The following is a 54658-nucleotide window of genomic DNA, read 5'->3' on the forward strand; positions in this document are numbered from 1 at the left end:
TTTCCACTGTGATAACTCTTTTCCATCAATAAAGACTTCACCAGAATCTCTTTTCAACAAACGACTCATCATTCCTAATACGGTACTTTTCCCAGCACCATTTGGTCCGATAAATGAGGTAATCTTTCCCCTCTTAATTTGAAAAGAGACATCATTTACGACAGCTTTTGAACCATATTTCTTTGAAATATTTTTCACCTCAATCATACGCGCTCCTCCTTTAACAGAACATAAATAAAGTAAATCCCACCGACAAAGTTAATAATAACCCCAATTGTTGTACTAAATTGGAACACTCTCTCAACTAAGAACTGACCTCCAATTAACGATACAATACTAATTAATATTGCACCTGGAATTAAAACACTATGACGATAATCTTTAAATAATTGATAAGAGAGATTGGTTACCAGTAATCCTAAAAACGTAATAGGTCCTACAAGTGCTGTTGAAACAGCAACTAAAATTGAAACAACAACCAATAATTTTCGAACAATCTTATCGTAATCAATACCTAAATTAATCGCATGTTCACGCCCTAAAGATAAAACATCTAATCGCTTCATATCTTTAAATGCCCATAAAAATGTAACAACTATTGTTAAAAATGAAATCATTAATAAAGATGATTTAACATTATTAAAACTTGCAAACATTTTATCTTGAACGATTAAAAATTCATTTGGATCCATCACCATTTGCATAAATGAAGATAAACTACTAAATAAGGTTCCAAAAATCATTCCGAGCATTAGTAAGAAGAATAAATTCTGATTTTCCTGCTTGAACATAATACGAAATAATACTAACGAAAACAGAACCATTAAAATTCCAGCTAAAATAAAGTTAACATTCGAACCAATTAAAGCAACATTTGCTGATCCAAAAATAAAGACAATGACAGTTTGTAACATTGTATATAAGGAATCCAACCCAAGAACACTGGGCGTTAAAATCCGATTATTAGTAACTGTTTGAAAGATAACTGAGGATACTGCAATTCCCCCACCTGTTAACATAATCGCAATTAACTTTGGAATTCGTCTTGACAAAGCATATTGATAAGAATTCGGATTTAATCCGTATGCTAAATATAATACGCTAAAGCCAATCGCTAAAATGAGTAGGATACTAAAAAACTTACGACGTTGCATTTGATTTCCTCCTCATAATTAAAAATAAGAAGATAATGCTTCCAATGACACCTACCGTTAATCCAATCGTAACTTCGTATGGATAAATAACTAATCTACCAATCAAATCACAGATTAGTAAGAACAATGCTCCTAAAATAGCAGTATGACCTAAACTATTTTTTAGATTATCGCCTAAGTATAATGACACAATGTTAGGAACAATGAGGCCGATAAATGGGATAGCTCCAATAGTAATGACGATAACTGATGTAATTAAAGCAACAATCGTTAATCCAATATTCACAATCCACTTATGATTAAGACCTAAATTTGTTGAAAAATCTTCTCCCATTCCTGCGATTGTAAATTTATTAGCATATAAAAATGCAACGATAATAAGTGGAATACTTAAATAAATAAGCTCGAAATTTCCTTTCATCACATTTGTAAAATTTCCTTGAGCCCAAGATGAAATATTTTGGACTAAATCAAACTGATAGGCAATAAACGTTGTAATGGAGTTAACAACATTCCCAAGCATCATCCCGATTAAAGGGATAAATAAACTATTTTGAAATTTAATTTGCTTTAATATTCCCATGAATAAGAATGTTCCTGCTAAAGAACAAATAAAAGAAAAAAACATTTTATGTAGCGGAGATGCTCCAGCAAAGAATAACATAGCGATAAGCATTCCTAATTTAGCAAAATCGATTGTGGCAGCAGTCGTTGGAGAAACAAATTTATTTCGTGTTAATTGCTGCATAATTAAACCACAAATACTCATTCCAACCCCCGCAACTAATATACTTAGCAATCTCGGAATACGACTCACAAATAAAATAAATAATTGATCAATGTCTCCATTGATAACTGAATCTAACGTAACATTACTTGCTCCAACAAATACTGAAACAATAGACAGTATTAACAATAGAATTAATAAATATCGCTTCTTCAAATTCATACCTCTTCCCCGTTGTCAACATATTTACTCTCAATAAATTCTATGTTATAATTAATCCAACTTAATTGATAATTATTATCATTTGTTTTTATTATAACAGTTAACCAAGTAACATTCTTAACTATGTTTAGATTTTTATAACTATATTTAGGTTTTAGCCTTTTTATTGATAATAATTATTATTATCTTTTTATTTTTTTATATGGAGGGAAAAAAATGAACGATACAAACAAAAATAAAGCTCCAAATTCCGGTCTTTATGGCCCACAAGTTTTAGCATATATCTCAAATAATTACGATCGAAACTTAGTTTTAGAAGACGTTGCTAGCTACTTTCATCTTAATAAATGCTATTTTTGTTCTGTTTTAAAAAAGGAATTGGGGAAAACTTTCTCACAAGTTGTTAATGAAATTAGAATTGAAAATAGTAAACCACTACTCGAGGAAGGAAGATTATCAACCCTTGAAGTTGCATTAACAGTTGGATTTAATAATCAAAACTATTTCAATATGACATTCAAAAAAATAACAGGGATGACACCCCTACAATATCGTCGAATTGCAAATCAAAAATAAAAAAGGTCAAAGCACAAGCTTTGACCTTTTTTATTAATCTACTAATAATTCACGAAGTACACGTCCATCTGCTTCAGGCATTTCAAATCCTAAAATAGCTGCACATGTTGGAGCAATATCCACAACTTTAGCAACTGAGATTTCTTTTCCTTCAAGTACCCCTGGACCACTTAAAATTAAACATGGTTGCTCCCCTTTACTTGGGATATGTCCATGTGTACCACGACTTACACGATAATCATCATTCATAATTGGATTTTGATAATCAGCTAATAGATTCCATCCAAATGCGGCTCCTTCTTTAGCTTCTAATACAAATGTAAACTCTCCATTTAAACGATACGTTTTATTAACTTCCTCACGCGTAAAAATATGCTCAATATGTAATAAATCACGATTTTCGTTTAATAACTGATAAACCTTTTGAACCATTTCTTCATCTTTAGGATTTTTTAAATAAACTTGAGCAGATACAGCACTAGATTGGATATAAGCTTCCCAATCTGTCATTTTTCCATTCTCATCTACTGTTAATAATCCATTTTCAATTAATAATTTATTCGCATTAATATTCATATCCACATCAACTTGTCCATGATCTGAACAGAAAACAAACGTTGTTTTTTCATATAAATCATTTGCTTTTAAAGCATTTACAACGATTGCTAACATATCATCTAAATATTTATACGCATCTACTAATTTTTCAGATAATACCCCGTGTGAATGACGATAATGATCTGGTAATGTCATATGCATTAACATTACATCTGGTTGATATTTATTAATAACATATTCTGTTGCTTTTGCAGAAAATTTATCTGTTGAATAATAATTTGGTAACGTCCATGCTTCCGCACAATAGTCCCACATTTCCTGTGTTAAAACATCATTTGAATTTTTACGAATTTCAGATTCTTGTTCTTCTTTAGGATAATGAATTCCAGCACGTTGAACAACATAATCAACATTTGCTCCTACTAATGTTGGCCAACTATTAATAAATGCTGAATAACCATTTTCTTGAGCTAGTTCAGGTAGAATTTGAGCTTTATTTTGTGAACGTAACTCATACCAAGGTGCATTATTAACTAATGGTGTAAATACCTCATTTGTGATAATTCCATGTTTATTAGGATAAGTTCCTGAAACAATCGATGCATGAGCTGTATAAGTCATTGATGGATATACTGTCTCAACTGATTTTACAATTGATGCTTTTTTTAAAATTGGTCCAAACGTTGGTAACTGTTTTAAAATTTCAATATCTTTACCAATCATCGCATCTAATGACATCAATAATAATTTCTTCATATCATCCACGCCCTTTCTTTGCTGTCCTCAGATATAAAATAACTTTATTAATATGATGACATAATTTTGTATAAATGTCCAATATTTCCGCTCACGCCTTCCTTAGTCCACACGTATAGTAATATTGAGCTCAATCTCGACAAAAGCGATAAGGAGTGACACTGATGAAAGTATTAAATACTATTCTTATCATTTGTGGTTTATTATTATTTTACATCGGACTTCAAGCAGATACCCAAGCTCCTTCAAACTCTTCTGATTTTTCAAGCCTAAGATATCAGCTTGAACAAGGTAATATTGATCTCCGCCCTAATATCATTAAAGTTATTGATGAATTCTATCCGATGTAATAAAAAAATCCATTATTTCAAAATGAAATAATGGATTTTAATTTTATCCAAAAATAATTTTATAAATAACGTAAAACCAACCAAGTAATCCATGAATAATCGCCCATAAAATAGAGTGATGTGCTGTGTAAGAGATAACAACTGCAAGCATCATTCCTAAATTATAGCTTTTTCCTAGAACCGACATCATTCCCTTTCTTAGTTCATGTCGATAATCGTTTCTTAATTCTTGGCGAAGCTCTTCTTTAAGTTCCTCACGCCAATAATCCTTTTGTGAAGATGTACTTCCATCACTAATAACTTCACCTTCAACTACTTCAATATTATCTTCATAGCGATTCATATTAATTCATCCTTTAATTACTTTACTCGTTCTTTTAAAGCTTCTAATTCTTCAGCAGTAAATTGATAACGTTCCATACAGAAATGACAAACTGCCTCCGCACCGTGATCTTCATCAATCATCGCTTGGATTTCATTTTCTCCTAAACTAATAATTCCATTTTCAAATTTATCTTTTGAACATTTACATTCAAAATGAACATCATGACGATCTAAAATACGAACATTTTCCGAACCAAAAATCGTTTCTAAAATTTGTTCAGGAGTAAGACCTCCATCAATCATTTGAGAAACAGGTTTAATATTAGATAAAGCAGTTTCTAACTTCACTAATGTTTCTTCTGTAGCTCCTGGCATTACTTGAATAATAAATCCTCCAGCTGCTTTAACTGAGTTATCTGGTTCAACTAAAACCCCTACGCCAACAGCAGATGGAACTTGTTCAGATACTGCAAAATAATACGTAAAGTCATCACCAATTTCACCTGATTGTAACGGAACTTGTCCTGTGAAATAATCTTTTAATCCTAAATCCTTTGTCACTGATAACTGCCCATCAGTTCCAACAGCCATCCCTACATTTAATTTTCCTGAATTATATTGGAAGTGTACTTCTGGATTCGTAACATATCCACGTACAATACCTTTTGAGTCTGCATCTACAATAATTGAACCGATTGGTCCATTTCCATTAATACGAATAGTAATTGTTTCTTCACCTTTTAACTGGCTTCCCATCATAGCAGCAACCGTTAAAGTTCTACCAAGAGCAGCCGAAGCAGTTGGCCAGCAACCGTGACGACGACGTCCTTCTTCAACTAAATTTGTTGAACTTACAGCAAATGCACGAATTTGATCATCAAATGCTAATGCTTTAACTAAATAATCTTTCATTTAATGTGCCTCCTTGTTGTCTCTTTTATTTCTTAGGAAATCATTTTTATGTTGTCTATGATAACAAAAATACACTTATTTTTCTACTCATTATTGTCAGTATTAATTTTATATTGAGCTAATAGGAAAAATTTATTTACATCATCTCATAAAAAAACCGTTTCTCTAATGAGAAACGATTTTTTTATTATAACTCTTCAATTGGAGGTAATTCATCCTTTGAATGAGTTAATGTTGATTTTAATTGATAATTATTATTTTCACGCACTAATTTGAAATTAGCTTGTTTTTTATCATCTTTATTAGAGCTACTAATTGTATAAGCTGTTGTTTCTAAGTGACCTTTTTCAACTAACTCATCAATTTGTTCTTTCGTTAATGTTTCATACTCTAACAATGTTTCAGCGATTAATTTTACTAAATCTTGATTTTGCTCAAGAACCTTGCGACAACGTTCATAACATTCACTAATAATCTCATGAATTGCCTCATCAATTTGACGTGCTAAATGATCAGAGAAGTTCTTATCTTTATTATAGTCACGTCCTAAGAATACATTTCCACTACGTTGTTCGTATTGGATAGGCCCTAATTTACTCATCCCGTATTCAGTAACCATCGCACGTGCAATAGCAGTTGCTTTTTGGAAGTCATTATGAGCTCCCGTTGTTACCTGGTGGAACGTTAACTCTTCTGAGACACGTCCAGCTAATAATCCAGTAATACGGTCTAATAAATCTTGTTTAGTTTGTAAATAAGTTTCCTCTTCAGGAAGCATTAAAGCATATCCTCCCGCTTCTCCACGAGGAATAATTGTAACTTTATGTACAATCTCTGCATTTTCAAGTTTTAATCCAACAACAGCATGTCCTGCTTCATGATAAGCAACAACACGTCGTTCTTTTGGTGAGAATACTTTTGATTTTTTAGCAGGTCCCATCATAACGCGATCCGTTGCTTCATCGACATCACGCATTTGAATTTCTTTACGATTTTCACGAGCTGCTAATAAAGCAGATTCATTTAATAAGTTTTCAAGATCCGCTCCACTAAATCCTGGTGTACGTCTTGCAATATCTTCTAAACGTACTTCAGGTGCTAAACGTTTATTACGTGCATGCACTTTTAAGATTGCTTCACGTCCTTTAACATCTGGACGACCAATTGTAATTTGACGGTCAAAACGTCCTGGTCGTAATAAAGCCGGATCTAAAACGTCTGGACGGTTAGTTGCAGCCATTACGATAATACCTGAATTTGGACCAAATCCGTCCATCTCAACAAGTAACTGATTTAATGTTTGTTCACGTTCATCGTGTCCTCCACCCATACCAGCTCCACGTTGACGCCCTACTGCATCAATCTCATCGATAAAGATAATACAAGGCGCTGTTTTCTTCGCAGTTTGGAACATATCGCGTACACGACTTGCCCCTACCCCTACGAACATTTCAACGAAATCAGAACCTGAAATTGAGTAGAAAGGTACTCCAGCTTCTCCTGCAACTGCACGAGCTAATAACGTTTTACCTGTACCTGGAGGCCCTACTAATAAAATACCTTTTGGAACACGTGCTCCCATTTCATTATACTTAGCTGGACTTTTTAAGAAATCGACAACCTCAACCAATTCTTCTTTCTCTTCATCATTTCCAGCAACATCTTCGAACGAGATTCCTTCTTGTTTAGATAATTTAGCACGGCTCTTACCAAAATCAAACGCCTTATTATTCCCTCGTTGTGCTGATTTAAACATAAACATGATGACACCTAGGAATAAAACAGTTATTAACGCGTAAGAAAGGAATGACCATATCTTACCTACACTTGAAGCTAATTTATTATTAATTTCAATGTTATTTGATAATGCTAAATCATAAATACGTGACAATTCCGAATTTGGAACATTTGCAGTATAGATAGTTTTCTTTCCATCTACCATCATTTCACCTTGAACAGACCACATATTTTGATTGTCTTCACCATCTACTGGTTGAACATATAATGAAACAATTTTTCCTGATTCTAAATCACTTAATAATTGTTCATAACGTGGCTCTTCAATTTTCTGTGTTTCCTGTGGAATAAATAAGAAACCATATAACCCTAAAACAATGATAAATAGAATAAAGTAGATTCCAATACTTTGTGGACCTTTTTTATTAAAACTACTTTTCTTTTTCATGCTTTTAATTTTATCTTTTGGATTAATTGGCGGCATCTTCGCACCTCTTTCTTAATTCATGTAGACTTCTTCTTTAAGAATTCCTACATATGGTAAATTTCTATAATACTCATCATAATCTAATCCATAACCAACAACAAAGGCTTTTGGAATTGTAAATCCAATGTATTTTGGTTCCATTACAACTACTCGACCTTCTGGTTTATCCAACATTGTTACTACTTCAACACTTGCAGCTCCGCGATGTTTTAAAAGTGCGATAACTTTATCTAAAGTAAATCCTGTATCTACAATGTCTTCAACAATAATGATATGACGTCCCTCTACTGAGATATCAATATCTTTTAAAATCTTAACTTGTCCAGTTGAAGCGGTTCCCCCATGATAACTAGAAACATCCATAAACTCAATTTGAACTGGAATATTCATGCACTTCATTAAATCTCCGATAAACGGAACAGATCCTTTTAATAACCCTAATAAAACCGGTTTTTTATCCGCATAGTCGATTTCTAATTGCTTCGCTAATTCTGCAGCTTTAGCTTCGATTTGTTCAGTTGTTAATAAAATTTCTTTAATATCGTTATGCATCTTCTTCATTCCCTCCGAGGTGACAATAATCAATTGTAATCGTTTTACCATTTAAATGTTGTTGACAATAAGATGATTTTTTTAAAAGTGGAATCCAGATAATTCGATCATTCGAATCTGTAATAATCGGCCATGTATCTCTTAAATGTTTGGGAACTCTACATTCAATCATAATTTCTTTAATTTTTTTCGTTCCATGTCCGTTCATTAGAGTGATACGATCACCTGGTTTGCGTGTTCTAACCTTTAAAGGTAATTCTATTTCATTATAACACAAATCAACTTTATTAATGCAAGATTTTTCCGTTTTTTCATCGACTTTGTTCTCCCTTATACACAAAGTAGAACCTTGAGGTAAGACAAGCGTAGAATCTACATCTAAAATCATCTCATATGGCTCTATTTCATCAAGCATTGTAGAGAATTGTACTATATCATAGGCTATAACACAACAAATTTGATTAGGTAACGTCACGCTCAAATTAGGTTTTGAACTCTGCATAACTGACAGTACTTCTTCAATATGTACAGTTTGAATATCCTTTATCATAAACTGCTGAAGAATTCGTTTAATCAATCGTCTTGATAAGCTTTTAGGAAGGCTATTTATAAAACTTCTTGAAACTTTAAATACTCCCTTAATTTCAGAAACTTCATTCATTAATTGATCAACCTGTAAATTAAAAAACGCTTCATCTTCACTTAACTGCTCACTAATGCTTCGAGAATGTTCATAAACAGAAAAAGTTTCTTCTGCTAAAGCTGGAATAATATATTTTCGAATTCGATTACGAGTATACACATCGCTTTGATTTGATTCATCCTCTCTGTACTCAATTCTAGACTCACTACAATACTTGTAAATATCATCTTTTGTTACCTCGATTAATGGTCTAATTATTTTCAATCCGCAATACTCCACTATCGGTTCTATTCCAATTAAACCACTAACTGTACTATGATATAAAAGTCTATAAATTTGTGTTTCTAAATGATCATCGGCATGATGCGCTGTCACAATACAATCTGCTTTATAATTAGCAGCAACTCTTTTAAAAAAGTTATATCTTTCTCTTCTCGCATATTCATGAAAATTTTCATTAGTTAAACACTTAGGTAAATAATAAACCTCATAATCTAATCCATTTTCTAATGCTATTTTGTTAACTAGAACCTCGTCTAAATCTGAGTTTTCACGCTTCTTGTGATTCACATGAGCTACAACTAAATGAAGGTTATACAGTTCTTTAATTTCGACTAGCAAATTTAGTAATGCCATTGAATCTGCCCCGCCTGAAACTGCGACAACAACTGATTTATTTTTCTCCAATAAATTGTATTTTTTTATCGTCCTTAATATAACCTTTTTCATTTAATTCTATTTCTCCTTGCCCTTTAAAAAACGCTTATTATCTATTATATCCATTTTGAGGTAAAAAAAAAGCATTCCCCTTACTTTCATACACTTTTTCTTAATATCCTCCAAACAACAAAAAATCAGATCCTAGATAGAATCTGATTTTTAAATTTATAATGAGCTCATTATTACAAATTAAACTTCAACAAATGACATGATTCGCGACTATCACATCATTCAAACCGGTCCCTTTACATATTCGGAACCTTCGAATACGCCCCTGTATCCGAAATAACGATTTACAAAATCGTGGATAATATTCAATTGTTTGTCCGAACACGTCCCTACTCTAGTAGGACACTTCCATCATAAAATGGTTTTAAAATTGGATGAACACATAAAACTTTTTAAAAAAATATAAATCTTACTTAAAAACAAATAATTTTCAATGAGATTTCTATTATAACTACTTATATGGTGCCAGCCATAAAATAGTCAACCAATCTCCAATTTATAATAAATAATCAATTACTTTATTAAGGCTAGTAACCTGACCCTTGAACCTAGTACCCTACTAAAATTAATTTGTCGTTGTATAAGTTAATAACTTAACTAATATAATTCAAATAAATATTTAAAATTTATATCACTATTTTAGGAAAGTGACCATCCTTACATATTTTTGATTACACACACTTGTTGTCATTGTTTTAGGCCCATGACCTGCCTCGCACACTTTAATCTACACACACAATTTTAACTTTCTGGATTTTACACACACTCGTTGTCACTGTTTAGGTCAGCAACTTACCTCGCACACTTTTTTTCTACACACACACTTTTAACTTTCTGGATTTTACACACACTCGTTGTCATTGTTTTAGGCCCATGACCTGCCTCGCACACTTTAATTTACACACACAATTTTAACTTACTGGATTTTACACACACTTGTTGTCATTGTTTTAGGCCCATGACCTGCCTCGCACACTTTAATCTACACACACAATTTTAACTTTCTGGATTTTACACACACTCGTTGTCACTGTTTAGGTCAGCAACTTACCTCGCACACTTTTTTTCTACACACACACTTTTAACTTTCTGGATTTTACATACACTCGTTGTCACTGTTTTAGGTCAGCAACACTTTAACTTTCTTTTTTTATACACACACTGTTTTTAACTTTCTGGATTTTAATCTACACACAATTTTAACTTACTGGATTTTTTATATACTCGTTATCACTGTTTAGGTCAGCAACTTACCTCGCACATTTTAATCTACACACACTTTTAACTTACTGGATTTTTTATATACTCGTTATCACTGTTTTTTCACTGCACATTTTACTTTTAACTTACTGGATTTTACACACACTTGTTGTCACTGTTTAGGCCAGCAACTTACCTCGCACACTTTGATCTACACACACAATTTTAACTTACTGGATTTTTTACACACTCGTTGTCATTGTTTTAGGCCCATGACCTGCCTCGCACACTTTAATTTACACACACAATTTTAACTTACTGGATTTTACACACACTCGTTGTCATTGTTTTAGGCCCATGACCTGCCTCGCACACTTTAATTTACACACACAATTTTAACTTACTGGATTTTACACACACTCGTTGTCATTGTTTTAGGCCCATGACCTGCCTCGCACACTTTAATTTACACACACAATTTTAACTTACTGGATTTTTTATACACTCGTTGTCACTGTTTAGGTCAGCAACTTACCTCGCACACTTTAATTTACACACACAATTTTAACTTACTGGATTTTTTATACACTCGTTGTCACTGTTTAGGTCAGCAACTTACCTCGCACACTTTAACTTTCTGATTTTACACACACTCGTTGTCACTGTTTTAACTTACTGGACTTTTTTTACTTTAACGTTGATTTTCACGTTGTCATTGTTTTAGGTCAATGACTTACCTTGCACACTTTGATCTACACACACAATTTTAACTTACTGGATTTTACACACACTTGTTGTCACTGTTTTAGGTCAGCAACTTACCTCGCACACTTTTTTCTACACACACACTTTTAACTTACTGGATTTTTTATACACTCGTTGTCATTGTTTTAGGCCCATGACCTGCCTCGCACACTTTAATTTACACACACACTTTAACTTACTGGATTTTGCACACACTCGTTGTCACTGTTTAGGTCAACAACTTACCTCGCACACTTTTTTCTACACACACACTTTAACTTTCTGGATTTTTTACACACTCGTTGTCATTGTTTTAGGTCAATGACTTACCTCACACACTTTGATCTACACACAATTTTAACTTACTGGATTTTACACACACTTGTTGTCACTGTTTAGGCCAGCAACTTGCCTCGCACACTTGAATCTACACACACACTTTTAACTTACTGGATTTTACACACACTCGTTGTCATTGTTTTAGGCCCATGACCTGCCTCGCACACTTTAATTTACACACACACTTTAACTTACTGGATTTTACACACACTCGTTGTCACTGTTTAGGTCAGCAACTTACCTCGCACACTTTTAACTTACTGGATTTTTTACACACTCGTTGTCACTGCTTTAGGCCAGCAACTTGCCTCGCACACTTTCATCTACACACACTTTTAATTTACTTGGTTTTACGCACACTCGTTGTCACTGTTTAGGTCAGCAACTTACCTCGCACACTTTGTTTACACACACACTTTTAACTTACTGGATTTTTTACACACTTGTTGTCACTATTTTAGGTCAGCAACTTACCTCGCACACTTTAATCTACACACAATTTTAACTTACTGGATTTTTTACACACTCGTTGTCACTGCTTTAGGCCAGCAACTTGCCTCGCACACTTTCATCTACACACACTTTTAATTTACTTGGTTTTACGCACACTCGTTGTCACTGTTTAGGTCAGCAACTTACCTCGCACACTTTGTTTACACACACACTTTTAACTTACTGGATTTTTTACACACTTGTTGTCACTATTTTAGGTCAGCAACTTACCTCGCACACTTTAATCTACACACAATTTTAATTTACTAGATTTTACACACACTCGTTGTCATTGTTTTAGGCCCATGACCTGCCTCGCACACTTTAATCTACACACAATTTTACTGGATTTTTTATACACTCATTGTCACTGTTTAGGTTAGCAACTTACCTCACACACTTTGTTTACACACACACTTTTAACTTACTGGATTTTTTACACACTCGTTGTCATTGTTTTAGGTCAATGACTTACCTCACACACTTTTTTTCTACACACGCACTTTAACTTACTGGATTTTACACACACTTATTGTCACTGCTTTAGGCCAGTAACCTGCCCCGCACACGTTGATCTACACACACACTTTTAACTTACTGGATTTTTTACACACTCGTTGTCATTGTTTTAGGTCAATGACTTGCCTCGCACACTTTAATCTACACACACACTTTTAACTTACTGGATTTTTTATACACTCGTTGTCACTGTTTAGGTCAGCAACTTACCTCGCACACTTTAATCTACACACACTTTTTTCTGGATTTTACACACACACTTGTTGTCACTGTTTAGGTCAGCAACTTACCTCACACACTTTGATCTACACACACACTTTTTTCTGGATTTTTCACACACTCGTTGTCACTGTTTTAGGCCCATGACCTGCCTCGCACACTTTGATTTACACACACACTTTTTTCTGGATTTTTTACACACTTATTGTCACTGCTTTAGGCCAGCAACTTACCTTGCACACTTTGTTTACACACACACACTTTTAACTTACTGGATTTTTTACACACTCGTTGTCACTGTTTAGGTCAGCAACTTACCTCGCACACTTTGATCTACACACACACTTTTAACTTACTGGATTTTTTACACACTCGTTGTCATTGTTTTAGGTCAATGACTTACCTCACACACTTTGTTTACACACACACTTTTTTCTGGATTTTACACACACTTATTGTCACTGCTTTAGGCCAGCAACTTGCCTCGCACACTTTGATTTACACACACACTTTTTTCTGGATTTTTTACACACCTATTGTCATTTTTTAAGGCTAATGACTTGCCTCACACAAATTTAAATACCTCATTGCCATTGGATACATGTATTAACACTCAACATTTCACTGAAAACAGATAAAATTAATTAGTTTAGATGATAGACGAGCTTCTTTTATGTTGCCAGCCATAAAGAAATCTCATCTATCTTCCTGTTATCTATCTTGCTAAAGTTTTATGATGCATATTGCGCTTGAACTATCGATTGTCTACGATATTGAACGACTAATACCATCATATCGTCTTTTATTTTTCCTTTATTTTTATTAACGGTTAGTTGTAACAAACTCTTAGCCAATACTTTTGGCGTTTTGTCAACTTGATATAAAATTGTCTGTTTTAATTGTTCGATATTTCCATACTGTTCAATGATTCCATCACTGCACATGATTAAAATATCATTATCTTCTAAATTTAACGTTACATGGTCGACTACTTGATCTACCATAACTCCAACGGGTAGTTGAGCTAAATTGATTAGTTCTATTTGATGATCACGCACTAAGAATGTTGGGGTTGCGCCGTTTTTATAAAACATGGCTCTTTGTCTTTCTCGGTCAATCATACAAATATCTAACGAAAAGAATCGTTCCTCTGTATTGGAATGTTGTCGTAATTGTTGTAAGGTTTGGATGGCTGTTTTAACAGGGATATTAAAACTTAACAAACATTTTAAAATTTTAAGAGCTTCTGAGCTCTCTTTATGGGCAGCTTCTCCATTTCCCATTCCATCACTTATTGCAATAAAGGTTTGACCATTACTGAAATTCTCATACATATAGCTATCACCTGAAATTTTATTTCCATCTTTTCCAACATAGGAGACAGCGTGATCAATTTTAAATAAGTTCGATGAATAAACTTTAATTTTTGTTTGTTTACCTTTTGTTTTCTCAACAATTAACCGAAGTGGCTCATTCATTATACTCTCTAGTATCGTTTGAATGGACAACAGCGTCAACTCTTTCGGGGGTGAATTAATAACTAAATCCATCTTGATGAGTCTAGGATATAAACTCTTAATCTTAATATCTGCACACCGCACATGAAGCTTATCAAGCTCCTCCTTAATACGATTAAGTTGAAGTTCAAAATCATGACGATCATACATGATTGATTGCATCATTTGATCAATCACCATACGGATACAATCCATGATGACATCAACTTTAATCAACTGACCATGACCAATGAATTCATACATCGATTTAATTAACTGTTGAAAGTTAACCAATTGATTGAATAGCTGGCTAATTGTATAAATATTCAACTTCTCTTTAGCCTCGCGTTTTGGTCTTGGCGAAAATGTCTTTTTCATTTTCGATACAAGTTCCATAACATCTCTCCTCCTACAGAATAACCAATTGTCCCCCCGGGCTCAATTCGTAAGCCTATATTACCACCCTGCAAGTTGATATTTTGTCACTTTGTTGGAGTGTTTTAGTCTTTTGAAAGACAGAATTAGCACCTCTTCGTCAGAGAGTTTAAAAATTATTCAGCCTTTTGACTTTGTTTTACAGCACTCGGCAGTAATTGATGTTAAAACCTTTGTAACGTTAAGTAGAAAGTAGAATAAAAAATCTCAAACTTGCATATAATAAATGCTCATTTTTAAATTTTGATATTAAATGTTAAATTTTGTCCAAATAAAAAGGTCCCTCTATCTACGATAAAGTGACCTTTCTAATATTAATAAATAACAGCTTTTCCTCGCCATCCACCACGTTTGAAACGAACTAGGAAAATAATTGCACGGACACATTCATCAAGAGCCATCGCTATCCAGATACCAGGAAGTCCCCATCCTAATACAATACCGAATACGTATGATAAAAGCGTCGCAATACCCCACATCGATAAAATCCCGACATAGACCGGATACTGCGTATCTCCCGCTGCTTGCATTGAACGAACCAAAACTAAATTCACAGCTCGTCCTAATTCTAAAAATATTTCGATGAACGTGATAGTCTTTAATAAACTTAAAATTTCTTGATTACTCGTAAAAATCCCAAAAATCACATCACTAAACATATAAACCGTAATTGATACCCCGAGTGTAACTGCCATTGCCGGCCATAATGTCTTAAGCCCACGTTGATATGCCGCGTCCTCTTCCTTTGCTCCGACTAAATGCCCGACAATAATCTGATTCGCTTGTGCAACAGCCGATGAATATAAAAATGAAAACCACGCAATCATATTTGCATAAACACGCGCCGTAATAACGATTGTTCCTAACATATTCACACACGTTAAAATAATCATTTGTGAAACATTATACGCCACACTTTCTCCACCAGCAGGCAACCCAATTCGAATTAACTGTTTAAACGTCTCACGGGGAAATGGCCTTAAATATTTAATATGTAAATCCCCCGAAACACTTTTAACAAATACACGATACACTAAAATAACTCCAATAAAGCGACTAAATACACTCGAAACTGCAATTCCGGCTATTCCCATTGAAGGAAGTAACAGAGCATTTCCAACAATATTTAATACATTCACAATAATTGAAACATACATTCCCTGCTTCATTAAACCATTACTTCTAAAAATTGCAGAGAAACTCATAAATAAAGCTTGTAAGAAAATCAGTCCTCCAACAATATTTAAATACACTTTAGCATCAGCCATTAATTCAGTTGGCATCTTTAAAGCATTAAACATCGCGTCACTGCCTAAAAATAATCCTGCACTAATAATCAAACTAAAAATTAAATTCGTAAAAATTCCAACCGTATAAATTTCAGATACCTTTTCTTTATTCCTTGACCCTAAATATTGTGTAACCATAATCGTAATAGCCATTGTTACAATACTAAACGTAATCGTCACAAAATTCATAATCGTATTAACATTTCCAATTGCTGCAACAGATTTCTCAGAATACTGGCTCATCATAAACTGATCCACATTTCCAACCAACATCTGTAACACTAACTCGATAAATATAGGCCATGTTAATTTAAACAATGAACTTCTTTTATCAATCTCTAACGTATTCATCTTCTTCTCCTCATTATTTATTGAATTTTTTTCTCCTTAAATGCAACAAATCTGGATTATAACACCCACTATTACCAATGTAAACAAATTTTTAAATCCTATTGACTTTTTATTGTAGCAATAATATATTGTATATATACTGTATATACAATATAACAAAGGTGATGCAATGGAAATCATTATAAGCAACTCAAGTAAGAAACCAATTTATGAACAAATAACATCTCAGATTAAAAATCTAATCATGAACGGGGCTTTACAAGAAGGCGATGCCCTTCCCTCAATGAGAGCCTTAGCTAAAACTCTACACATCAGTGTCATTACAACAAAAAGAGCCTATGAAGATTTAGAACGCGATGGCTTCATTGAAACGGTTGTAGGAAAAGGGAGTTTTGTTGCGACTCACAACTCCCATCTACTTAAAGAAGAACAACAAAGACAAATCGAAGATTATTTAACAAAGGCTGTCTCACTTTCAAAAAGCTGTGGTATCTCTTACGAAGAATTAACTGAAATCTTAAATGTTCTATACCATGAGGAGGTATAAAAATGGAACACGCCATTAACGTGAAAGGATTAACTAAAAACTATCCCAATTTTTCAATCAATAATATTAATTTAGTTGTACCTAAAGGTTACATCGTTGGTTTAATTGGAGAAAATGGAGCTGGGAAAAGTACCACCATTAAATCAATCTTAAATCTTATTAATAAAGATAGTGGTTCAATCGAAGTATTTGGACTAGATCATTCAAAATATGAACTAGAAATTAAGCAACGAATCGGAATCGTCTTTGATGAAAGTCATTTTCCTGATCAATTAAAAGCTAAAGATATTAATACAATGATGAAAAATATTTATCAAAATTGGGACACTCCCCTATTTAATCAGTATTTGAAGCAATTTAAACTTCCTGAAAATCAGATCATTAAAGAATTCTCTCGTGGAATGAAGATGAAATTATCTCTCGCCACCGCACTAGCTCATCATCCCAAACTATTAATTTTAGATGAACCGACAAGCGGCCTTGATCCGATTGTACGTAATGAAATTTTAGATATCTTCTTAGATTTCATTCAAGATGAAGAACATTCAATCTTAATTTCAAGCCACATCACCTCTGATCTTGAAAAAATAGCAGACTATATTACGTTTATCCATGAAGGAAATATCATTTTTTCCGAATCAAAAGATGCATTATTAAATGACTATGTCATTATTAAATGTCGTGAGCAAGAACTAACACAAATTGATCCAATAGATATTATCCACAGCAAAAAAACTGGGCAAATTTATGAAATACTCGTTAAAGATAAACAAAAAATGGAGATTAAATACCGAAATCTAATTATGGATCAGCCAAGTATCGAAGATTTAATGCTTATTTATATCGGGGGAATGAAATAATGAAAGGACTTATCTTAAAAGACTTATTAAATTTGCGTAAAAATTTAAAAACAATCATTATCATGTGTCTATTCTACACACTCTTATTTTCAACTTTAAATCCAACATTTCTTTCTGGCATGATTACCATTTTATTTGCAATGCAAATCCTTACAACATTCTCATACGATGATTACTCTAAATGGAATATGTACGCTCTATCGTTACCTATTACCAAAAAGCAACTTGTTTTAAGTAAATATATTTTAGGAATTTCTTTTATTATTTTTGGGGGAGTTTTCTCATTTATTTTAACTTCTCTACTTAGCCTCTTTAAAGGGAGCTTTATACTTGGGGATCTGGTCGCCTCAATAATTGGAAGCACAGGAATTATGATTCTCATGATTCTTATCCTACTTCCTCTTATTTTTAAATATGGAGTAGAACGTAGCCGCATCATGCTATTAGCTATCTTTGCGATTCCAACCGTTTTAATCCTTATTATTAGTAAAGTCTTAGCTTTAACAGGCATTCCTTTCCCATCAGAAGAACAATTGAATGCTCTATTACCAGTCATCTGTATAATAGCCACCCTTATTCTGATTGCTGGAAGCTACGTATCATATATGACATCAGTTAAAATTGTCACTAAAAAAGAATACTAATTAAAAGGAGATGGATATCCATCTCCTTTTAATTAGGCATAAAAAAACTCCCCTTCGATTTGAAGTGGAGTTTAAATATATATTTTAAACTAAGATCGTCTTAATTAGTTAGAGCGACGACGTTGAGTTTTTAAATTCTTTTTAAGACTAGTTTGTTTCTCATCGCTATCTTTTAAGAAATTAGTGATTGCCTTGTCTAAGTCTAAAGCTGGACGTGCAGGTCTTTCTGGACGTGCAGGTTTCATTGAAAGGTTAATTTTCCCTTCTGGTGTTACCTCTTTAACGCGTACAGTTACTTCTTGACCAACGCTAACAACATCTTCAACTTTTTCTACGAATTTTTCAGATAATTCACTGATGTGAACAAGTCCTGATTTACCATTTTCTAATTCCACAAATGCACCGAACTTCTTAACACTCGTGATTTTACCGTTTAACTTTTGACCAGCTGTGATTGACATAAAAATCGACAGTCCTCCTCATAATATTTATATTAATTAATTTTCGTTTGATTCCTGTGAATCTTCTGGAAGCTTAAAGATTATTTCACCTTCCTCGGATTTAAAATACTTCTCGCGGGCAAGTTGAGCAATATAGTCTTCATTCTCAAGTTTGCTTATTTCATCGCGATAATATTCCTCTTTTTCAGATAACTCTGAATATTGTTCTTCATACTCAGCAAGTAGTGCTTTAGCTTCGGAAAGTTTAGTAAGACGCTCTGTATACATAAAATAACCAGTAGTGACCATAATTCCAACCAAAACAGTCAGTGTTAAAAAGCGTTTGAAAAATTTTTTTCTTCTAATTTTTCGATTCTGTTTCGTTATTAGTGTTAGTTTTCTTGCCACGTCGTCTCACCTTCTTTTTCTTCGTAAACCAAATTCCTAACTTAGCAAAAGGAGTGTAAAATATAAGCTTTAAAATTCTAAGAAACACAATTATTATATCAGAAACAAGCTTGTAAATAAACATAATGGGTGAAATAACTAGGATAATAACCAATTTTTTAATGAACTTTGCTACAATAAACAGGCTTTCTCCCAACATTTCGAGGTCATGATGCAGATTTTGTCTCATAAACTTATAATATAGAATAACACCCAAAGCTAAGAAAAGTAATATGTACAGGTGAAAAATACCTTCATTAACATTATAAATATATATGAATGTGAGGGGGATTTGGATAGTCCAATATAGAATAATCCATGCTATTTGGACGATTTTGTTAAACAATTGATTCTTAACAATCGTCACACAATCAAACGTTATTCCAATAAAAATTCCGTACAAAATAGCATGAATCATTAAGGCGAATTGTGTATTTAGACTCATCTAAATAATTTGCTAAAGATTCCTTTTGAGTCTTCCCCCACTGTTTGAAAATCATCGTATTCATATCCAGTGATATACCCAATAATCGATAGCTCTCCTTTTTCAAGATCAAGATTTTTCAATTCTAAATCCATTCCCCTAACAGTTAAAATCCCCATTGTTGTATCAATAGTAAACAACTCACTATCAAAACTTAATAACTTGGTTATACCTGTCACATCCATCAATTTACGTTCTTTCATCATAACCTGGTGGTGACCAAGTAAAGTGCTTGGCTTCTGTTTCATGTACGATTCTTTCTCATAAATGTTCATAGTCTCTTTTCCCTCCATTATCTGTTATCAATAAAAGTTATGTAATATTAACAACAAATATAACTAAAGGAAAAGAAGTCATTGTTTCTACCTTTTATTTTATGCTTAATCTCACTCGTTGTTCTAACAAAATGACAGATTTCTTTGAAATTAAAATCACTTTTTATCAATTAAAATAGTTTTTTGTTAATTTACTCTAACTTTCTTAATAAAAACTTCATTATCATACTAATTAAAAAATCAAATATCATCACAATCAAAATTAAAATAATCGTCCATCCAAAAACTCCAGCCATATTTAAATACGTCTTCTCATAATTAAGTGCCTGTCCAATTCCAATCCGACTTTGAGCCATAACTTCTGCCATTACCATCACCTTAAAAGCAAGACCGAGCGTTGCCTGTACACCACTACTTAAAGCATAAATTAAATTAGGATAATAAAGCGCAAAAAACTTTTCAAATATTGTGCATCCAAATAATAGACACACATCTTTCAAATCACTATCTACCTTTTTAATTGATCCGACTACCAACTCATAAATAATAGGAAAAATAACTAATCCCACAATAATCGTCGGTCCTAAATCACGACCAAACCAAATTAAGAGAATTAAAATTAATGAAACCGTCGGAATCGTCCGGAGCAATATCATCGCCGGATTTAACAACGCCGCAACTACTTTATAATAACCCGCTAAGATGCCAACAACTAAAGATAAAACTAAAATACACACAAAAGTTACAAGCGTCCTAACAACTGTGACTGAAATAATTTCAATAAATGTTGTGCCTCTTATAATCGTAAAAATCTCCATTAAAATAGATTCACCAGATGGGAGAATTAATGGTTTTCCAACCGAAAATGAAAAATATTCATAAACGACTAAAACAATAAACATCGAAATAACAGTATATATTTTCATGTACTCCCCCCCAGTGCATCTAATAATAAAAAAAGCACTCGAATAATGCTCTCAAACTGAATTCACAAAAATCACCAATAACTGATGAACGTTAAGTTAAACAACAGATTGAAATGCATATTCAAGTGCTAAGTGACAATAACTTGGTAGGTGGTCTTTCCCCTACAAAACAAGTCGGCTACCAAACCGAATTTCAAGTTATCACCGTTTATAATATGTTCAAATCTACCTCATTTATTCCAAAAATTATTTATCATTTTCTAAATAATAAAAATCATCATCCGGTAATGCTCCACCTATCGTTTTCGAATCAAACTCATAAAGTTTTTCTAAATATAAATTAATCTCATCCTGCGCCTCTTTAGCCGTTTTAAAAATTAAATGTGAATTAGGAACAGAGGCGGCAATAATAGCTTCAGGCGTTTCAAGCCCTGTTGCATTAGCCTCAATCGCCATTTCATTCGGAGACTCATTTGCAAAATTAACGCTTGCCGCTACCTGTGCTAATAGTGACTCCACAACTCCTGGATTATTTTCAATTAAATCACTGTGAACAAAAAGGCTCGCCTGTGGATAAGACGTCACATCATAAAGAGTTCTCCACTCTTCTTGAAAATCAGCTACCAAATTAGCATTCTCAACCTTCGTCTTCAAAACCGATAAAGAAGGTTCCGCAATAACCGCTATCTCAATTTCCCCCGCAGCAAACATCGACTGAACATCAGTCACACTATTCAAATACTCAATCTCAACTGAATCTAACAATCCTTTTTCCTTAAGAACCGTTTGTAAGACAATATCAGGAGTACTTCCCTGACCAAACGCCGTAATGGTTTTACCAGACAACTCCTCGATTGTCATAGGTTCACTACTGATTAAATACAAATTCCCCCAAACAATCGTTGCTGCTAATTGATAAGGAACCCCCTTCTGATACAACGTTGCTCCTAAATTAGTCGGCGCTACAATCACATTAGCTGTCTCAGAAGTAAAAGCCGCTAATAACGGATCACTACCTTGAACATACGGCTCTACAATACATTTAACTCCTTCATCAAGTTCTGGTAACTCACTTGCTAAATGAGCCATCGCCATAGCAGTCGAACCACTTGGTACTAATATATTAATTGAAACCTCTTCTATATCATCCGCTACCTCTTCAACTGGATGTTCCTCTTTTTCTACTTCCTCTAAAACTTCTGGTTCTTCATTTACTATTTCATTAGTCTTTGGATTTGAACTACATCCCGTTACCATTACTAATAAACACATCATCACCATCATTAAAAACTTCTTCATAACATATGCCTCCCTTTTGACTAAATTATAAAGGCAATATTCCAAATTACATATTAAAAAATATCATAACCGTCCGATGATATCCGACATCTTCAAAAAAATCCGTAACATAATAAAAAAAATCGTAAAATAATAGCGAATCCTAACTCAATTCAAATGCAAAAATCCGATGAAAAAAAACTTAATCAACCATAATTCTTAATCCTTAGAAAATACCTGTCGAGATTTCAAAAAAATAGGCTACCTCCAAATTAGGAGATAGCCTATTTTAATTAACTAGCTTCACGTTTTATAAGTTAAAAGGGGTTTTCAGCCTTTTAGACGGTCTAATCGAATTTTTGAGATTATAAGACCATTTATCCTAATTAAACCCCTTCTACCTATTTTGTATGGAGTAGAAGAGGTTAATTAGGGTTACTCGCAATCCAGCTTCAAACACCAATCCTCCTATAAAGTCTTCAAATGCCTATTGACTCATAAAGCGAGTCAATAGCATTCGATACGACTTTTACGTAGGATTAATCGGTGTTTTCAGCTTTTTACTCAATCTAGCTCCAAGAGACAACTCCTCCATAAAGTTGTATTCACTCTTGTGCTCAACACATAGCACTTCGGTGAATGTCAACTTTTGTTCGCAGTTAACCGTCTCTCTCAGCCTTTTACTCTTATCATTCAAATATTTCGATTCCTGTTACTTCATCTAATGATGGACGTTCAATGCGTTCTTCAGAGATGATTTCATACATGTAAGCTGCATCTTGCTTCTTAGTTGAATCCTTAATATCAGTTACACGTACTTTTAAAATCTTGTTTCCATAATAAAGTGTTAATTCATCACCAAGTTTAACATCTGTACTTGATTTGGCCACTTTTCCATTAATTTCAATACGCCCTTTATCCGCTACTTCCTTAGCTAGCGTACGGCGTTTCACTAAGCGTGAAACTTTTAAATACTTATCTAAACGCATATCTATTCTCCTTTCGTTACTTTATCTTTTGTGTCACCTTTAAAATTTATTACTACCTAGTTAACGATTATCCTACATAATTTTTGGCTTTTACTGTGATTTAAGCCCGCATCTCAGCTTTTTATTCAATCCAGCTTCGACAACCAAATGCTCTATAAAGTCTTAGCCTTTTAGAGGTGGTACATAGATTGTTGTTAGGTTGTCGAGTTTGAAGTTGTGATCGAGTTCGTATAATTTTACCCATTTTAGTTCTGCGATGTTGCTTCCTGCTGCACGAACAATGCATACTTCATATTCATCGTCGTAAACTTCCATTAAATCTATTTTTAAGTTTGAAGCTGTAATTTGATCAAATACTTGTGGAACAATTAGGTGTTGTTTAGGAGCTATTGCTTCATAGTCAAAATCTAAGGCGTCCATCACTTGTAACCCTTCAATCGGATCGATTGCTAATGCCGCAAACATTGGATCTAGGAAGCTTTGCCCACCTAAAACAACAGCTTCAGCTTCAGCTAATAATCGTTTTACTGCATATTCAGCCACACATGGATGACCAGGAGTTGCATAAATAATGTCACCTTTTTTAGCTTCCTCTTTTACTATTTCAATAATCTCTTCATAAACAGCTTCAAATGTATCATGCTTAATATAAATATCATCAAATGCGCGATACTCAATTCCATTTTCCTCTAAAAAATTAATCATTGGATGTTCTTTCGTTCTTAAAAATAAAGGTAATCCAGACTTTAATTTTGCCACAACGCCTAGCGTTAATTGAGACTCATCTCCTGCTCCAAGTCCTACAATGTAAATCATTCATGCTGCCCCTTTCTATTATAAACAGAAATATTTTTTAATTTTTTTATTCAATCTCAGTCCTTAGACCCTATATCCTATAGTCCAATTAAAAGTTTTTCAACTGTAAAAATTTTATCTAGACCTATATATAATTGTTGAAATAATCATTCATCATTAGAGTAAGCTATTTCATCTATCTTTATACTTTTGCTATACTCTTTACATTTTTCGCTTTCTTTTTACGTCGTTTCGCACCTTTTCCCGCTACCTTAGTCGTCATCAAGAAAATTCCCATTATCAATCCATAAACAGTTACACCAGCCATCACTTGGATCGCTAATGAAATCACATTATACATTCGCACATCATCCATTCCCGATAAAATCGTCGGAATCTGTGGTCCTAAATAATCCAGCGTCATCCAAAGTCCAAGCGTTGAAAACAAAACCTTAATCAACGTTAAAATAGATTGGCGATAAATCATCTTCTTAAATTGGAATAAATTAATGACTGCCATAATTCCAAGTGCCGCTACAGAAGAAATAGCAGCTCCGCTAATCCCCATCTCCATCGTTAATGGGGCGGTCAATCCAATCTTAACTAGGATACCCGCTAATACTGACATCACTAACCTCGAATACTGCCCCTCCTGTTGCATTACAGCCGTACTTAAGAAAATAAACGGATAGAACAAAATTTGAATCGTTAAAATCTTTAGCGCCTCTACTCCACTATTATCTTTAAACAAAGCAATATTCAATTCATCTACCACACTAAATAATCCCACACAGGCAGGAATCGATAATAACAGAACTAAGAATAACGCAAAATTAAATACCTTCTTACGTTTTTTTATATCTGTCAGACCGGCCATCTGAGGAATCGTTGAAGAGACAATCGCACTCGTAAAGACTGTTGCTGTTTGAACAATTGGTAATCCACGATCAAAACTTCCCTTTAATTTCATTGCTTCAAGAGCTGGAACTCCACTATCCACAAGTGAGTTAAATACAAAGAAGCTATCTATCAATTGAAAAATAATTAAAATTCCGGCACTTAAAAACAAAAACACACTTTTCTTAAAGAAATGCGGACGATGAGTTAACTTTAAAAACTGTTGCGGTTGATCCTTTGGCTTCTTCAAACATAAATAAGCAATCGCCATTAAAGGTCCGGCTAATCCACCTAAATAAGCAAAATAAGCTAATCGATACACGCTCTGTTCTTGTAACATAAACAAGGCGAACACAATGGCCATTACACGAATTAATTGCTCAATCGTTGTCGAGTATCCAACTTCATGAATGGTCTCTGCCCTTGTTTGAGAAACACCTCGTAAATATGATAAAGTCGGAACTAATAAAAAGGCCAATCCTACCACTTTAATTAAAAGACTCAGTTGTAAGTCTCCCATTAAATATGCAATTACATTACTTCCTAAATATAAACATCCAAACGATACTAATCCAAAAAACCATAACGAATTTCTGATGTATCGCTTAATATCCTCACTGTATCCATACGTTAACAACAACTCTGAAATAATCGTCGGTAAAACAATCCCATTCAACGTTGTATAAATACCAATCAAGGGGTAAACCTGTTGGAACACATATAAACCTTCATCTCCAGCTAGATTCTGATAAGGCACCTTATAAAGCAAACTCAAAAGCTTCACAAAAAAGGCCGTTCCAGTCAGAATCACAGTCCCCTTCATCCAACCCGACTTCATAGCATCACTCCTAAAACTCCCAATCTACTTTCTCAACTTAATATTATATCACCAAAAAATTAAATTAACCTATAAACGTCGTATCAATTATAAAAAAAGCCTATTTTTTCTTCAAATCCACTTCAAAAGCTTCCAAAATGAGCAATTTTATCAAGTATTTTTTTCCATCTTCCCAATTCTTGCTTATACTATTTGTAATTTGTGCAAATATTTTATATACTTTTAACTCAAACTAATTTTAGTTTTTTTTTTTGAGGTGATTTTTATGAGAATTATAGGTGATAGTCCAATCTGGACACGAAAAAACGAAGAAACAGTCCCTTATCCTAGATTAACACATGATTTAAAAACGGATGTTGTCATCGTTGGCGGTGGGATAACAGGTGCACTAACGGCACATTATCTAATGAAACAAAACATCAGTTGCGCTTTAATTGAAAAAAATACAATCGCAATGAATGCGACAAGCGCAGAACCAGCTCTTTTACAATACGAAATCGATAACGATTTAACAGGACTTTCTTCATTAATTGGTGAAACACAGGCACAACAGGCCTTTTTATTTGGATACCAAGCTGTAATGGAAATCAGTCAAATCGTTAAAGAAATTAACAGTGCATGTGACTTCTCATTCAAACCATGCTTCTATTATACTGAAAATCCGACTAAATTAGATTACATGGAAAAAGAATGTAAATCTCGTCAAGCAATCGGAATTCATTGCGAACTTTTCACTCCTGAAAATAATAAAGAGGATTTTAGCTTTAATTTTGAAGCTGGAATCTTCTCACATTATGGTGGTGCTATCATGGACCCTGTAAAATTCACACGTGATCTCATCGACTATAATGTAAAAAAAGGTCTTCAAGTCTTTGAACAAACAACAGTCGTTGACTACAATTTATCATCACGTGAAGTCATCCTAACAACAGAAAATGATTTTACCATTACAGCAAACAAAGTAGCAATTTGTACAGGTTACGATGCCTTAACGTGGTTTAAAAAAGAAGATCCATTCTATACACTTAGTCGTACATTCTCAATCGTATCAAAACCGGTATCAGCACTAAATGGATGGAGAGAAGAATGTCTAATTCGAAATGATGAAAAACCATACACATATCTTCGTCCAACAATGGATAACTGTATTATTATCGGTGGAGAAGATCTTGAAATCAAAAACCAAAAAGATGAAATCGCCACAATGGGGGATCGTGATCCTGAAGCATTACAACAATATCACCAACTACTACGCCGAGCTCGTCGTATGTTCCCACAAATTGAAAATATCAAAACAGATTCTTGGTGTCACGGAATCTTTATTGACACAAAAGACGGACTTCCATTCATCGGTAAACACCCTGATTACCCTGGAGCCTACTTTAACTTAGGATTTGGATCAAATGGAATCCTTTATTCATTAATTGGGGCTAAATTAATCTCACAAGACTATACAGGTAAAAATCCAAAAGAATTTGAACTATTTAAATTTAACCGTTACTAAAAAAAGAGCCACAGGCTCTTTTTTTCATACTCTTAACCTTTGGGTCATACATTTTGTATAACACATAGAAAAGGAGACTAACACATGAAACGAAAAGAAAAAATTCCAGTTAAAACTCATTACTTTATTTTAGGAATACTCGTAGGAACACTCATTATTCCTAAAATCACAAAAAGTTCTTTTGGATGCAATAATGGAAACAATTATTTCATCACAATCAAAAAAGACAATCATCAATAACACTCATTTCATGCTATCATAGAATTAAGTAAAAATCGAAGGAGCATAGTTTAACATGAAACTCGAAACAGAACATCTCATTTTATACCCACTAACGGACACACTCATCGGGCAAATACTAAATAATGAAATAACAGAATTTTCAACAGCGAAGTGGCTAACAGAAGATAATCGCACACTCTTAACGTGGATGAAAGATGAACTCTACCTTTTCATGCCACCAAAAATCGGATTTACATCTTGGATTTTTATTGAAAAAGAAACAAACCAAGTCATTGGTGATGGTGGATACAAGGGAAATCCAAATCAAGAGGGTGAAATCGAAATTGGATATGAAATAATCGAAGCTAAACGCCGCAAAGGATACGCAACAGAAGCTATTAATGCCCTAATTGATTGGGCTATGACTCATCGAGAAGTCAAATCCATTATTGCAAAATGTCACTATGAAAACATCCCATCCCAAAATCTCGTCCAAAAGCTACAATTCACCTTTGTAGGCGAAGAAGATGAAATGAACATCTATCAACTTTACTTTGATGAACATCCACTCTTTAAAGCTTTTAAATGCGTGATTATCGGTGTAGCCTGCTTAGGTGCTATCATCCCACTTTCAAAAAAACTAATTAAAAAGGCTAGTCGTAAATAAACGACTAGCCTTTCCTTATTGTTTCAAAATACGATTAATGACTTTCTTAGCATTTACATGCGTAATATCGTCAATCTCCATACTACTATAACCTCGACTCATCAACTCATCAATAATAAGTTGTGCCTCTTTTGCACTACCACAGTCTGATAAGTTGGCATTCACGCCATCTTCTGATAAATAGTTCATAAAGTCAAAACCTAACGCAATATACTTACTGCCAACTAACTTCTTAATATAATCAATATGATCAACCATTGCTTTAATTGTATACTCATCTGAATGCACAAAATCAGGCACAGCTGTAACCCCAATCACACCACCGGTTTCTGCAATCCCTCTAATTTGGCCATCCGTTAAATTACGTCGATGCCCTCTTAAAGCATAGCAATTCGAATGGGAAGCAATAACAGGCTCAGTTGTGACATCTAAAATATCAGTCATCGTTTTAATACTGGCATGAGAAACATCGACAACCATCCCAAGCTCATTCATTAACTTTACTGCCTGACATCCTAAATCTGTTAAACCAGTATCACTATCCGCAAAAGCTCCACAACCAAAATGATTAACTTCATTCCAAGTTAACATGGCATGTCTAAATCCTAAATCATATATCTTTTTTAAATGATTTAAGTCCTGAATAGGTGCTAAACTTTCAAGCCCAAGAATTACATTTACCTTATGATCAGCCCAATCATCCTGTGATTTAACAATCTGAACATCTGGTGATTGTTCAACTTCCTCTAGTATATATCCAATTGCTTTATCAAAATCATCGCATAATAAATGCTCAACATCTGTAAAATACGTCCAAATTCCCCCTGTTATGTTACCTTCTAACTGTTCTGGAATATGGTAATCTTCAACAATACCTCTTTTACCTTTTAATCGTTTTGCAACTATGTTATATAAAATATCGGTATGCGTATCAAAAATCAATGGGTCCCCCTCCTTAAAGATAAGGTCATAAGATATGCTACTCATTTCCTATTATATCGCAATTTTTCCTAAAAAGAGCATATATCATTCCTATTTTTCCGACAAAATAACTCTAAAAAAGGTAAGTAATCAACTTAGATTACTTACCTTTTTGATTATTCTTCTTCGTTGCTAAACTGACTATTATAAAGGTCAGCATAGAAACCATTTGCAGCCATTAATGTATCATGATTTCCTTGTTCAATAACATCGCCATCTTTCATAACTAAGATGATATCTGCTTCACGAATAGTGGATAAACGATGAGCAATCACAAAGCTTGTGCGACCCTTCATTAAAGTTTTCATCGCATTTTGAATTTGTAACTCAGTACGAGTATCAACGCTACTTGTAGCCTCATCTAAAATCATAATCTCAGGATCTGATAATAAAGCACGAGCAATAGTTAATAACTGTTTCTGACCTTGAGAAATATTTGATACTTCCTCATTTAAGATTGTGTCATAACCATCTGGTAAAACACGAATAAAGTGATCAGCATGTGCCGCTTTAGCTGCCGCAATAACTTCTTCATCTGTTGCATTTTCTTTTCCATAAGCAATATTATCACGAATGGTTCCATTAAATAGCCAAGTATCTTGAAGTACCATTCCAAATAACTTACGTAAATCACTACGTTTCATATCGTTAATATCGACACCATCAATTAAGATTTGTCCATCGTTCACTTCATAAAAACGTAATAATAAATTAACTAATGTCGTTTTTCCTGCACCAGTTGGACCTACAATAGCCACCATTTGACCAGGTTCAGCTTTAATATTCATATCTTGAATTAAGATTTTATCTTCACGGTAACCAAATTTAACATGATTAAATTCAACAGCACCACGAGGATTGTCAAGTTTTACTGGTTGAGCTGTTTCAGCCGTTAACTCTTCTTCATCTAATAATTCAAATACACGCTCTGCAGATGCTACAGTTGACTGAATAATATTTGAAATCTGTGCAACTTGTGCCATTGGTTGAGTAAACTGACGGCTATATTGAATGAAAGCTTGAATATCTCCAATAGAGATACGTCCTTTTGTAACTAAAACTCCACCAACTACAGCCACTAATACATATCCTAAGTTTCCGATAAAACTAATGATTGGCATAATTAATCCAGATAAAAATTGAGCTTTCCATCCCACTTCGTATAAACGATCATTAACTTCATCAAACTCTGCAATAGCTTTTTTCTCATGGCCAAATGCTTTAACAACATTATGACCTGTATACATTTCTTCGATGTGACCATTTAATTCACCTAATGTACGTTGTTGACCGATGAAATATTTTTGAGATTTTTTTACAACTTGCATCATTAAAATTCCCGATAGAGGTACGACAATAATCGAAATCAATGTTAATAACGGGCTAATTGATAACATCATGATTAATACCCCAATAATCGTTGTTACTGAAGTAATAACTTGAGTAATTGATTGTTGCAATGTCGCACTAATGTTGTCCACATCATTTGTAAAACGACTTAATAATTCTCCATGTGTATGTGAATCAAAGAATTTTAACGGTAGTTTAGCTAACTTTTGATCGATCTCTTCACGTAAGTCATAGACAACTTTTTGTGAAATACCAGCCATAATAAACTGTTGTAAATAACTAAAGGCCGCACTTAAAACATATAATCCAATTAAAATTAAGATAATTTTCCAAATATAACTGAAATCAATCGGAGTTGGATTTTTAACTCCAGTCATTAACTCCTGAATTGGGCGAAATAATTCATTTGTAATCTTCGCCATTACTTTAGGTGAAACAATAGAGAAAATGACACTTGTAATGGCTGCTAATATTACAACAATTAAACCTACACGATAAGGTTTTAAATACTTACTTAAACGTGATAACGTTCCTTTAAAATCTTTTGCTTTTTCAGTTGCTCCACCATGTGGGCCACGTCCCATAGGTCCCGCCATAATTATTCCTCCTCTCCTTGTTTAAGTTGTGATTCAACAATCTGTTGGTAAATTTCATTTGTTGCTAAAAGTTCTTCGTGTATTCCGCATCCTGCAATGCGTCCTTCATCCATAACTAAGATACGATCGGCATCCATAACAGTACTTACACGTTGAGCAACAATAATCACTGTCGCCTCTTTTGTCTCTGCCTTTAATGCTGCACGTAACTGTGCATCTGTTTTAAAGTCTAATGCTGAAAAACTATCATCGAATAAATAAATTTCTGGCTTACGAACAATAGCGCGAGCAATTGATAAACGTTGTTTTTGCCCACCAGAAACATTTGTCCCACCTTGAGCAATCGGTGATTCTAATCCGTCTGGCATTTTAGAAACGAAGTCTGTTGCTTGGGCAATATCTAAAGCATGCTTAATTTCTTCATCAGTCGCATCTTCTTTACCATATCGAATATTATCTCGAATCGTTCCTGTAAATAAAATAGCCTTTTGTGGAACATAACCGATTTTTGAACGTAATAAAGCTTGATTCATCTCTCGAACATTGACTCCGTCTACTAAAACTTCTCCTTCAGCCGCATCATAGAAGCGAGGAATCATATTCAATAAAGTTGACTTACCTGATCCCGTTCCACCAATAATCGCCGTTATTTCACCTGGATTAGCTTTAAATGAAATGTTAGAAATCGCATGTTCTTCTGCTCCTTCATATCCAAACGCAACATTTTTAAACTCTACAACACCCTTTAATGAAGGTTGTGCTCCATTAGCTGGATTTTGAATTGGAGATTCCATCTCTAATACTTCGTTAATACGTACAGCCGATGCTTGAGCACGTGGGATTAACACAAACATCATCGTCAACATTAACATTGAAAATAGAACTTGAGTCAAATATTGAATAAACGCCATTAAATCACCGACTTGGAAACTTCCTTCGTTAATACGAATTCCACCAAACCAAAGAACAGCAACAATTGATATATTTAAAATTAACATCATTAATGGCATTAAAGATCCCATTAAACGATTAGCTGTCGTTGCAACACGTGATAAATCTGAACTTGCTTGATTAAATCTTTTTTGTTCAAAATCAACTTTATTGAATACGCGTACTACACGGATCCCTGTTAAATTTTCACGAACAACAAGATTTAACTTATCAATACGTTTTTGCATTTTTTCAAACATTGGCATTGTAAACTTGGCAATAACACCAATAACAACAACGATAATTGGAATAACCACTAAAATAATCGTTGATAACCCAACATCCTTACGAAGCGCCATAATCAATGCTCCAACAATCATTAACGGAGCACTTAACATCATACGCATCATCATAATGGTAACCTGTTGAACTTGATTGATATCATTTGTTGTTCTTGTAATTAACGATGCCGTTCCGACAGTATTGACCTCAGTCAGTGAAAAAGATTCAACTTTTTCAAATACTTTCTTTCTTAAATCACGACTAAATCCTATCCCAATTCGCGAAGAAAGATAACTACTACAAATAATACAGACTGTTCCTAAAAGAGCAACAGCAAGCATTACTCCTCCGCGTCCTAAAATGTACGAAACATCCCCTTGAACAATCCCAGTATCGACAATGTCAGACATTAAATCTGGCAATGCAAGGTCAGTCATAGTTGAAATAAATACTAAAATTAATACTCCAACAACCATTAACCAATAAGGCTTTAAACCTTTAAATAATTTTAACATCCTTTATACCTCCCTTGACATGAAATATCACCCAAATTGTCTATTAACTTTTGGAAAATATTTTTAGCTTGCTTTAACTCTTCATCAGTAAAATTACCAAACCCTTTTTGATTCATCTCATCAAAAATTTTCTCAACCACATCTGATTGTTGTTTTCCATGCTCAGTTAAATAAACATGTGTTACCCTTTGATCTTCTTGGCTACGACGTCGCTCAATCATCTGATCTCGCTCCATACGTTTTAGCATCGCACTAATAGTAGCAGGCGTTACATTCAATTTAGTTGCTAACTCTACTTGTGTCATTCCATCATGTTTACTTAAAACATGAATAATTCCTGGCTGTGAACGACAAAAACCCTGTTCTTCCATTCGCTTATGTACAGTCACCATTTGAAGACGAATAACATGAGATAACAGTTTTGCTAAATCTCTTACTTCATTACTATCCATCATGTCACCTCGCTTTAATCTAATTCTATATTACTTCTACCTATTTGATTAGTCAACTAACTATTAGTTAACTAATCATTTTATACAATTCTGCCACATAAAATATCGTTTTCAATATTAGTTTTGGATTTTACCTGAAAATACATACAAAAAAAGCTCACATAAAGTGAGCTTTAAATTAAAAAATTAAATGTGCAATTAATGCGATAACAGGTAAAGTAATCAACGTACGTTGAATGAAAATAATAAATAATTCTTTTAAACTTACCGGAATTTTTGATGCTAACAACAATGCTCCAACCTCAGATAAATAAATTAACTGTGAAACAGAAACAGCTGCGACTACAAATCGAGTCATCTCGCTCTCAATCCCTGAAGCTAAAATCGATGGTAATAACATATCAGCAAATCCCGCTACAAGCGTTTGAGATGCTGCCATCGCCTCTGGAACCTGTAATAACCATAAAACTGGATAGAATGGTAATCCTAAAATTTTAAATAATGGAGTGTACTCTGCTACCACTAATGCAATCGTTCCAACCGCCATAACAATTGGAATAACTGCTAACCACATATCTAAAACATTTTTAAATCCATCCACAAAAACAACCTTAACTAAATCCTGCCCCTTAGCCTTCTTAATAGCCTGGTTTAAACCATGTGAAAAGCTACTTGATCCCGCTGGAATAACCTCATCATCTTCTTTTGGAGTTCCATCAAAGAATATATCTGGCTTCTTCGATAAAGGTGGTAATTTGGGTAAAACAATGGCTGCCACTAAACTCGCCACGGTTACCGTAAAATAGAAAGGTAAAAACATACGGCTCAGTCCAACCGTATCAATAACGACTAAACTAAACGTAATTGATACTAACGAGAATGTTGTTCCAATAACAGCTGCTTCACGCTTTGTATAAAAACCATCCTCATACTGCTTACTCGTTAATAAAACACCAATCGTCCCATCTCCAAGCCAGGAAGCAATACAATCAATCGCAGAACGCCCCGGTAAATTAAAGACAGGACGCATGATTTTAGATAATAACGTTCCAATAAACTCTAACAATCCAAAATTCAATAATAACGGCAAGAATAACCCTGCAAATAAAAAGACAGAAAATAAAATCGGTAATAAATCATATAAAACAAGTCCGCCTGTATCTCCTGAATAAATCGGTGCAAATCCCACCTCATAAAGAGCTATCACAATAAATACAGTCGCTAACATACGAATAACAAACCAAACAGGTGTTACATTAAACAACGTATTTAAAAAATCATTCTTAATAATAAACTTCGGTGAAAAAATCTTGGTCACTAATGTTCCAACCGCTGTAATCATAACTAATAATAATAAAACCATCGGTAATACATCTGCAAACGTCGATTGAACCCACTTCGATAAAACCGCAACAGGAATCGTAATCTCTCCACCAATAGAAATAGGTGTCATAAATAAAAATACACCCAGTAACGAAGGAATCACAAACTTTAAAACTCCTCCTAAATTTTTAGAGCTACACGAGCCAAGATTTCCAGTATTCTTCTTCATAATTTCTACCTTCCTTATTTAAAATTTACTTTTGATTTAATAAGTATACTTCCAACCATTGAAGTTATCAACCTTTTCCAACAATAAAATTCAAATTATGACACAAAAAAGGATTAAACTTTACAGTTTAATCCTTTAATTTTTTTGCCATGCAATTAAAACTAAATCTGCTCCAAATTTTTCAGACAACTCCGCCTCAACACGTTTTAATTCACGTAACTTATCATCACTTAAATTCGCAATATGAAACTCTTTACTATCCATAGTATTCACCTCATCTTTAATATCTTCAATTCCCAAAAGAATATTCCCTTTCAATCACATTCGCAAAAGCTTCAACAACCACTGGATCAAACTGAGCTCCACTACATCGACGCAGTTCAGTTATTCCCTCCTTATAACTCATTGGGTGATTATAAGATCGCTTTGAAGTCATCGCATCAAAACTATCCGCTACTGCTAAAATTCGAACCAAAAATGGAATTTCATCCCCTTCTAAACGAGAAGGATATCCACGTCCATCAAAACGTTCATGATGATGTCTAATAAACATCTTAAACGGAGCTAACTCCTCAAATAACTGAATCAGTTCTACCCCCTGTTCAACATGAGACTTCAATCTTAGCCACTCATTCTCTGCAAGTGGCATTCGCTTATTCAAAATAAACTGATCCATATCAAGCTTCCCAATATCATGTAAGTAAGCCCCACAAACTAAAAGACTTTCCTCATCATCACTGATTCCAAGCTCACGTCCAAGACATTGACTATACTCAACAACCCGCATCACATGACCATACGTATAACTATCCCAAACACGCAAAAATCCCATCAACATCTTAATCGCCGTCACCACATCACTATCTATCCCATTCATATGTCTCATCATCCATGCATACCGATGTAAACATTCCTCACTATTTACAATATCCTCAACCTTCTTAACTAAATTCACCCCATCCTCAGGGTAGTACACAATCCCACTCTTTAACTCAACCTCTTTGATTTCATAAATTCTTTCCTCAAGCCATTGCACCGATTTTCCCTTATCTGCATCCGGCAAAATAACCATAAATCCATTCAATCCATATCTAAACGTAAACTGACTATTTAATATGCGTGCTATCTTCTTTTCTACCTGTGGATAACCCTCATCATCCATCCTAACAAAAATCAATGAAAACATCCGATTATTAGAAATAAAACTTTCTAACACCTCATCAAAACAAGATTCACTCAGCACACCTGTTAAAAAATCACGAGATTGATAAAAATAATCACGCCATCCCCCTACAAAATAACTCACCATCAACAAACTAATGCTCCCAAAATAATTAGTTTCTAAAAACAAAAGAATACCTGAACATAAAAAACTACTTAATAATCCAGCACGACGTCCATAAATAATTGTAATAAACAAACAAACCATCATAAAAATCAGTGAATATGCACCTCCACTAACTATTCCTAAAAACAGTCCCGTCATCACAAACAACATACAATCAAAAACTTCTTTTTTAATCTTACTAACCATAAACCCAATCCCTGTTAAAAGCGAAACACAACCAAGAATTAAAAAAAACTTCAATTCCTCATCAGAAAAGCTAATTTCAAAAATAAATAGCATACAAACAAAACAGATTCCTACTAATAAACTTAGGATTTTAATCATCTTCTCTATACTATCATTATATTGTTTCATCAAATCTAACATCTAACTCACCTCATGATATAAAAAAAAGAGACTCAATTGTCTCTTTTAAGATTTGCATTTTTATGGATATTATTCATATAAATTGTTAAATATATAAATCTTTATCTACCCCATACACCTTTTCATTTAAAACTCTTCTAAATTTAATTTGCGCCTCTTCTGATAATTCAGTATTTGAAGACATAATCTTTAATTCTAACCCATCCATCCCTTCATTTAAAGATGGTTGAAAATGATAATGTGGATTTAATTTAAATCCTAATTTTTCATAGAATCTAACACGTCTTTTTGTCAGTTCATCAACAGGCGGTTCAACTTCTAGAATAACCACTAGATTTTCATCTTCAGCTATAACCTGTTGAACTAGTTTCGTTCCAATTCCTAGTCCTCGAACCTCTGGATTACATGCTAAATGTTCAATATAAATAAAATTATCAAACTTATAATAAGCACAAAAACCAGCAACTTCATCTTCATGCATGTAAGTTTTAATAAAATAATCATCACGCTCTAATAAAGCTTTTTGTCCTTCGTAATTTCTCATTTCCTCTTGTGGAAATGATTTTTTCATAATGGAGAAAACTTCATCAAATTTTAAAGTCATGTTATCATCCTTTCATCTTATCTAATCCCATCATATCCTGTTCCTTCATGGCTTGCAACTTTTTTCATTTAATGGTTTAAAAATCTACTTTTTGACACATAATAAAAAAAATATAAATCTCTTTTTTAGCAATGGCAAATTATTATATGGAGAGGTAATAATGAAAATAAATCCTGATTTATATCATGGCCAAAATCAATACACTAATTTTTTTGAGGGGTGGTATTTTAAAATTGTGGATAGTACGGCCACTTACGCCTTAGCATTTATTCCTGGAATTTCCCGGGGGAAAGATCCACTCGATCATCATTGTTTTATTCAAGTCGTCAACTTAATTGATCATAGTTATCAATATTTTCGTTATAGTACAAATGAATTCTACTCAAATCCACGTCATTTAAAGATCAACATTGGATTAAATGAATTCAGCCTTAGTAAAATTAATGTTCAACTTCTAAATTCTGAAGAAGAAATTAAGGGAGTCCTATTCCTTAGTCCTCGAACAAAATGGCCCGATACTAAATTTAATCCAGGAAGTATGGGTTTTTATAATCACTTTTCTTTTATGGAATGTTACAGTCAGGTTTGTGCTTTAGATGGAACGATTGAAGAAGGGCACCTTAAAGTGAATGGAAAATTAATCGATTTCAGTAATGGAAAATACTATATCGAAAAAAATTGGGGCAAAAGCTTTCCAAAATCGTGGATCTGGATTCAAAGTAACAGTTTCAATGATCAACGCGCTACTCTTACATGCTCTCTTGCTACCATCCCTTTCCCACTTGTAAAGGAATTTAGGGGCTTTATCATAGGTGTAACAGTTGATAATAATTTTTATTCTTTTACAAGCATAAACAAAAGCTCTATTACGTTAAATGTTTGCGATAGAGATATTATTTTATGTGCGACTCGGAAACATTTACACCTTGTTGTAAAAACTAAAACTAACCCGCATGATTTTGTTTTATGCTATGGTCCTAAAGACGGTGAAATGGTTCCTCTTGTTGAAGAAACTCTTTTAGGTGAAATTGAAATGACATTACTTGATACCAAACGCAATATTATCCTTTATCAAGGAATCGGCAAAGCCTGTGGTATTGAATATGGCGGGGAACAGATGAACCTTGTTGACCAATAAAACTTTACTCTTTTATCCTCGTATCTAGGATTAATTTGCCATAAATAAATTAATTAAGGTATAATAACTTAAAATGAGATGAAGGAGGATTAATATATTATGAAAGATTCTCGTGTCTTAGTTGTTGATGATGAACGTGAAATTCGCGAAGCTATTCGTATTTATTTACGTGGTGAAGGAATTGAAACAATCATGGCCTCTAACGGTGAAGAAGCACTAGATTTAATGAAGACCAATGAGATTCACTTAATTTTAATGGATGTTATGATGCCGAAAATGGATGGAATTGTTACCACTAGTCTAATTCGTGAATTCTCCAACGTCCCAATTATTATGTTAACTGCAAAATCAGAAGATACAGATAAAATTATGGGGCTTTCACTTGGAGCTGATGACTACATTACAAAACCATTTAATCCGATGGAACTTGTGGCTCGAGTTAAAAGCCAATTACGACGTTATTTAATGTTAGGGGCTAAGTCATCTAATCAACAAACAACTGACGAAGACACTATCGAAATTAATGGGCTTCGTATTAATTTATCAACTAAACAAACATTTGTTGATGATATAGAAGTAAGATTAACCCCTACCGAATTTAAAATTCTTAGCTTATTAATGAGAAATAAAGGACGTGTATTCTCAATTAACGATATTTATGAACGAGTATGGGATGAACCAGGATACAATGCAGAAAATACAGTTGCTGTTCATATTAGAAAAATACGTGAAAAAATCGAAATTAATCCTAAAGAACCCAGATACCTTAAAGTAGTATGGGGTGTTGGATATAAAATCGAATCTTAGATTTATCCTATATACTATTTCTTTGAGAAGGAATTAAGTTAAAAGGTTACGTTCTTTTCTTAAGTCATTCGTAGAATCTACTCATGATCGTGTAGAAACTAGTGTAGCATCAACAGAAAATTCAATCAGTTATCATTCGTATTTAATTAATCCCAACTTCATCAAACTGGACAAAACGCTACCTTATTAGCTATAATATTGGTCTACTAAATGCACCTCAATCTAAAGAATCCCAAAAGGCATTTAACAAGCAATACTAAAAATTCAAAAAGCTATTAAAGGATATGAGAAATTAGTTAAAATGGATGTAAACAAGCAAGTTAAAATAAATCGTTCCCCTCAACTTAAACCTTAAAAACATAGTTTCAGAACTATGTTTTTTTTATTAAGAAATTCTTAAGAAATCAAATAACTAATTGTTAAGATATTGATGGTATCTTAGTATCATAATAAAACTATAGATTGGAGCTGAGTATATGTCTGAAAAAACAAATTCTTCTATAAAACAAAAGACTCTTCACAACAATTGGATAAAATTTTTAGTCTGCTGTTTTATTTTTCTATTATCTTTCACTTATGTGACCCAAAATATAAATAACCTATTTCCATTGAATTATTTTGAATCTAGTCAATATGCTTCACAGGTCGATGACTTCTTACACTGGTTTTATGATATCAAAATTCAATTACCACAGGTTAGCATCCCATTAGATAGTATTGAAGTATCAAAAGAAGAGATACTAGATGCTAAAGTAAATTCGAATCAATATAGTAACTATTTATACAATGAAAATACAGATGAGCAAATATCAATCACTTCTCTTTCTGATGAAGAATTAAAACAATTAATCCAATTTTCTAAGTATGAAAAAAATCAACAGTTACTCCAAGAATATCAAAATTATAACTATTCGGAAAAAGACGCTTTTTATTATCAATTAACCGATACTAATGGGGCAACATATAGCAACCTACCAAGCGATAGTGTTCCTACATTAAACACTATTCAAATTCCTTACAAAGGAAATAACCAGGATAATTTTGCGCGTGTAAACAATAATTCTCATAACTATGGTCTAACTGGAACATTATATCTTCCTAAAGCATCTATGGGAGATTCTACAATTCTCCAAAGTTATCAACAATACACCAACAATAAAATATTCCTCGTTATTGGATTTACAATTACAATGATTTCATTACTTCCTTTATACCATTACTATAAGAAGATACAATCGACATCTATCCAACTACCCGAACAATTAAAGTGGATAGAAGCAAAATATAAAACTCTTCCCATTGAAATAAAAGTGATTTTATTTATTTGGACCATTATATTGTTACAAGATTATACTGTATTTGGTTATTGGAATATACAGTATATGTTTTCACACTGGTTAAATACAATCACTAAATTTGCATCTATTTTCCTATTAATTTATGTTTTTATCCTTCAATTTAAAAGATTAATCTATCTCCTTAAAAATCCATCTATCATAAAAAAGGAATGGGAGAATGGTCTTTACAGCACTAATATCGATGATATTAGAAATCTCCCTATCTATCGTAAAGTTTTTACAAAAGTTTTAATGTATACCATCTTTATCGGCTTTTGGGGAATAATAATTGGAACATCAATTATTGATGGATTTGCATTCCTACTAGTTGGAGCAATAAGTTTTGTTCTAGCACTCATTGTTTTACTTAAAATTCAAAGAAGTTGTAAAACAATTCAGGTCATCAACGATTCATTAGATTCTATGGCACAAGGGAAATCTACATCTCATATCCACATTTCTGGCCAAGGATTAATCCCAGATATGGCAAAAAACATCAATATTATACGAGAAGGATTTATTCTTTCTAATCAAAAACAATCGAATAGCGAACGACTAAAAACAGAACTCATAACAAATGTATCTCATGATTTAAGAACACCTTTAACAAGCATTTTAAATTATGTTGATTTAGCTAAACGTTCAGATATTACTGCTGAAGAAAGACAAGAATATTTACAAATAATTGATAATAAATCCAAGCGTCTTAAAGTTTTAATCGATGATTTATTTGAAGCTAGTAAGATGGCAAGTGGGGCTGTTGAATTATATAAAGAACAAGTTGATTTAGTTGCTCTAATGCATCAGTCTATTGCTGAATATGAAGATAAGTTTATTGAACATCAATTAATTTTGAGGAGTAAAACATCAGCTCCACAAATGTATGCCTACTGTGATGGAAGAAAGATGTATCGAGTATTTGAAAATTTATTTGGTAATATTATAAAATACGCTCAATCAGGGACTCGTGTTTATTTAGAAATGTTATATGAAGGATCAGAAATTGTCATAACTTTAAAAAATATATCGAATTATGAATTAGGATTTGATATAGTAGAGTTAACCGAACGATTTAAACGTGGAGATAGTTCTCGTAATACTGAAGGATCAGGACTAGGATTAGCAATTGTAAAATCAATTCTAGATTTACATGGTGCTACTTTTGAATTATCTCAGGACGGGGATTTATTTAAAGTTACAATTAAAATAAAAAAACTATAGATTCTTCAAATTAGATAAATAAGGAGTAACAAAAATGGCTAAAAAAAACGTCGTAATCAAACGAAAAAAAAAGAAATTAATACTAATTCGATTATCAATCATTAGTCTAATTTTACTTACATCAATTATTTATGTTGCTACCATCTTAAATAAACCTCATTTTACTACTCAAGCTCAAACAATAGAATACCTTAATGATAGTTTGATTGTTAGCAACTTAGAAACTAGATCTATACCTAATAGATTTTCGACTGAGCAACGTGAGTATTTAGACTCTTTTAATTTACCTGATGAAACGTTGGAACAGCTTACATCTTCTCCAAAATTTAATATCGATTCTATGCAAACTTATGCAAATATTTTAAAAAGTAATCGTAATTATTCAGTACAATATGCATTAAACTATGTCCTTTATCCAAATGTAAAAACAAACTTCTATAAAGACACTGTAGAAGTAGCACATCCAGATAATTTATTAGTTTTAGTTAATAAAAACTATCGATTACCTTCAGATTACATTCCAAGTGATTTAGTATATCTCAATGTTCCTTTATATCGACCAGATACAAATAATGAGGCTAACTACTTAAGAAAAGTAGCTGCAGACGCTCTTTCATCACTATTTAGTGCGGCTAATCAAGAAAAAGGATATGCATTAATTGCACGTAGTGGCTATCGCTCATATAAAACCCAAGTTAATTTATATAATAATTATGTGTCCACTAATGGTCAACAATATGCAGATTCTTATAGTGCACGCGCAGGTCATAGTGAACACCAAACTGGTCTAACAATTGATATAACGGCAAAATCAGTAAATGAAGGTTTATCTCAGACTTTTGGTCAATCAAAAGAAGGTGCATGGGTAGCAGAAAACGCTCATAGATTTGGATTCATTATACGTTATCCACAAGGGAGAACAGCAGAAACAGGATATGAATACGAACCTTGGCATTTAAGATATGTCGGTGTGGATGCAGCTACATATATCTATGAGAATAATTTAATTTTAGAAGATTACCTATTAGAAAAAGGAGACATAGGCTCTTTATAATAAATAAAAACACACTGTAAATCATACAGTGTGTTTTTATTTATTATAAAGATATATTAACTGGCATCTCCTCAATGTAATTTAAAATTTACTCTAGTTATTTTAAATTAAATCACTATTAACACTAAATGACATTATTATTATTTTGGAAAATAATAATAATAATGTCATTTAGCATTTCAACTAGGTTAGCTCACTACTTAATAATACTATTGAATAGCATATGAATGTAGCTAGAATCACTCTTAGTTCTTGTTGTAGTAAGGATAAAAGATTATCCTTCAAGATCTGATGTACTTTGAGTCTGATATTAAAATTATAATTCATATTTCTCATGCTGATTAAAAGATACCATTTAGCGATTAGAGATATTACTAGATTATATCAATACCTGTATTAAATGAAGTTAACTTAATATCTAATATTATCAAATCTTTCAGTCACCTCTTTGACGCACAAAAAAAGCACTCTTTCGAGTGCACTATTCGCTATTGGAGCGGGTGAAGAGAATCGAACTCTCACAGTCAGCTTGGAAGGCTGAAGTTCTACCATTAAACTACACCCGCATTTCTTTGGCCCAGCAACGTCCTACTCTCGCACTTGCGTACTACCCTCGGCGCTAAGGAGCTTAACTTCTGTGTTCGGTATGGGAACAGGTGTGCCCTCCTTGCCATCGTCACTAGACCTTTTGGAGATTCTTTCGTTAATCTTCCAAAACTAGATATCTTCTTCAGTTTCTTTGGTTAAGTCCTCGATCGATTAGTATCAGTCCGCTCCATGTGTCACCACACTTCCACTTCTGACCTATCTACCTTGTCGTCTTCAAGGGATCTTACTTCTTTCGAATGGGAAATCTCATCTTGAGGGGGGCTTCACGCTTAGATGCTTTCAGCGTTTATCCCGTCCACACGTAGCTACCCAGCTATGCTCCTGGCAGAACAACTGGTACACCAGCGGTGTGTCCATCCCGGTCCTCTCGTACTAAGGACAGCTCCTCTCAAATTTCCTACGCCCACGACGGATAGGGACCGAACTGTCTCACGACGTTCTGAACCCAGCTCGCGTACCGCTTTAATGGGCGAACAGCCCAACCCTTGGGACCGACTACAGCCCCAGGATGCGATGAGCCGACATCGAGGTGCCAAACCTCCCCGTCGATGTGAACTCTTGGGGGAGATCAGCCTGTTATCCCCGGGGTAGCTTTTATCCGTTGAGCGACGGCCCTTCCATTCGGTACCGCCGGATCACTAAGCCCGACTTTCGTCCCTGCTCGACTTGTAGGTCTCGCAGTCAAGCTCCCTTCTGCCTTTACACTCTTCGAATGATTTCCAACCATTCTGAGGGAACCTTTGGGCGCCTCCGTTACTCTTTGGGAGGCGACCGCCCCAGTCAAACTGCCCACCTGACACTGTTCCCTGACCAGATCATGGCCACGGGTTAGAACCCCAGTAACACAAGGGTAGTATCCCAACAGCGACTCCACCAAGACTGGCGTCCTGGCTTCTTCGTCTCCTACCTATCCTGTACATGTGTCACCAGTGCTCAATATCAAGCTACAGTAAAGCTCCACGGGGTCTTTCCGTCCTGTCGCGGGTAACCTGCATCTTCACAGGTACTATGATTTCACCGAGTCTCTTGTTGAGACAGCGCCCAGATCGTTACGCCTTTCGTGCGGGTCGGAACTTACCCGACAAGGAATTTCGCTACCTTAGGACCGTTATAGTTACGGCCGCCGTTTACTGGGGCTTCAATTCAAAGCTTCGCTTGCGCTAACCTCTCCTCTTAACCTTCCAGCACCGGGCAGGCGTCAGCCCCTATACATCACCTTGCGGTTTAGCAGAGACCTGTGTTTTTGATAAACAGTCGCCTGGGCCTATTCACTGCGGCTTGCTTTCACAAGCACCCCTTCTCCCGAAGTTACGGGGTCATTTTGCCGAGTTCCTTAACAAGAGTTCTCTCGCTCATCTTAGGATTCTCTCCTCGCCTACCTGTGTCGGTTATCGGTACGGGCACTTACTAAATTAACCCTAGAAGCTTTTCTTGGAAGCGTGACATCAGTTGACTTCGCCATACGGCTTCGGCATCACAGCTCAATGTTATGCCATGCGGATTTGCCTACATGACCACCTCACTGCTTACACGTGAATCCATTAACACGCTCAACTTAGCCTTCTCCGTCACTCCATCAGTTTAATAAGTGGTACAGGAATATCAACCTGTTGTCCATCGGCTACGCCTTTCGGCCTCACCTTAGGTCCCGACTTACCCAGGGCGGACGAGCCTTCCCCTGGAAACCTTAGGCTTTCGATGGATAGGATTCTCACCTATCTTTCGCTACTCACACCGGCATTCTCACTTCTAACCGCTCCACAGCTCCTTCCGGTACTGCTTCTCCGCTGTTAGAACGCTCTCCTACCACTGACACCTAAGTGTCAATCCGCAGCTTCGGCGGTCCGTTTAGCCCCGGTACATTTTCGGCGCAGAGTCACTCGACTAGTGAGCTATTACGCACTCTTTAAAGGATGGCTGCTTCTAAGCCAACCTCCTAGTTGTCTGTGCATCTCCACATCCTTTTCCACTTAACGGACACTTGGGGGCCTTAGCTGGCGGTCTGGGCTCTTTCCCTTTTGACCATGGACCTTATCACCCACAGTCTGACTCCCGATGATATCTATCTGGCATTCGGAGTTTGATTGAGATCAGTACCCCGAGGTGGGGCCATCACCCATTCAGTGCTCTACCTCCAGTAGACTTGCCATCGAGGCTAGCCCTAAAGCTATTTCGGAGAGAACCAGCTATATCCGTGTTCGATTGGAATTTCACCCCTAGCCACAAGTCATCCAAGCACTTTTCAACGTGCCCTGGTTCGGCCCTCCAGTCAGTGTTACCTGACCTTCAGCCTGCTCATGGCTAGCTCACACGGTTTCGGGTCTACAACATCGTACTCTTCGCCCTATTCAGACTCGCTTTCGCTACGGCTCCGCATCTTCTGCTTAACCTCGCACGATATCGTAACTCGCCGGTTCATTCTACAAAAGGCACGCCATCACCCATTAACGGGCTCTGACTATTTGTAGGCACACGGTTTCAGGTTCTCTTTCACTCCCCTTCCGGGGTTCTTTTCACCTTTCCCTCACGGTACTGGTTCACTATCGGTCACTAGGTAGTATTTAGCCTTACGAGATGGTCCTCGTTGATTCCGACGGGATTCCACGTGTCCCGCCGTACTCAGGATTCCTTCCATGCATTTCACAATTTCACCTACGGGACTCTCACCCTCTCCGGTTGGCCTTCCCAGACCACTCGGCTATCATGATTTGTCAATTATGAAGGTCCTACAACCCCGGCTAGTGCCGGTTTGGGCTCTTCCCACTTCGCTCGCCGCTACTACGGGAATCGATTTTTCTTTCTTTTCCTCCAGGTACTTAGATGTTTCAGTTCCCTGGGTCTGTCTCCTATATGGCTATGTATTCACCATATGGTGCTAGCGTATAACCACTAGCGGGTTTCCCCATTCGGATATCCCCGGATCAAAGCTCACTTACAGCTCCCCGAGGCGTTTCGCCGTTTGTCGCGTCCTTCTTCGACTCCTAGTGCCAAGGCATCCTCCGTGCGCCCTTATTCACTTAACCTATAAAAAATAATTCTTTATTTTTTTCTTCTGTTTGAAGATATCTAGTTTTCAAAGATCAACTTTTGGAAGAAATTCTTCCAAAACTAAACAGAACGTCTCTTTCTCCATAGAAAGGAGGTGATCCATCCCCACCTTCCGGTAGGGATACCTTGTTACGACTTCACCCCAATCATCTACCCCACCTTAGGCAGCTCCCTCCTTGCGGTTAGGCCACTGACTTCGGGTGTTGTAAACTCTCGTGGTGTGACGGGCGGTGTGTACAAGACCCGGGAACGTATTCACCGCGACATGCTGATTCGCGATTACTAGCGATTCCAACTTCATGTAGGCGAGTTGCAGCCTACAATCCGAACTGAGATTGGCTTTATGAGGTTTGCTCCACGTCACCGCTTCGCTTCTCTTTGTACCAACCATTGTAGCACGTGTGTAGCCCAGGTCATAAGGGGCATGATGATTTGACGTCATCCCCACCTTCCTCCAGTTTGTCACTGGCAGTCTCGTTAGAGTCCCCAACTGAATGCTGGCAACTAACGACAGGGGTTGCGCTCGTTGCGGGACTTAACCCAACATCTCACGACACGAGCTGACGACAACCATGCACCACCTGTATCCATTGTCCCCGAAGGGAAAATCCTATCTCTAGGACGGTCACTGGTATGTCAAGACCTGGTAAGGTTCTTCGCGTTGCTTCGAATTAAACCACATGCTCCACCGCTTGTGCGGGTCCCCGTCAATTCCTTTGAGTTTCAGTCTTGCGACCGTACTCCCCAGGCGGAGTGCTTAATGCGTTAACTTCAGCACTGAGGTTCGACCCCCAACACTTAGCACTCATCGTTTACGGCGTGGACTACCAGGGTATCTAATCCTGTTTGCTCCCCACGCTTTCGCGCCTCAGTGTCAGTTACAGACCAGGAAGCCGCCTTCGCCACTGGTGTTCCTCCATATCTCTACGCATTTCACCGCTACACATGGAATTCCACTTCCCTCTTCTGCACTCAAGTTGACCAGTTTCCAATGACCCTCCACGGTTAAGCCGTGGGCTTTCACATCAGACTTAATCAACCACCTGCGCGCTCTTTACGCCCAATAATTCCGGATAACGCTCGCCACCTACGTATTACCGCGGCTGCTGGCACGTAGTTAGCCGTGGCTTTCTCATAAGGTACCGTCACACTCTAGCCATTTCCTACTAGAGCCATTCTTCCCTTATAACAGAATTTTACAACCCGAAGGCCTTCATCATTCACGCGGCGTTGCTCGGTCAGGCTTTCGCCCATTGCCGAAGATTCCCTACTGCTGCCTCCCGTAGGAGTCTGGGCCGTGTCTCAGTCCCAGTGTGGCCGTTCACCCTCTCAGGTCGGCTACGCATCGTCGCCTTGGTAGGCCTTTACCCTACCAACTAGCTAATGCGCCGCAGGCTCATCCATCAGTGGTGCCGAAGCACCTTTAAACTTTCGTCCTATCCGGTATTAGCGATCGTTTCCAATCGTTGTCCCCGTCTGATGGGCAGATAACCTACGTGTTACTCACCCGTTCGCCGCTCACCACCGAAGTGGTTCGCTCGACTTGCATGTATTAGGCACGCCGCCAGCGTTCATCCTGAGCCAGGATCAAACTCTCCATAATAGTTTGTTTATATCCTAAGCTTCTTTTAAGAAACTTATTTTCTTAAAGTAATGTTTGTTGACGTTCTGTTTAGTTTTCAAAGAACTTCTTTGTCACTTGTTTCAGCGACTTGATTATCTTATCATGTTTAACTCTTTCTGTCAAACACTTTTTTGAAGTTTTTTTAAAATCTTTCGATTTCTTTTTTTGTCTTCTTTCGACGACTTGATTATCTTATCATGTCTGTCGAAAGTTGTCAAACCTTTTATCCATTTTTTATCTTTTTTACTTATTGAAGAATTTGTATATAATACTTACTTTATAAAAATACTTTTACAACCTAATTAATGGTGTGTAATACTTTTTGATATAACAATAAAAGTCACATCTACTCACTATTTCATTCCGCTATATCTACTAAACAGTATTAAAAGAATAAATTTTGATTTCTTATTTAACTTTGTACTAGAACGATTTTAAATATTAAAAATAAAAACATTATCTTTTCAGGAAATTATTTTGATGATGTTAAATTAAATGAGATTATTAGCTTTGTTTTTAAGGAGAGTTTATCTTATTGCTTCACTCATCATGAATAGAGTACATCCTGTTTAGCTCTGGTTTAAATAACATTTTTTTATTTATTACTCCATGACACTTATATTTAATTAAAGAAATAATGTTAAATTTGAAGAGATAATCAATCCCTATTTATCTAAAAAACCTTCTCAAAAAAAAAGAACTGTAGTGAACCCCAAAAGTTGAACTTAATATTATGCAGCTAATTGGCTGGTATGAATTTGCTATTGGACTGGACTCATGCCAGCCAATTTTCTTTTGATTCGTTTATGATTATAGTAGTATATATATTTTTCAATGGCTTCTTTTAACTCCTCATAGGTTTTAAATGTCTTTCCATAGTACATTTCTTGCTTAAGTATGCCAAAGAAGTTTTCCATAGGAGAATTATCTAAACAATTCCCTTTTCGTGACATACTTTGAAAGACTCTATTTTTCTTTAAGGTTTGAACCCACTTTTGATGCTGATACTGCCAACCTTGATCGGAATGAATCGTTGTTCTATAGGTTGCTTGTTTGATTATAGGTAGGACTTGATTTAATGACTCCATGACAAAACTTAAGTCAGGTTTATGACTCATTGAAAAGGATAAAATTTCACCTGTTGCCATGTCCATGATAGGGCTTAAATATAATTTCTTTCCTTCTTATGTTTTAAATTCAGTCACATCTGTTGTGAGTTTCTGATAAGGATAAGGTGTATGAAATCGACGATTGATTCGATTCTTTGCGATAGTTCCTATTTTCCCTTTATATGAGCGATATTTACGTGTTTTATGGCTAAACTTAATACAACTAATTCCTAGCTTTTTCATCAGGCGATAAACTTTCTTATGGTTAACCTGATGACCTCGATGATGAAGCTCATCTGTGATTCGACGATAACCGTAATTCTCATCATTTTCTTTAAAAATAGTTAAAATGAGGTCTTCAAGCTCTTGATCTGGATTATCTTGTGCCATCTTTTTGCCCCAGTAATAGTAAGTTGATTTTGGAAATTTCGTCACTTTTAAAATATCGGATAAATGAAACTCATCCGTTAATTCTTCTATGATTTTTGTTTTGATTTAATTGTGTGACTCCAGGGGGCAATCCCATGAGCCTGACACTTTTTTAAGTATTCAATCTCTATTCTTAATCATTTATTTTCTTCTTCTAATTGTTGTTCACGTGTTAATGTTTTGGATTGTTTAGATTGTTTTGCTTTTGTCATAGGGGATTGAGGCCTTCCTTTCGGTTTAAAGAATGCCTCAATACCATCTCTAAGAAATTTTGTATTCCAATTCGCAATGGTTCCGATATCTGAAATTCCAAAGTGATTAGCAGTTATACTATATGAGGCACCTGTTGTTTTCATATAGTTTAATACATTTAACCTAAATTCACCAGTGTAATCTTGTCTTTGTTTACGCTCTAATCCCTTTTTTCCAAATAATTTGTATTGTCTAACCCATTCTTGAACCTATTTAGAACTTGAAATCTGATATTTTTGAGTAAGGTAAGCATAAGTTACATTACCATTTAAATATTCTTTAATCACTTGATGTTTAAATTTCGGATTATATTTGGTCATAAAAATGCACCCCTAAAGTTAGAATTTTTAGTCTAACATTTGGGGTGCACATCAAACTATAGTATCTTCTTAATCTCACAATATTCTATTACCTTAGCAACTTAGAATAAAGTCTCAGAGTAGGATATCATATCCCCTCCTCAAAACTCTCTCACTCATCAATTAATAAATCTATCCCCCTCTTTATGAATCCAGGCTTTGATTTTTAGTTATCTACCTAAAAATCTTTGTTTGATGAATTTAAATCAGTGAAGTCATCAGTAGAAAGGATGTTATTTCTCTCGTATGATACTGATAGAAAATAGATTAATCAATATCTAACCTATTTTCTATCTTATTTTAATCGATATAAAAAAGAAACTAGTTCCTGCATCAAAAATATTATCATTAACATTTATTCATCTTATATCAGTTTAATTAAGTAACTTATTTATCAAGCTAAAATTATCCTTGATAAATTCTACCTTGTTCAATCTCTTTTTTCCTAGAATAAAACACATATTAGACGATGTAAAATCAAAAATGTAATAAGACATTTAAGCGGTAATAGTGACTATTTTAAAATTTCACACATCCACCGATAAATCAACTTATCATTTTGCGTATTATTATAAAATTTCTACGCGTGAAAAAGAATATCCTCTACTCTTACTCTCATCAGAAATTCAAAGAACTTTATAAAATCATAAAATATATACTTCTTCTATCTATAATATTTTAACAATCTCCTACACCCATATTTAAATTCAACAAACAAAGTACTTTTCTATATCATAACTTTTACTACTAAGTATCTGTCATACAAAGCATTTTTCCGCTTCTGAAAATTCCAAATCTAACCAACTCTATAAAACTAGTAGCCAAGCTACCTAAAGTTTTCGTTTAAAGTTATTCATTACAATTGGCTATAATTGATGAAAATTTGATTAGTAATAATATTCAATAAAGAAACATGAAAACTGTTAGTTTACGTATTTCAGTCACCTCTTTGACGCACAAAAAAAGCACTCTTTCGAGTGCACTATTCGCTATTGGAGCGGGTGAAGAGAATCGAACTCTCACAGTCAGCTTGGAAGGCTGAAGTTCTACCATTAAACTACACCCGCATTTCTTTGGCCCAGCAACGTCCTACTCTCGCACTTGCGTACTACCCTCGGCGCTAAGGAGCTTAACTTCTGTGTTCGGTATGGGAACAGGTGTGCCCTCCTTGCCATCGTCACTAGACCTTTTGGAGATTCTTTCGTTAATCTTCCAAAACTAGATATCTTCTTCAGTTTCTTTGGTTAAGTCCTCGATCGATTAGTATCAGTCCGCTCCATGTGTCACCACACTTCCACTTCTGACCTATCTACCTTGTCGTCTTCAAGGGATCTTACTTCTTTCGAATGGGAAATCTCATCTTGAGGGGGGCTTCACGCTTAGATGCTTTCAGCGTTTATCCCGTCCACACGTAGCTACCCAGCTATGCTCCTGGCAGAACAACTGGTACACCAGCGGTGTGTCCATCCCGGTCCTCTCGTACTAAGGACAGCTCCTCTCAAATTTCCTACGCCCACGACGGATAGGGACCGAACTGTCTCACGACGTTCTGAACCCAGCTCGCGTACCGCTTTAATGGGCGAACAGCCCAACCCTTGGGACCGACTACAGCCCCAGGATGCGATGAGCCGACATCGAGGTGCCAAACCTCCCCGTCGATGTGAACTCTTGGGGGAGATCAGCCTGTTATCCCCGGGGTAGCTTTTATCCGTTGAGCGACGGCCCTTCCATTCGGTACCGCCGGATCACTAAGCCCGACTTTCGTCCCTGCTCGACTTGTAGGTCTCGCAGTCAAGCTCCCTTCTGCCTTTACACTCTTCGAATGATTTCCAACCATTCTGAGGGAACCTTTGGGCGCCTCCGTTACTCTTTGGGAGGCGACCGCCCCAGTCAAACTGCCCACCTGACACTGTTCCCTGACCAGATCATGGCCACGGGTTAGAACCCCAGTAACACAAGGGTAGTATCCCAACAGCGACTCCACCAAGACTGGCGTCCTGGCTTCTTCGTCTCCTACCTATCCTGTACATGTGTCACCAGTGCTCAATATCAAGCTACAGTAAAGCTCCACGGGGTCTTTCCGTCCTGTCGCGGGTAACCTGCATCTTCACAGGTACTATGATTTCACCGAGTCTCTTGTTGAGACAGCGCCCAGATCGTTACGCCTTTCGTGCGGGTCGGAACTTACCCGACAAGGAATTTCGCTACCTTAGGACCGTTATAGTTACGGCCGCCGTTTACTGGGGCTTCAATTCAAAGCTTCGCTTGCGCTAACCTCTCCTCTTAACCTTCCAGCACCGGGCAGGCGTCAGCCCCTATACATCACCTTGCGGTTTAGCAGAGACCTGTGTTTTTGATAAACAGTCGCCTGGGCCTATTCACTGCGGCTTGCTTTCACAAGCACCCCTTCTCCCGAAGTTACGGGGTCATTTTGCCGAGTTCCTTAACAAGAGTTCTCTCGCTCATCTTAGGATTCTCTCCTCGCCTACCTGTGTCGGTTATCGGTACGGGCACTTACTAAATTAACCCTAGAAGCTTTTCTTGGAAGCGTGACATCAGTTGACTTCGCCATACGGCTTCGGCATCACAGCTCAATGTTATGCCATGCGGATTTGCCTACATGACCACCTCACTGCTTACACGTGAATCCATTAACACGCTCAACTTAGCCTTCTCCGTCACTCCATCAGTTTAATAAGTGGTACAGGAATATCAACCTGTTGTCCATCGGCTACGCCTTTCGGCCTCACCTTAGGTCCCGACTTACCCAGGGCGGACGAGCCTTCCCCTGGAAACCTTAGGCTTTCGATGGATAGGATTCTCACCTATCTTTCGCTACTCACACCGGCATTCTCACTTCTAACCGCTCCACAGCTCCTTCCGGTACTGCTTCTCCGCTGTTAGAACGCTCTCCTACCACTGACACCTAAGTGTCAATCCGCAGCTTCGGCGGTCCGTTTAGCCCCGGTACATTTTCGGCGCAGAGTCACTCGACTAGTGAGCTATTACGCACTCTTTAAAGGATGGCTGCTTCTAAGCCAACCTCCTAGTTGTCTGTGCATCTCCACATCCTTTTCCACTTAACGGACACTTGGGGGCCTTAGCTGGCGGTCTGGGCTCTTTCCCTTTTGACCATGGACCTTATCACCCACAGTCTGACTCCCGATGATATCTATCTGGCATTCGGAGTTTGATTGAGATCAGTACCCCGAGGTGGGGCCATCACCCATTCAGTGCTCTACCTCCAGTAGACTTGCCATCGAGGCTAGCCCTAAAGCTATTTCGGAGAGAACCAGCTATATCCGTGTTCGATTGGAATTTCACCCCTAGCCACAAGTCATCCAAGCACTTTTCAACGTGCCCTGGTTCGGCCCTCCAGTCAGTGTTACCTGACCTTCAGCCTGCTCATGGCTAGCTCACACGGTTTCGGGTCTACAACATCGTACTCTTCGCCCTATTCAGACTCGCTTTCGCTACGGCTCCGCATCTTCTGCTTAACCTCGCACGATATCGTAACTCGCCGGTTCATTCTACAAAAGGCACGCCATCACCCATTAACGGGCTCTGACTATTTGTAGGCACACGGTTTCAGGTTCTCTTTCACTCCCCTTCCGGGGTTCTTTTCACCTTTCCCTCACGGTACTGGTTCACTATCGGTCACTAGGTAGTATTTAGCCTTACGAGATGGTCCTCGTTGATTCCGACGGGATTCCACGTGTCCCGCCGTACTCAGGATTCCTTCCATGCATTTCACAATTTCACCTACGGGACTCTCACCCTCTCCGGTTGGCCTTCCCAGACCACTCGGCTATCATGATTTGTCAATTATGAAGGTCCTACAACCCCGGCTAGTGCCGGTTTGGGCTCTTCCCACTTCGCTCGCCGCTACTACGGGAATCGATTTTTCTTTCTTTTCCTCCAGGTACTTAGATGTTTCAGTTCCCTGGGTCTGTCTCCTATATGGCTATGTATTCACCATATGGTGCTAGCGTATAACCACTAGCGGGTTTCCCCATTCGGATATCCCCGGATCAAAGCTCACTTACAGCTCCCCGAGGCGTTTCGCCGTTT

At 35.7% G+C, this 54658-nt stretch carries 41 protein-coding genes, 2 tRNA genes, 5 rRNA genes and 2 pseudogenes (2 of these 50 only partly in view); 12 read left to right on the forward strand and 38 right to left on the reverse strand.

Features of this window, described 5'->3' with window-relative positions; all coding sequences use genetic code 11:
* The 3 genes in view from HLK68_RS03960 to HLK68_RS03970 are tightly spaced (each overlapping or abutting the next) and all read right to left on the reverse strand, a layout consistent with a single transcriptional unit that may run on beyond the window.
* Window positions 1–207, reverse strand: partial view of an iron ABC transporter ATP-binding protein gene (locus HLK68_RS03960; protein WP_006784894.1) — the 5' portion only. 549 nt of this gene lie to the left of the window's left edge; 207 of the gene's 756 nt are visible here — the first part of the coding sequence; its start codon is at window positions 205–207; its stop codon lies beyond the left edge, outside the window.
* A complete protein-coding gene (locus tag HLK68_RS03965) occupies window positions 204–1154 on the reverse strand; it encodes an iron chelate uptake ABC transporter family permease subunit (protein WP_006784893.1) in 951 nt (316 codons plus the stop codon). Before HLK68_RS03965 ends, HLK68_RS03960 begins: the two co-directional genes overlap by 4 nt.
* A complete protein-coding gene (locus HLK68_RS03970; protein WP_269146103.1) occupies window positions 1141–2103 on the reverse strand; it encodes an ABC transporter permease in 963 nt (320 codons plus the stop codon). Before HLK68_RS03970 ends, HLK68_RS03965 begins: the two co-directional genes overlap by 14 nt.
* A 216-nt stretch (window positions 2104–2319) precedes the next feature.
* Between HLK68_RS03970 and HLK68_RS03975 the strand changes: the two genes are divergently transcribed.
* A complete protein-coding gene (locus tag HLK68_RS03975; RefSeq protein WP_006784891.1) occupies window positions 2320–2679 on the forward strand; it encodes a helix-turn-helix domain-containing protein in 360 nt (119 codons plus the stop codon).
* Window positions 2680–2712: 33 nt separating this feature from the next.
* Here the strand turns inward: HLK68_RS03975 and HLK68_RS03980 are convergent, their stop codons facing one another.
* Window positions 2713–3993: an alkaline phosphatase family protein gene (locus tag HLK68_RS03980; protein ID WP_006784890.1), complete on the reverse strand. Its 1281-nt coding sequence runs from the start codon at window positions 3991–3993 to the stop codon at window positions 2713–2715.
* 164 nt (window positions 3994–4157) lie between these two features.
* Here HLK68_RS03980 and HLK68_RS03985 point away from each other — a divergent pair, with 164 nt between their 5' ends.
* The gene (locus HLK68_RS03985) at window positions 4158–4343 is read left to right on the forward strand and encodes a hypothetical protein (protein ID WP_006784889.1); all 186 of its coding nucleotides are present in this window, start codon (window positions 4158–4160) and stop codon (window positions 4341–4343) included.
* Between the two features lie 43 nt (window positions 4344–4386).
* Here HLK68_RS03985 and HLK68_RS03990 read toward each other — a convergent pair whose 3' ends face one another.
* From HLK68_RS03990 to HLK68_RS04020, 7 genes are all read right to left on the reverse strand, one after another.
* The gene (locus HLK68_RS03990) at window positions 4387–4686 is read right to left on the reverse strand and encodes a CAAX protease family protein (RefSeq protein WP_006784888.1); all 300 of its coding nucleotides are present in this window, start codon (window positions 4684–4686) and stop codon (window positions 4387–4389) included.
* A 17-nt stretch (window positions 4687–4703) separates the two neighbouring features.
* A complete protein-coding gene (hslO, locus tag HLK68_RS03995) occupies window positions 4704–5579 on the reverse strand; it encodes an Hsp33 family molecular chaperone HslO (RefSeq protein ID WP_006784887.1) in 876 nt (291 codons plus the stop codon).
* Between the two features lie 187 nt (window positions 5580–5766).
* Window positions 5767–7800, reverse strand: coding sequence for an ATP-dependent zinc metalloprotease FtsH (gene ftsH / locus HLK68_RS04000; RefSeq protein WP_006784886.1), 2034 nt, complete (start codon window positions 7798–7800; stop codon window positions 5767–5769).
* 15 nt (window positions 7801–7815) lie between these two features.
* On the reverse strand, window positions 7816–8364 hold the full coding sequence (gene hpt / locus HLK68_RS04005; protein ID WP_240060463.1) for a hypoxanthine phosphoribosyltransferase: 549 nt from the start codon (window positions 8362–8364) through the stop codon (window positions 7816–7818).
* Entirely contained in the window at window positions 8348–9727 is a 1380-nt protein-coding gene (gene tilS / locus HLK68_RS04010; protein ID WP_006784884.1) for a tRNA lysidine(34) synthetase TilS, read from the reverse strand. Before tilS ends, hpt begins: the two co-directional genes overlap by 17 nt.
* 4244 nt (window positions 9728–13971) lie before the next feature.
* A complete protein-coding gene (locus HLK68_RS04015) occupies window positions 13972–15132 on the reverse strand; it encodes a SpoIIE family protein phosphatase (protein ID WP_009607164.1) in 1161 nt (386 codons plus the stop codon).
* Window positions 15133–15485: 353 nt separating this feature from the next.
* A complete protein-coding gene (locus HLK68_RS04020; protein ID WP_132942980.1) occupies window positions 15486–16811 on the reverse strand; it encodes an MATE family efflux transporter in 1326 nt (441 codons plus the stop codon).
* Between the two features lie 169 nt (window positions 16812–16980).
* Between HLK68_RS04020 and HLK68_RS04025 the strand changes: the two genes are divergently transcribed.
* From HLK68_RS04025 to HLK68_RS04035, 3 genes are read left to right on the forward strand one after another with little or no spacing between them, the layout of a single operon-like run.
* Window positions 16981–17358, forward strand: a complete 378-nt coding sequence (locus HLK68_RS04025; protein ID WP_132942979.1) for a GntR family transcriptional regulator — start codon at window positions 16981–16983, stop codon at window positions 17356–17358.
* A 2-nt stretch (window positions 17359–17360) separates the two neighbouring features.
* A complete protein-coding gene (locus HLK68_RS04030) occupies window positions 17361–18218 on the forward strand; it encodes an ABC transporter ATP-binding protein (protein WP_009607177.1) in 858 nt (285 codons plus the stop codon).
* A complete protein-coding gene (locus HLK68_RS04035; protein ID WP_006783210.1) occupies window positions 18218–18862 on the forward strand; it encodes an ABC-2 transporter permease in 645 nt (214 codons plus the stop codon). The genes HLK68_RS04030 and HLK68_RS04035 overlap by 1 nt, the downstream gene beginning before the upstream one ends.
* A 104-nt stretch (window positions 18863–18966) precedes the next feature.
* On the opposite strand, the gene HLK68_RS04040 is transcribed toward HLK68_RS04035, so the two are convergent.
* The 9 genes from HLK68_RS04040 to HLK68_RS04080 form a co-directional block, all read right to left on the reverse strand.
* Window positions 18967–19323 (reverse strand): S1 RNA-binding domain-containing protein, encoded by a 357-nt coding sequence (locus HLK68_RS04040; RefSeq protein ID WP_006783209.1) that lies wholly within the window; start codon window positions 19321–19323, stop codon window positions 18967–18969.
* Window positions 19324–19359: 36 nt separating this feature from the next.
* Entirely contained in the window at window positions 19360–19710 is a 351-nt protein-coding gene (locus HLK68_RS04045; protein ID WP_132942978.1) for an FtsB family cell division protein, read from the reverse strand.
* Window positions 19664–20194 carry a spore cortex biosynthesis protein YabQ gene (gene yabQ / locus HLK68_RS04050; protein ID WP_006783207.1) on the reverse strand — a complete coding sequence of 177 codons (531 nt, stop codon included), beginning with the start codon at window positions 20192–20194 and terminating at the stop codon, window positions 19664–19666. The genes HLK68_RS04045 and yabQ overlap by 47 nt, the downstream gene beginning before the upstream one ends.
* The gene (yabP, locus tag HLK68_RS04055) at window positions 20191–20508 is read right to left on the reverse strand and encodes a sporulation protein YabP (protein ID WP_006783206.1); all 318 of its coding nucleotides are present in this window, start codon (window positions 20506–20508) and stop codon (window positions 20191–20193) included. Before yabP ends, yabQ begins: the two co-directional genes overlap by 4 nt.
* Window positions 20509–20699: 191 nt before the next feature.
* A complete protein-coding gene (locus tag HLK68_RS04060; protein ID WP_006783205.1) occupies window positions 20700–21434 on the reverse strand; it encodes an ABC transporter permease in 735 nt (244 codons plus the stop codon).
* 246 nt (window positions 21435–21680) lie between these two features.
* On the reverse strand, window positions 21681–22733 hold the full coding sequence (locus HLK68_RS04065) for an ABC transporter substrate-binding protein (protein WP_055165308.1): 1053 nt from the start codon (window positions 22731–22733) through the stop codon (window positions 21681–21683).
* A gap of 668 nt (window positions 22734–23401) precedes the next feature.
* Complete coding sequence (locus HLK68_RS04070) at window positions 23402–23701, reverse strand: RNA-binding S4 domain-containing protein (protein ID WP_006783203.1); 300 nt, start codon at window positions 23699–23701, stop codon at window positions 23402–23404.
* 162 nt (window positions 23702–23863) lie between these two features.
* Window positions 23864–24517 (reverse strand): SAM-dependent methyltransferase, encoded by a 654-nt coding sequence (locus HLK68_RS04075; protein ID WP_006783202.1) that lies wholly within the window; start codon window positions 24515–24517, stop codon window positions 23864–23866.
* Window positions 24518–24698: 181 nt separating this feature from the next.
* Window positions 24699–26231, reverse strand: coding sequence for an oligosaccharide flippase family protein (locus tag HLK68_RS04080; RefSeq protein ID WP_055165311.1), 1533 nt, complete (start codon window positions 26229–26231; stop codon window positions 24699–24701).
* Window positions 26232–26496: 265 nt separating this feature from the next.
* Between HLK68_RS04080 and HLK68_RS04085 the strand changes: the two genes are divergently transcribed.
* From HLK68_RS04085 to HLK68_RS04095, 3 genes are all read left to right on the forward strand, one after another.
* Complete coding sequence (locus HLK68_RS04085) at window positions 26497–27735, forward strand: NAD(P)/FAD-dependent oxidoreductase (protein ID WP_132942977.1); 1239 nt, start codon at window positions 26497–26499, stop codon at window positions 27733–27735.
* Window positions 27736–27819: 84 nt separating this feature from the next.
* Complete coding sequence (locus HLK68_RS04090) at window positions 27820–27975, forward strand: hypothetical protein (protein WP_006783199.1); 156 nt, start codon at window positions 27820–27822, stop codon at window positions 27973–27975.
* Between the two features lie 55 nt (window positions 27976–28030).
* Window positions 28031–28624, forward strand: a complete 594-nt coding sequence (locus tag HLK68_RS04095) for a GNAT family N-acetyltransferase (RefSeq protein ID WP_006783198.1) — start codon at window positions 28031–28033, stop codon at window positions 28622–28624.
* 15 nt (window positions 28625–28639) lie between these two features.
* Here HLK68_RS04095 and HLK68_RS04100 read toward each other — a convergent pair whose 3' ends face one another.
* From HLK68_RS04100 to HLK68_RS04130, 8 genes are all read right to left on the reverse strand, one after another.
* Window positions 28640–29566: a dipeptidase gene (locus HLK68_RS04100; RefSeq protein WP_009607172.1), complete on the reverse strand. Its 927-nt coding sequence runs from the start codon at window positions 29564–29566 to the stop codon at window positions 28640–28642.
* 155 nt (window positions 29567–29721) lie between these two features.
* Complete coding sequence (locus tag HLK68_RS04105; protein ID WP_006783196.1) at window positions 29722–31551, reverse strand: ABC transporter ATP-binding protein; 1830 nt, start codon at window positions 31549–31551, stop codon at window positions 29722–29724.
* Window positions 31552–31553: 2 nt separating this feature from the next.
* The gene (locus HLK68_RS04110) at window positions 31554–33278 is read right to left on the reverse strand and encodes an ABC transporter ATP-binding protein (RefSeq protein WP_132942976.1); all 1725 of its coding nucleotides are present in this window, start codon (window positions 33276–33278) and stop codon (window positions 31554–31556) included.
* Window positions 33272–33730 (reverse strand): MarR family winged helix-turn-helix transcriptional regulator, encoded by a 459-nt coding sequence (locus HLK68_RS04115; RefSeq protein ID WP_009607176.1) that lies wholly within the window; start codon window positions 33728–33730, stop codon window positions 33272–33274. Before HLK68_RS04115 ends, HLK68_RS04110 begins: the two co-directional genes overlap by 7 nt.
* A gap of 178 nt (window positions 33731–33908) precedes the next feature.
* Window positions 33909–35282 (reverse strand): YjiH family protein, encoded by a 1374-nt coding sequence (locus HLK68_RS04120; protein WP_132942975.1) that lies wholly within the window; start codon window positions 35280–35282, stop codon window positions 33909–33911.
* Window positions 35283–35417: 135 nt separating this feature from the next.
* Complete coding sequence (locus tag HLK68_RS14665; protein ID WP_262942097.1) at window positions 35418–35546, reverse strand: hypothetical protein; 129 nt, start codon at window positions 35544–35546, stop codon at window positions 35418–35420.
* Window positions 35547–35571: 25 nt separating this feature from the next.
* On the reverse strand, window positions 35572–36996 hold the full coding sequence (locus HLK68_RS04125) for an HD domain-containing phosphohydrolase (RefSeq protein ID WP_132942974.1): 1425 nt from the start codon (window positions 36994–36996) through the stop codon (window positions 35572–35574).
* A gap of 85 nt (window positions 36997–37081) precedes the next feature.
* The gene (locus HLK68_RS04130) at window positions 37082–37600 is read right to left on the reverse strand and encodes a GNAT family N-acetyltransferase (RefSeq protein WP_055165317.1); all 519 of its coding nucleotides are present in this window, start codon (window positions 37598–37600) and stop codon (window positions 37082–37084) included.
* Between the two features lie 160 nt (window positions 37601–37760).
* On the opposite strand from HLK68_RS04130, the gene HLK68_RS04135 reads away from it, so the two are divergent.
* The 4 genes from HLK68_RS04135 (at window position 37761) to HLK68_RS04150 (ending at window position 43157) form a co-directional block, all read left to right on the forward strand.
* Window positions 37761–38738, forward strand: coding sequence for a tocopherol cyclase family protein (locus HLK68_RS04135; protein WP_055165320.1), 978 nt, complete (start codon window positions 37761–37763; stop codon window positions 38736–38738).
* Between the two features lie 99 nt (window positions 38739–38837).
* The gene (locus HLK68_RS04140) at window positions 38838–39545 is read left to right on the forward strand and encodes a response regulator transcription factor (protein ID WP_009607175.1); all 708 of its coding nucleotides are present in this window, start codon (window positions 38838–38840) and stop codon (window positions 39543–39545) included.
* Between the two features lie 608 nt (window positions 39546–40153).
* Window positions 40154–42103 carry a sensor histidine kinase gene (locus tag HLK68_RS04145; RefSeq protein WP_132942973.1) on the forward strand — a complete coding sequence of 650 codons (1950 nt, stop codon included), beginning with the start codon at window positions 40154–40156 and terminating at the stop codon, window positions 42101–42103.
* 34 nt (window positions 42104–42137) lie between these two features.
* Complete coding sequence (locus tag HLK68_RS04150; RefSeq protein WP_238581471.1) at window positions 42138–43157, forward strand: M15 family metallopeptidase; 1020 nt, start codon at window positions 42138–42140, stop codon at window positions 43155–43157.
* A gap of 492 nt (window positions 43158–43649) precedes the next feature.
* Here HLK68_RS04150 and HLK68_RS04155 read toward each other — a convergent pair.
* From HLK68_RS04155 to HLK68_RS04205, 10 genes and pseudogenes are all read right to left on the reverse strand, one after another.
* Window positions 43650–43723, reverse strand: a tRNA-Gly gene (locus HLK68_RS04155).
* A gap of 9 nt (window positions 43724–43732) precedes the next feature.
* Window positions 43733–43841: ribosomal RNA gene (gene rrf / locus HLK68_RS04160) — 5S ribosomal RNA — on the reverse strand.
* 55 nt (window positions 43842–43896) lie between these two features.
* Window positions 43897–46789 (reverse strand): 23S ribosomal RNA (locus tag HLK68_RS04165).
* Window positions 46790–46901: 112 nt separating this feature from the next.
* A 16S ribosomal RNA gene (locus HLK68_RS04170) occupies window positions 46902–48417 on the reverse strand.
* The 16S, 23S and 5S rRNA genes sit together here with 1 tRNA gene alongside, the layout of an rRNA operon.
* A gap of 782 nt (window positions 48418–49199) precedes the next feature.
* Window positions 49200–49607, reverse strand: a pseudogene (locus HLK68_RS04175) (IS3 family transposase); the annotation flags it as partial.
* 15 nt (window positions 49608–49622) lie between these two features.
* Window positions 49623–49937 carry an IS3 family transposase gene (locus HLK68_RS04180; RefSeq protein ID WP_081448235.1) on the reverse strand — a complete coding sequence of 105 codons (315 nt, stop codon included), beginning with the start codon at window positions 49935–49937 and terminating at the stop codon, window positions 49623–49625.
* A gap of 176 nt (window positions 49938–50113) precedes the next feature.
* Window positions 50114–50344: pseudogene (locus HLK68_RS04185) on the reverse strand (helix-turn-helix domain-containing protein); the annotation flags it as partial.
* 1236 nt (window positions 50345–51580) lie between these two features.
* A tRNA-Gly gene (locus HLK68_RS04195) sits at window positions 51581–51654 on the reverse strand.
* 9 nt (window positions 51655–51663) lie between these two features.
* Window positions 51664–51772 (reverse strand): 5S ribosomal RNA (gene rrf / locus HLK68_RS04200).
* Window positions 51773–51827: 55 nt separating this feature from the next.
* Window positions 51828–54658 (reverse strand): 23S ribosomal RNA (locus tag HLK68_RS04205) (it continues 62 nt past the right edge of the window).

The organism is Turicibacter sanguinis, from assembly GCF_013046825.1.
GTDB lineage: Bacteria > Bacillota_I > Bacilli_A > MOL361 > Turicibacteraceae > Turicibacter > Turicibacter sanguinis.

Bases quoted from the DNA above. Each gene is read 5' to 3' on its own strand.
- HLK68_RS03965 (WP_006784893.1), bottom strand. From the start codon at position 1,154: ATGCAACGTCGTAAGTTTTTTAGTATCCTACTCATTTTAGCGATTGGC.
- HLK68_RS03970 (WP_269146103.1), bottom strand. From the start codon at position 2,103: ATGAATTTGAAGAAGCGATATTTATTAATTCTATTGTTAATACTGTCT.
- HLK68_RS03975 (WP_006784891.1), top strand. From the start codon at position 2,320: ATGAACGATACAAACAAAAATAAAGCTCCAAATTCCGGTCTTTATGGC.
- HLK68_RS03980 (WP_006784890.1), bottom strand. From the start codon at position 3,993: ATGAAGAAATTATTATTGATGTCATTAGATGCGATGATTGGTAAAGAT.
- HLK68_RS03985 (WP_006784889.1), top strand. From the start codon at position 4,158: ATGAAAGTATTAAATACTATTCTTATCATTTGTGGTTTATTATTATTT.
- HLK68_RS03990 (WP_006784888.1), bottom strand. From the start codon at position 4,686: ATGAATCGCTATGAAGATAATATTGAAGTAGTTGAAGGTGAAGTTATT.
- hslO (WP_006784887.1), bottom strand. From the start codon at position 5,579: ATGAAAGATTATTTAGTTAAAGCATTAGCATTTGATGATCAAATTCGT.
- ftsH (WP_006784886.1), bottom strand. From the start codon at position 7,800: ATGCCGCCAATTAATCCAAAAGATAAAATTAAAAGCATGAAAAAGAAA.
- hpt (WP_240060463.1), bottom strand. From the start codon at position 8,364: ATGAAGAAGATGCATAACGATATTAAAGAAATTTTATTAACAACTGAA.
- tilS (WP_006784884.1), bottom strand. From the start codon at position 9,727: ATGAAAAAGGTTATATTAAGGACGATAAAAAAATACAATTTATTGGAG.
- HLK68_RS04015 (WP_009607164.1), bottom strand. From the start codon at position 15,132: ATGGAACTTGTATCGAAAATGAAAAAGACATTTTCGCCAAGACCAAAA.
- HLK68_RS04020 (WP_132942980.1), bottom strand. From the start codon at position 16,811: ATGAATACGTTAGAGATTGATAAAAGAAGTTCATTGTTTAAATTAACA.
- HLK68_RS04025 (WP_132942979.1), top strand. From the start codon at position 16,981: ATGGAAATCATTATAAGCAACTCAAGTAAGAAACCAATTTATGAACAA.
- HLK68_RS04030 (WP_009607177.1), top strand. From the start codon at position 17,361: ATGGAACACGCCATTAACGTGAAAGGATTAACTAAAAACTATCCCAAT.
- HLK68_RS04035 (WP_006783210.1), top strand. From the start codon at position 18,218: ATGAAAGGACTTATCTTAAAAGACTTATTAAATTTGCGTAAAAATTTA.
- HLK68_RS04040 (WP_006783209.1), bottom strand. From the start codon at position 19,323: ATGTCAATCACAGCTGGTCAAAAGTTAAACGGTAAAATCACGAGTGTT.
- yabQ (WP_006783207.1), bottom strand. From the start codon at position 20,194: ATGAGTCTAAATACACAATTCGCCTTAATGATTCATGCTATTTTGTAC.
- yabP (WP_006783206.1), bottom strand. From the start codon at position 20,508: ATGAACATTTATGAGAAAGAATCGTACATGAAACAGAAGCCAAGCACT.
- HLK68_RS04060 (WP_006783205.1), bottom strand. From the start codon at position 21,434: ATGAAAATATATACTGTTATTTCGATGTTTATTGTTTTAGTCGTTTAT.
- HLK68_RS04065 (WP_055165308.1), bottom strand. From the start codon at position 22,733: ATGAAGAAGTTTTTAATGATGGTGATGATGTGTTTATTAGTAATGGTA.
- HLK68_RS04070 (WP_006783203.1), bottom strand. From the start codon at position 23,701: ATGCGTTTAGATAAGTATTTAAAAGTTTCACGCTTAGTGAAACGCCGT.
- HLK68_RS04075 (WP_006783202.1), bottom strand. From the start codon at position 24,517: ATGATTTACATTGTAGGACTTGGAGCAGGAGATGAGTCTCAATTAACG.
- HLK68_RS04080 (WP_055165311.1), bottom strand. From the start codon at position 26,231: ATGAAGTCGGGTTGGATGAAGGGGACTGTGATTCTGACTGGAACGGCC.
- HLK68_RS04085 (WP_132942977.1), top strand. From the start codon at position 26,497: ATGAGAATTATAGGTGATAGTCCAATCTGGACACGAAAAAACGAAGAA.
- HLK68_RS04090 (WP_006783199.1), top strand. From the start codon at position 27,820: ATGAAACGAAAAGAAAAAATTCCAGTTAAAACTCATTACTTTATTTTA.
- HLK68_RS04095 (WP_006783198.1), top strand. From the start codon at position 28,031: ATGAAACTCGAAACAGAACATCTCATTTTATACCCACTAACGGACACA.
- HLK68_RS04105 (WP_006783196.1), bottom strand. From the start codon at position 31,551: ATGGCGGGACCTATGGGACGTGGCCCACATGGTGGAGCAACTGAAAAA.
- HLK68_RS04110 (WP_132942976.1), bottom strand. From the start codon at position 33,278: ATGTTAAAATTATTTAAAGGTTTAAAGCCTTATTGGTTAATGGTTGTT.
- HLK68_RS04115 (WP_009607176.1), bottom strand. From the start codon at position 33,730: ATGGATAGTAATGAAGTAAGAGATTTAGCAAAACTGTTATCTCATGTT.
- HLK68_RS04120 (WP_132942975.1), bottom strand. From the start codon at position 35,282: ATGAAGAAGAATACTGGAAATCTTGGCTCGTGTAGCTCTAAAAATTTA.
- HLK68_RS14665 (WP_262942097.1), bottom strand. From the start codon at position 35,546: ATGGATAGTAAAGAGTTTCATATTGCGAATTTAAGTGATGATAAGTTA.
- HLK68_RS04125 (WP_132942974.1), bottom strand. From the start codon at position 36,996: ATGTTAGATTTGATGAAACAATATAATGATAGTATAGAGAAGATGATT.
- HLK68_RS04130 (WP_055165317.1), bottom strand. From the start codon at position 37,600: ATGACTTTAAAATTTGATGAAGTTTTCTCCATTATGAAAAAATCATTT.
- HLK68_RS04135 (WP_055165320.1), top strand. From the start codon at position 37,761: ATGAAAATAAATCCTGATTTATATCATGGCCAAAATCAATACACTAAT.
- HLK68_RS04140 (WP_009607175.1), top strand. From the start codon at position 38,838: ATGAAAGATTCTCGTGTCTTAGTTGTTGATGATGAACGTGAAATTCGC.
- HLK68_RS04150 (WP_238581471.1), top strand. From the start codon at position 42,138: ATGGCTAAAAAAAACGTCGTAATCAAACGAAAAAAAAAGAAATTAATA.
- HLK68_RS04180 (WP_081448235.1), bottom strand. From the start codon at position 49,937: ATGGCACAAGATAATCCAGATCAAGAGCTTGAAGACCTCATTTTAACT.